Annotated in this window: 65 protein-coding genes and 6 pseudogenes (2 of these 71 cut by a window edge); 19 read left to right on the top strand and 52 right to left on the bottom strand. The window is 49.3% G+C overall.

The features are described 5' to 3' along the window. A protein-coding gene (locus B9P82_RS03755; protein ID WP_019076523.1) for a MurR/RpiR family transcriptional regulator crosses the window boundary here: on the top strand, window positions 1–704 show its 3' portion. It extends 166 nt beyond the left edge of the window; the window shows 704 of its 870 coding nt (coding positions 167–870); the start codon falls outside the window, past its left edge; it ends in the stop codon at window positions 702–704. Window positions 705–822: 118 nt separating this feature from the next. Continuing rightward, window positions 823–2265, top strand: coding sequence for a pyruvate kinase (pyk, locus tag B9P82_RS03750; protein WP_046276423.1), 1443 nt, complete (start codon window positions 823–825; stop codon window positions 2263–2265). A gap of 45 nt (window positions 2266–2310) precedes the next feature. On the opposite strand, the gene lpxM is transcribed toward pyk, so the two are convergent. From lpxM to znuA, 3 genes are all read right to left on the bottom strand, one after another. Further along, window positions 2311–3282 carry a lauroyl-Kdo(2)-lipid IV(A) myristoyltransferase gene (lpxM, locus tag B9P82_RS03745; protein WP_047501988.1) on the bottom strand — a complete coding sequence of 324 codons (972 nt, stop codon included), beginning with the start codon at window positions 3280–3282 and terminating at the stop codon, window positions 2311–2313. A gap of 119 nt (window positions 3283–3401) precedes the next feature. Then, window positions 3402–4721 carry a murein DD-endopeptidase MepM gene (gene mepM, locus B9P82_RS03740; RefSeq protein WP_016152763.1) on the bottom strand — a complete coding sequence of 440 codons (1320 nt, stop codon included), beginning with the start codon at window positions 4719–4721 and terminating at the stop codon, window positions 3402–3404. Between the two features lie 15 nt (window positions 4722–4736). Further along, complete coding sequence (gene znuA / locus B9P82_RS03735; RefSeq protein ID WP_131381109.1) at window positions 4737–5681, bottom strand: zinc ABC transporter substrate-binding protein ZnuA; 945 nt, start codon at window positions 5679–5681, stop codon at window positions 4737–4739. Between the two features lie 78 nt (window positions 5682–5759). Between znuA and znuC the strand changes: the two genes are divergently transcribed. The 5 genes and pseudogenes from znuC to B9P82_RS03715 all read left to right on the top strand — a co-directional run bounded on the left by znuC (window position 5760) and on the right by B9P82_RS03715 (window position 9313). Then, on the top strand, window positions 5760–6515 hold the full coding sequence (gene znuC, locus B9P82_RS03730; protein ID WP_016152761.1) for a zinc ABC transporter ATP-binding protein ZnuC: 756 nt from the start codon (window positions 5760–5762) through the stop codon (window positions 6513–6515). Continuing rightward, a complete protein-coding gene (znuB, locus tag B9P82_RS03725) occupies window positions 6512–7297 on the top strand; it encodes a zinc ABC transporter permease subunit ZnuB (protein ID WP_016152760.1) in 786 nt (261 codons plus the stop codon). Before znuC ends, znuB begins: the two co-directional genes overlap by 4 nt. A 291-nt stretch (window positions 7298–7588) precedes the next feature. After that, window positions 7589–7852 (top strand): annotated as a pseudogene (locus B9P82_RS28845) (SOS response-associated peptidase family protein); the annotation flags it as partial. Window positions 7853–7906: 54 nt separating this feature from the next. After that, the gene (locus tag B9P82_RS28205; protein WP_143704260.1) at window positions 7907–8269 is read left to right on the top strand and encodes a hypothetical protein; all 363 of its coding nucleotides are present in this window, start codon (window positions 7907–7909) and stop codon (window positions 8267–8269) included. 144 nt (window positions 8270–8413) lie between these two features. After that, entirely contained in the window at window positions 8414–9313 is a 900-nt protein-coding gene (locus B9P82_RS03715; protein ID WP_063406872.1) for a hypothetical protein, read from the top strand. 214 nt (window positions 9314–9527) lie between these two features. Here the strand turns inward: B9P82_RS03715 and B9P82_RS03710 are convergent, their stop codons facing one another. Then, window positions 9528–10391: a hypothetical protein gene (locus B9P82_RS03710; RefSeq protein ID WP_101699960.1), complete on the bottom strand. Its 864-nt coding sequence runs from the start codon at window positions 10389–10391 to the stop codon at window positions 9528–9530. Between the two features lie 531 nt (window positions 10392–10922). Here B9P82_RS03710 and B9P82_RS28655 point away from each other — a divergent pair. Continuing rightward, window positions 10923–10994, top strand: a pseudogene (locus B9P82_RS28655) (SOS response-associated peptidase); the annotation flags it as partial. Between the two features lie 114 nt (window positions 10995–11108). Here the strand turns inward: B9P82_RS28655 and B9P82_RS03700 are convergent. Further along, window positions 11109–12650, bottom strand: a complete 1542-nt coding sequence (locus B9P82_RS03700; protein WP_246842090.1) for an EAL domain-containing protein — start codon at window positions 12648–12650, stop codon at window positions 11109–11111. 275 nt (window positions 12651–12925) lie between these two features. Between B9P82_RS03700 and B9P82_RS03695 the strand changes: the two are divergent. Beyond that, window positions 12926–13077, top strand: a pseudogene (locus B9P82_RS03695) (DinI-like family protein); the annotation flags it as partial. A 128-nt stretch (window positions 13078–13205) separates the two neighbouring features. On the opposite strand, the pseudogene B9P82_RS03690 reads toward B9P82_RS03695, so the two are convergent. Next, window positions 13206–13335 (bottom strand): annotated as a pseudogene (locus tag B9P82_RS03690) (helix-turn-helix domain-containing protein); the annotation flags it as partial. A 60-nt stretch (window positions 13336–13395) separates the two neighbouring features. On the opposite strand from B9P82_RS03690, the gene B9P82_RS03685 reads away from it, so the two are divergent. Next, window positions 13396–13479, top strand: coding sequence for a tail fiber assembly protein (locus tag B9P82_RS03685; RefSeq protein ID WP_371412078.1), 84 nt, complete (start codon window positions 13396–13398; stop codon window positions 13477–13479). On the opposite strand, the gene B9P82_RS03680 is transcribed toward B9P82_RS03685, so the two are convergent. From B9P82_RS03680 to B9P82_RS03565, 22 genes and pseudogenes are all read right to left on the bottom strand, one after another. Next, entirely contained in the window at window positions 13451–14032 is a 582-nt protein-coding gene (locus tag B9P82_RS03680) for a tail fiber assembly protein (protein ID WP_101699956.1), read from the bottom strand. The two genes, B9P82_RS03685 and B9P82_RS03680, sit on opposite strands and share 29 nt — an antisense overlap. Then, window positions 14032–16779, bottom strand: coding sequence for a prophage tail fiber N-terminal domain-containing protein (locus B9P82_RS03675; RefSeq protein ID WP_101699955.1), 2748 nt, complete (start codon window positions 16777–16779; stop codon window positions 14032–14034). Before B9P82_RS03675 ends, B9P82_RS03680 begins: the two co-directional genes overlap by 1 nt. 68 nt (window positions 16780–16847) lie before the next feature. Further along, entirely contained in the window at window positions 16848–20228 is a 3381-nt protein-coding gene (locus B9P82_RS03670; protein ID WP_168188432.1) for a phage attachment tail tip protein J, read from the bottom strand. 71 nt (window positions 20229–20299) lie between these two features. Further along, on the bottom strand, window positions 20300–20977 hold the full coding sequence (locus tag B9P82_RS03665) for a tail assembly protein (RefSeq protein ID WP_101699953.1): 678 nt from the start codon (window positions 20975–20977) through the stop codon (window positions 20300–20302). Continuing rightward, window positions 20875–21609, bottom strand: coding sequence for a C40 family peptidase (locus tag B9P82_RS03660; protein WP_101699952.1), 735 nt, complete (start codon window positions 21607–21609; stop codon window positions 20875–20877). The genes B9P82_RS03665 and B9P82_RS03660 overlap by 103 nt, the downstream gene beginning before the upstream one ends. 11 nt (window positions 21610–21620) lie before the next feature. Beyond that, complete coding sequence (locus B9P82_RS03655; protein WP_101699951.1) at window positions 21621–22316, bottom strand: phage minor tail protein L; 696 nt, start codon at window positions 22314–22316, stop codon at window positions 21621–21623. An 8-nt stretch (window positions 22317–22324) separates the two neighbouring features. Further along, entirely contained in the window at window positions 22325–22657 is a 333-nt protein-coding gene (locus B9P82_RS03650; protein WP_086538890.1) for a phage tail protein, read from the bottom strand. Further along, complete coding sequence (locus tag B9P82_RS03645) at window positions 22658–25960, bottom strand: phage tail tape measure protein (RefSeq protein WP_101699950.1); 3303 nt, start codon at window positions 25958–25960, stop codon at window positions 22658–22660. Window positions 25961–26207: 247 nt separating this feature from the next. After that, window positions 26208–26569 (bottom strand): annotated as a pseudogene (locus B9P82_RS03635) (phage tail protein). 62 nt (window positions 26570–26631) lie between these two features. Beyond that, a complete protein-coding gene (locus tag B9P82_RS03630) occupies window positions 26632–27114 on the bottom strand; it encodes a phage tail protein (protein WP_101699949.1) in 483 nt (160 codons plus the stop codon). A 33-nt stretch (window positions 27115–27147) separates the two neighbouring features. Then, window positions 27148–27549: an HK97-gp10 family putative phage morphogenesis protein gene (locus tag B9P82_RS03625; protein ID WP_101699948.1), complete on the bottom strand. Its 402-nt coding sequence runs from the start codon at window positions 27547–27549 to the stop codon at window positions 27148–27150. Then, window positions 27546–27935 (bottom strand): hypothetical protein, encoded by a 390-nt coding sequence (locus B9P82_RS03620; RefSeq protein ID WP_101699947.1) that lies wholly within the window; start codon window positions 27933–27935, stop codon window positions 27546–27548. Before B9P82_RS03620 ends, B9P82_RS03625 begins: the two co-directional genes overlap by 4 nt. Continuing rightward, window positions 27904–28254 (bottom strand): phage head completion protein, encoded by a 351-nt coding sequence (locus tag B9P82_RS03615; protein WP_101699946.1) that lies wholly within the window; start codon window positions 28252–28254, stop codon window positions 27904–27906. The genes B9P82_RS03620 and B9P82_RS03615 overlap by 32 nt, the downstream gene beginning before the upstream one ends. Next, on the bottom strand, window positions 28251–28568 hold the full coding sequence (locus B9P82_RS03610; protein ID WP_032950890.1) for a head-tail connector protein: 318 nt from the start codon (window positions 28566–28568) through the stop codon (window positions 28251–28253). Before B9P82_RS03610 ends, B9P82_RS03615 begins: the two co-directional genes overlap by 4 nt. After that, complete coding sequence (locus tag B9P82_RS03605) at window positions 28549–28935, bottom strand: hypothetical protein (RefSeq protein ID WP_101699945.1); 387 nt, start codon at window positions 28933–28935, stop codon at window positions 28549–28551. Before B9P82_RS03605 ends, B9P82_RS03610 begins: the two co-directional genes overlap by 20 nt. Before the next feature lie 97 nt (window positions 28936–29032). Beyond that, entirely contained in the window at window positions 29033–30319 is a 1287-nt protein-coding gene (locus tag B9P82_RS03600; RefSeq protein WP_101699944.1) for a phage major capsid protein, read from the bottom strand. A gap of 71 nt (window positions 30320–30390) precedes the next feature. Continuing rightward, the gene (locus B9P82_RS03595) at window positions 30391–31311 is read right to left on the bottom strand and encodes a S49 family peptidase (RefSeq protein ID WP_101699943.1); all 921 of its coding nucleotides are present in this window, start codon (window positions 31309–31311) and stop codon (window positions 30391–30393) included. A gap of 36 nt (window positions 31312–31347) precedes the next feature. Beyond that, complete coding sequence (locus tag B9P82_RS03590) at window positions 31348–32607, bottom strand: phage portal protein (RefSeq protein WP_003832365.1); 1260 nt, start codon at window positions 32605–32607, stop codon at window positions 31348–31350. Beyond that, window positions 32607–32786, bottom strand: a complete 180-nt coding sequence (locus B9P82_RS03585) for a hypothetical protein (RefSeq protein ID WP_101699942.1) — start codon at window positions 32784–32786, stop codon at window positions 32607–32609. Before B9P82_RS03585 ends, B9P82_RS03590 begins: the two co-directional genes overlap by 1 nt. Then, window positions 32780–34507: a terminase large subunit gene (locus tag B9P82_RS03580; RefSeq protein ID WP_101699941.1), complete on the bottom strand. Its 1728-nt coding sequence runs from the start codon at window positions 34505–34507 to the stop codon at window positions 32780–32782. The genes B9P82_RS03585 and B9P82_RS03580 overlap by 7 nt, the downstream gene beginning before the upstream one ends. A gap of 165 nt (window positions 34508–34672) precedes the next feature. Further along, on the bottom strand, window positions 34673–35170 hold the full coding sequence (locus B9P82_RS03575) for a phage terminase small subunit P27 family (RefSeq protein ID WP_049268774.1): 498 nt from the start codon (window positions 35168–35170) through the stop codon (window positions 34673–34675). Between the two features lie 317 nt (window positions 35171–35487). Next, complete coding sequence (locus tag B9P82_RS03565; RefSeq protein WP_080625039.1) at window positions 35488–35850, bottom strand: HNH endonuclease; 363 nt, start codon at window positions 35848–35850, stop codon at window positions 35488–35490. A gap of 275 nt (window positions 35851–36125) precedes the next feature. Here B9P82_RS03565 and B9P82_RS03560 point away from each other — a divergent pair, with 275 nt between their 5' ends. Further along, window positions 36126–36665, top strand: a complete 540-nt coding sequence (locus tag B9P82_RS03560) for a cytochrome b (RefSeq protein ID WP_065554946.1) — start codon at window positions 36126–36128, stop codon at window positions 36663–36665. Between the two features lie 9 nt (window positions 36666–36674). Here the strand turns inward: B9P82_RS03560 and B9P82_RS03555 are convergent, their stop codons facing one another. Both B9P82_RS03555 and B9P82_RS03550 read right to left on the bottom strand, forming a co-directional pair. Further along, a complete protein-coding gene (locus tag B9P82_RS03555) occupies window positions 36675–36929 on the bottom strand; it encodes a hypothetical protein (RefSeq protein WP_074422899.1) in 255 nt (84 codons plus the stop codon). A gap of 388 nt (window positions 36930–37317) precedes the next feature. Continuing rightward, window positions 37318–37746 carry a hypothetical protein gene (locus B9P82_RS03550; protein WP_065554947.1) on the bottom strand — a complete coding sequence of 143 codons (429 nt, stop codon included), beginning with the start codon at window positions 37744–37746 and terminating at the stop codon, window positions 37318–37320. Window positions 37747–37868: 122 nt separating this feature from the next. On the opposite strand from B9P82_RS03550, the gene B9P82_RS03545 reads away from it, so the two are divergent. After that, window positions 37869–38228 carry a hypothetical protein gene (locus B9P82_RS03545; RefSeq protein WP_101699938.1) on the top strand — a complete coding sequence of 120 codons (360 nt, stop codon included), beginning with the start codon at window positions 37869–37871 and terminating at the stop codon, window positions 38226–38228. Between the two features lie 9 nt (window positions 38229–38237). Here B9P82_RS03545 and B9P82_RS03540 read toward each other — a convergent pair whose 3' ends face one another. The 4 genes from B9P82_RS03540 to B9P82_RS29355 form a co-directional block, all read right to left on the bottom strand. Then, window positions 38238–38741 carry a hypothetical protein gene (locus tag B9P82_RS03540; protein ID WP_087050957.1) on the bottom strand — a complete coding sequence of 168 codons (504 nt, stop codon included), beginning with the start codon at window positions 38739–38741 and terminating at the stop codon, window positions 38238–38240. A 23-nt stretch (window positions 38742–38764) separates the two neighbouring features. After that, window positions 38765–39313 carry a lysozyme gene (locus B9P82_RS03535; RefSeq protein ID WP_075847143.1) on the bottom strand — a complete coding sequence of 183 codons (549 nt, stop codon included), beginning with the start codon at window positions 39311–39313 and terminating at the stop codon, window positions 38765–38767. Next, entirely contained in the window at window positions 39285–39425 is a 141-nt protein-coding gene (locus tag B9P82_RS28840) for a phage holin (protein WP_096879217.1), read from the bottom strand. The genes B9P82_RS03535 and B9P82_RS28840 overlap by 29 nt, the downstream gene beginning before the upstream one ends. Window positions 39426–39443: 18 nt before the next feature. Beyond that, window positions 39444–39722: a phage holin gene (locus B9P82_RS29355; RefSeq protein ID WP_003832349.1), complete on the bottom strand. Its 279-nt coding sequence runs from the start codon at window positions 39720–39722 to the stop codon at window positions 39444–39446. A gap of 442 nt (window positions 39723–40164) precedes the next feature. Here B9P82_RS29355 and B9P82_RS03515 point away from each other — a divergent pair, with 442 nt between their 5' ends. Beyond that, entirely contained in the window at window positions 40165–40458 is a 294-nt protein-coding gene (locus B9P82_RS03515) for a hypothetical protein (protein WP_048233519.1), read from the top strand. Window positions 40459–40594: 136 nt separating this feature from the next. Here the strand turns inward: B9P82_RS03515 and B9P82_RS03510 are convergent. Together B9P82_RS03510 and B9P82_RS03505 are read right to left on the bottom strand one after the other, a co-directional pair. Further along, a pseudogene (locus tag B9P82_RS03510) lies at window positions 40595–40702 on the bottom strand (putative holin); the annotation flags it as partial. Window positions 40703–40794: 92 nt separating this feature from the next. Further along, on the bottom strand, window positions 40795–40983 hold the full coding sequence (locus B9P82_RS03505; RefSeq protein ID WP_049268779.1) for a hypothetical protein: 189 nt from the start codon (window positions 40981–40983) through the stop codon (window positions 40795–40797). Between the two features lie 144 nt (window positions 40984–41127). On the opposite strand from B9P82_RS03505, the gene B9P82_RS03500 reads away from it, so the two are divergent. Further along, window positions 41128–41502, top strand: a complete 375-nt coding sequence (locus tag B9P82_RS03500; RefSeq protein WP_168188431.1) for a FlxA-like family protein — start codon at window positions 41128–41130, stop codon at window positions 41500–41502. 317 nt (window positions 41503–41819) lie between these two features. Here B9P82_RS03500 and B9P82_RS03495 read toward each other — a convergent pair whose 3' ends face one another. The 7 genes from B9P82_RS03495 to B9P82_RS03465 all read right to left on the bottom strand — a co-directional run bounded on the left by B9P82_RS03495 (window position 41820) and on the right by B9P82_RS03465 (window position 46063). After that, window positions 41820–42419: a hypothetical protein gene (locus B9P82_RS03495; RefSeq protein ID WP_048235605.1), complete on the bottom strand. Its 600-nt coding sequence runs from the start codon at window positions 42417–42419 to the stop codon at window positions 41820–41822. A gap of 13 nt (window positions 42420–42432) precedes the next feature. Then, a complete protein-coding gene (locus B9P82_RS03490) occupies window positions 42433–43473 on the bottom strand; it encodes a DUF968 domain-containing protein (RefSeq protein WP_101699936.1) in 1041 nt (346 codons plus the stop codon). Further along, on the bottom strand, window positions 43470–43829 hold the full coding sequence (locus B9P82_RS03485) for a RusA family crossover junction endodeoxyribonuclease (RefSeq protein WP_049268781.1): 360 nt from the start codon (window positions 43827–43829) through the stop codon (window positions 43470–43472). The genes B9P82_RS03490 and B9P82_RS03485 overlap by 4 nt, the downstream gene beginning before the upstream one ends. 2 nt (window positions 43830–43831) lie before the next feature. After that, a complete protein-coding gene (locus B9P82_RS03480) occupies window positions 43832–44032 on the bottom strand; it encodes a hypothetical protein (RefSeq protein ID WP_003832333.1) in 201 nt (66 codons plus the stop codon). 128 nt (window positions 44033–44160) lie between these two features. Further along, the gene (locus tag B9P82_RS03475; protein WP_049268782.1) at window positions 44161–44406 is read right to left on the bottom strand and encodes a hypothetical protein; all 246 of its coding nucleotides are present in this window, start codon (window positions 44404–44406) and stop codon (window positions 44161–44163) included. A 45-nt stretch (window positions 44407–44451) separates the two neighbouring features. Continuing rightward, on the bottom strand, window positions 44452–44685 hold the full coding sequence (locus B9P82_RS03470) for a DinI family protein (protein WP_044700595.1): 234 nt from the start codon (window positions 44683–44685) through the stop codon (window positions 44452–44454). Between the two features lie 286 nt (window positions 44686–44971). Beyond that, window positions 44972–46063: a permease gene (locus tag B9P82_RS03465; RefSeq protein ID WP_101699935.1), complete on the bottom strand. Its 1092-nt coding sequence runs from the start codon at window positions 46061–46063 to the stop codon at window positions 44972–44974. Between the two features lie 100 nt (window positions 46064–46163). Between B9P82_RS03465 and B9P82_RS03460 the strand changes: the two genes are divergently transcribed. After that, on the top strand, window positions 46164–46460 hold the full coding sequence (locus B9P82_RS03460; protein ID WP_038641364.1) for an ArsR/SmtB family transcription factor: 297 nt from the start codon (window positions 46164–46166) through the stop codon (window positions 46458–46460). Window positions 46461–46527: 67 nt separating this feature from the next. Here B9P82_RS03460 and arsC read toward each other — a convergent pair whose 3' ends face one another. The 9 genes from arsC to B9P82_RS03415 form a co-directional block, all read right to left on the bottom strand. Further along, complete coding sequence (gene arsC / locus B9P82_RS03455; RefSeq protein ID WP_038641366.1) at window positions 46528–46953, bottom strand: glutaredoxin-dependent arsenate reductase; 426 nt, start codon at window positions 46951–46953, stop codon at window positions 46528–46530. 12 nt (window positions 46954–46965) lie between these two features. Continuing rightward, window positions 46966–48255 carry an arsenite efflux transporter membrane subunit ArsB gene (gene arsB, locus B9P82_RS03450; protein ID WP_044711231.1) on the bottom strand — a complete coding sequence of 430 codons (1290 nt, stop codon included), beginning with the start codon at window positions 48253–48255 and terminating at the stop codon, window positions 46966–46968. Between the two features lie 47 nt (window positions 48256–48302). Next, window positions 48303–50054 (bottom strand): arsenite efflux transporter ATPase subunit ArsA, encoded by a 1752-nt coding sequence (gene arsA, locus B9P82_RS03445; RefSeq protein ID WP_048235610.1) that lies wholly within the window; start codon window positions 50052–50054, stop codon window positions 48303–48305. A gap of 17 nt (window positions 50055–50071) precedes the next feature. Continuing rightward, window positions 50072–50434, bottom strand: a complete 363-nt coding sequence (arsD, locus tag B9P82_RS03440) for an arsenite efflux transporter metallochaperone ArsD (RefSeq protein WP_044711234.1) — start codon at window positions 50432–50434, stop codon at window positions 50072–50074. A gap of 46 nt (window positions 50435–50480) precedes the next feature. Next, window positions 50481–50834 carry an As(III)-sensing metalloregulatory transcriptional repressor ArsR gene (arsR, locus tag B9P82_RS03435; protein ID WP_044711237.1) on the bottom strand — a complete coding sequence of 118 codons (354 nt, stop codon included), beginning with the start codon at window positions 50832–50834 and terminating at the stop codon, window positions 50481–50483. A gap of 123 nt (window positions 50835–50957) precedes the next feature. Further along, entirely contained in the window at window positions 50958–51503 is a 546-nt protein-coding gene (locus B9P82_RS03430; protein ID WP_135912879.1) for a replication protein P, read from the bottom strand. After that, complete coding sequence (locus B9P82_RS28830) at window positions 51415–52326, bottom strand: DnaT-like ssDNA-binding domain-containing protein (protein WP_048236453.1); 912 nt, start codon at window positions 52324–52326, stop codon at window positions 51415–51417. The genes B9P82_RS03430 and B9P82_RS28830 overlap by 89 nt, the downstream gene beginning before the upstream one ends. A 252-nt stretch (window positions 52327–52578) precedes the next feature. Next, on the bottom strand, window positions 52579–53133 hold the full coding sequence (locus tag B9P82_RS03420) for a toxin YdaT family protein (RefSeq protein ID WP_048235612.1): 555 nt from the start codon (window positions 53131–53133) through the stop codon (window positions 52579–52581). Between the two features lie 2 nt (window positions 53134–53135). Next, window positions 53136–53351 (bottom strand): transcriptional regulator, encoded by a 216-nt coding sequence (locus tag B9P82_RS03415; RefSeq protein WP_032949519.1) that lies wholly within the window; start codon window positions 53349–53351, stop codon window positions 53136–53138. Between the two features lie 101 nt (window positions 53352–53452). Between B9P82_RS03415 and B9P82_RS03410 the strand changes: the two genes are divergently transcribed. The 4 genes from B9P82_RS03410 to B9P82_RS03395 form a co-directional block, all read left to right on the top strand. Continuing rightward, complete coding sequence (locus B9P82_RS03410) at window positions 53453–53842, top strand: helix-turn-helix domain-containing protein (RefSeq protein WP_032949520.1); 390 nt, start codon at window positions 53453–53455, stop codon at window positions 53840–53842. Between the two features lie 228 nt (window positions 53843–54070). Further along, window positions 54071–54286: a hypothetical protein gene (locus B9P82_RS03405; RefSeq protein ID WP_048235613.1), complete on the top strand. Its 216-nt coding sequence runs from the start codon at window positions 54071–54073 to the stop codon at window positions 54284–54286. Between the two features lie 161 nt (window positions 54287–54447). Continuing rightward, the gene (locus B9P82_RS03400; RefSeq protein ID WP_135912188.1) at window positions 54448–54786 is read left to right on the top strand and encodes a hypothetical protein; all 339 of its coding nucleotides are present in this window, start codon (window positions 54448–54450) and stop codon (window positions 54784–54786) included. An 11-nt stretch (window positions 54787–54797) separates the two neighbouring features. Beyond that, window positions 54798–54926, top strand: partial view of an RrF2 family transcriptional regulator gene (locus B9P82_RS03395; RefSeq protein WP_032944383.1) — the beginning only. It continues 198 nt past the right edge of the window; the window shows 129 of its 327 coding nt (coding positions 1–129); its start codon is at window positions 54798–54800; its stop codon lies off the right edge, out of view.

The raw sequence follows: 54926 nt of genomic DNA, 5'->3' as shown, positions 1-54926 counted from the left end.
GCAGCATGGATACCCGCGGCTTCCCTGATTTTAAACTGCATCTGGCGCAAAGTCTGGCAAATGGCACCCCATATGTTAATCGCAATGTGGATGAGGATGACAGCGTAGAATCTTACACGGGGAAAATCTTCGAGTCAGCGATGGCAAGCCTCGACCACGTCCGCCAGTCGCTGGATAACGCAGCGGTAAACCGGGCCGTAGATTTATTAACTCAGGCGAAAAAAATTGCCTTCTTTGGCCTCGGTTCTTCTGCCGCAGTGGCGCATGACGCAATGAATAAATTTTTCCGGTTTAACGTACCGGTAATCTATTCCGACGATATTGTTCTGCAACGCATGAGTTGCATGAATTGTAGCGACGATGACGTCATTGTGCTTATTTCTCATACCGGAAGAACCAAAAGTCTGGTGGAACTGGCGCAGTTGGCGCGGGAAAATGACGCCATGGTTATCGCCCTCACCTCTCCCGGCACGCCACTGGCGCGTGAAGCAACGCTGGCAATTACTCTCGATGTACCGGAAGATACTGACATTTATATGCCCATGGTCTCTCGACTTGCTCAACTGACCGTGATAGATGTGCTGGCTACAGGATTTACTTTGCGCCGTGGGGCAAAATTTAGAGATAACTTGAAGCGTGTCAAGGAAGCGCTCAAGGAATCGCGTTTTGATAAAGAATTACTCATCAAGAGTGATGACCGCTAAAAGCAATAACAATGTTCTACCCTTTTATCATCCGGGTCGTTCATTTACCGTTAATATTTGAGAACGACCGGATTAATGTTCACGCAACACCAAGTTGTTTCAGTCAACGGAGTATTACATGTCCAGAAGGCTTCGCAGAACCAAAATCGTTACCACGTTAGGCCCGGCAACTGACCGCGATAATAACCTTGAAAAGATTATCGCCGCGGGTGCGAACGTCGTACGTATGAACTTTTCTCACGGCTCTCCAGAAGATCACAAACTGCGGGCGGATAAAGTCCGTGAAATTGCCGCAAAACTGGGACGTCATGTAGCTATTTTGGGTGACCTGCAGGGACCTAAAATCCGCGTATCAACCTTTAAAGAAGGTAAAGTATTTCTTAACGTTGGCGACAAGTTCCTGTTAGACGCCAACCTCGGCAAAGGCGAAGGCGACAAAGAAAAAGTCGGTATTGATTATAAAGGACTGCCTGCTGACGTCGTCCCAGGCGATATCCTGCTGCTCGACGACGGCCGCGTACAGCTTAAAGTGCTGGAAGTTCAGGGCATGAAAGTCTTCACCGAAGTTACCGTCGGTGGCCCGCTGTCCAACAATAAGGGCATTAACAAACTGGGCGGCGGTCTCTCTGCTGAAGCCCTGACCGAAAAAGACAAAGCCGACATCGTCACCGCTGCGCAAATCAGCGTTGACTATCTGGCCGTCTCCTTCCCGCGCTGCGGCGAAGATCTGAACTATGCCCGCCGTCTGGCGCGCGACGCTGGCTGCGATGCGAAAATTGTCGCCAAGGTAGAACGTGCAGAAGCCGTCTGCGACCAGAATGCGATGGATGACATCATCCTTGCCTCCGACGTGGTGATGGTGGCGCGTGGCGACCTGGGCGTTGAAATTGGCGATCCTGAGCTGGTAGGTATTCAGAAAGCGTTGATTCGCCGCGCACGTCAGCTGAACCGTGCGGTCATTACCGCCACGCAGATGATGGAGTCGATGATCACCAACCCAATGCCGACCCGTGCGGAAGTGATGGACGTGGCTAACGCCGTCCTCGACGGTACCGATGCCGTTATGCTCTCTGCAGAAACTGCTGCAGGTCAGTACCCGGCTGAAACCGTCGCGGCTATGGCACGCGTCTGTTTGGGTGCTGAGAAGATCCCGAGCATCAATGTTTCTAAACACCGCCTTGACGTGCAGTTTGATAACGTTGAAGAAGCGATTGCCATGTCAGCGATGTATGCCGCTAACCACCTGAAAGGGGTCACCGCTATCATCACAATGACGGAATCCGGTCGTACTGCGCTGATGACTTCACGTATCAGTTCTGGTCTGCCGATTTTCGCGATGTCTCGTCATGAACGTACGCTGAATCTGACTTCCCTGTATCGCGGCGTCACCCCGGTTCACTTTGACAGCGAAACTGACGGCGTCGTTGCCGCCAATGAAGCAGTGAATCTGCTGCGCGATAAAGGCTATCTGGTTTCCGGCGACCTGGTCATTGTGACGCAAGGCGATGTCATGAGCACCATTGGCTCAACGAATACCACGCGTATTCTGACCGTCGAGTAACGCCCCGTTTGATGTAAAAAAGCCTCTCGTTTGAGAGGCTTTTTTTTATTTCTTCGGATAAAGATCTTTACGCTTATAAGGCTCAATTTCACCGGGTTTGCGCGTCTTAAGCAGTTTTAGAATCCAGGTGTATTGCTCGAGATGCGGCGTGACAAAGATTTCCACTTCTTCGTTCATTCGTCTGGCAATGGTGTGGTCATCCGCCGTCAGGATGTCATCCATCGGAGGACGAACCTGAATCGTTAAGCGATGCGTTTTCCCATTGTATACCGGGAACAGCGGCACCACACGGGCGTGACACACCTTCATCAGGCGGCCAATCGCCGGTAACGTGGCTTTATAGGTAGCAAAAAAATCCACAAACTCGCTGTGCTCAGGGCCATGGTCCTGATCCGGCAGGTAGTATCCCCAATATCCCTGACGTACAGACTGAATAAACGGTTTGATGCCATCATTACGCGCATGCAAACGACCACCGAAACGACGGCGTACCGTGTTCCAGACATAATCGAATACCGGGTTTCCCTGATTGTGGAACATCGCAGCCATTTTCTGTCCCTGGGAAGCCATCAGCATCGCTGGGATATCTACGCCCCAACCATGAGGAACCAGAAAAATCACTTTTTCATCGTTGCGACGCATCTCTTCGATGATTTCCAGCCCCTGCCAGTCGACCCGATGCTGAATTTTTTCCGGGCCGCGTATGGCGAGTTCCGACATCATAACCATCGCCTGAGGCGCAGTCGCAAACATCTCATCGACAATAGCTTCACGCTCAGCTTCGCTGCGCTCAGGAAAGCAGAGGGATAAATTGATCAGTGCTCTGCGACGCGAGCTTTTTCCCAGCCGCCCGGCCATTCTTCCGAGCTTTGCCAGAATTGGATCGCGAAATGATGCTGGCGTTAACGAAATGCCTGCTATCGCCGCCACACCAAGCCATGCACCCCAGTAGCGCGGATGGCGAAATGATTTGTGAAACTCGGGGATATATTCAATATTCTTTTTTTTCGTTTCCATGCTCTTCCAGTGTCTGGTGCGGCGAAAAGTAGATCTGCTGATAGTGTAGCGGCGCGCGATGCGCCGTACAAAATAAAAAAGCCGGCACGCATAGCGTACCGGCTCTGTCAGCGTGTTAATTAATCGAAACGCAACTGAGGAACAACCTCTTTCACCTGTGCCAGGTAATCGGTACGATCCGATCCAGTCAGGCCTTCTGTGCGCGGCAGTTTCGCCGTCAGAGGATTCACTGCCTGCTGGTTGATCCAGACTTCGTAGTGCAGATGCGGACCCGTTGAACGCCCGGTATTGCCAGACAGCGCGATACGATCGCCACGTTTCACTTTTTGTCCTGGTTTGACCAACAACTTACGCAGGTGCATATAACGCGTGGTATAGGTGCGACCATGACGAACCGCAACATAGTATCCGGCTGCGCCGCTGCGCTTCGCTACAACCACTTCGCCATCACCCACCGACAGCACCGGCGTCCCCTGCGGCATCGCAAAGTCGACACCTTTGTGCGGCGCAACGCGTCCGGTCACCGGGTTCAGACGACGCGGGTTAAAGTTGGAAGAGATGCGGAACTGCTTAGCCGTTGGGAAACGCATAAAGCCTTTCGCCAGTCCGGTACCGTTGCGGTCATAGAACTTACCGTCTTCAGCACGGATTGCGTAATAATCTTTACCTTCAGAACGCAAGCGGACGCCCAACAGTTGGCTTTGCTCACGTTTACCGTCCAGCATTTCGCGAGACATCAGTACCGAGAACTCATCGCCTTTTTTCAGTTTGCGGAAATCCATCTGCCACTGCATGGCCTTAATCACTGCGCTGATTTCAGAGCTGGTCAGTCCGGCATCTTTGGCACTGGCGACAAAACTTCCGCCCACGGTGCCTTTGATTCGGCTGTTAACCCAATCGCCCTGCTGCATTTCGCTGCTCATTTTGAAACCCGTCGCGGTGCGATCGTAAGTACGGGTTTCACGACGGGAGACTTCCCAGGTCAGGCGCTGCAAGTCACCTTCCGCGCCTAACGTCCAGGAAAGTTGCTGACCAATTTTCAGATTACGCAGTTGTTTGTCGGAAGCCGCGAGTTGGCTGATGTCACCCATATCGATGCCGTACTGATTCAGAATACTGCTCAGCGTATCGCCCGTGGAGACGACATACTCATGCACGCCGGCTTCACCAGACGTTTTGTCATCCAGTTCGTCCTGTGGGATAGCTTCGTCTTCCTGAGCAGCCTGATCGATAGGTTCGCTGGCCTCAGGCAATAGTGAACGAATCTCGCTTTTTTCCAGCTCGATAGTTTTGACGATGGGTGCAGAATCAGGATGGTAAACATAGGGCCGCCAGACAGCGACGGCCAATGTCAGTACGGTAAGCGACCCCAGCATAACGCGATGGGGCCGCGGCAGATTATTAAATGCCAGAGCGACAGAGCGGGCTATCTGTTGCACGTAATCACTTCCTCATTAATCTCCTTTCAGGCAGCTCGCATACTGGTTGGCTAATTGGTTCAAAAACGCTGAATAGCTTGTTTTACCCAGTTTGATATTCGTTCCGAGCGGATCCAACGTTCCCATTCGAACGGATGTCCCTCTCGCGACGGCTTCAACGACCGCTGGCCTGAACTGTGGCTCAGCAAAAACGCAGGTTGCTTTTTGCTCAACCAACTGTGTTCTTATTTCATGTAAACGCTGCGCACCAGGTTGAATCTCAGGGTTCACGGTAAAGTGACCAAGCGGTGTTAGTCCGTAGTGTTTTTCGTAGTAGCCATAGGCGTCATGAAAAACGAAGTAACCTTTTCCCTTGAGCGGCGCGAGCTCGTTACCTACCTGCTTATCGGTTGCGGCTAATTGTGCCTCAAAATCCTTCAGGTTGGCGTCAAGTTTGGCTCGACTTTGCGGCATAAGTTCCACTAATTTTTCATGGATTGCAACCGCTGAGGCCCGTGCTATCTCTGGGGAAAGCCAAAGATGCATGTTGTAATCGCCGTGATGGTGATGCTCGTCACTTTTTTCACTGCCAGCATCATTATGTCCATGATCGTCATCATCGTCGTCAGTACCTTTCATGAGTAACGGTTTCACGTCATTGAGCTGCGCAATCGTTACCTGTTTTGCGTTAGGAATATTCTTGACTGATTTTTCCATAAACGCTTCCATCTCAGGTCCAATCCAAACGACTAAGTCCGCGCCCTGTAAGCGTTTTACGTCTGAAGGACGCAATGAGTAATCGTGTTCGGAAGCCCCGTCAGGCAGCAGAACCTGGGTGTCAGTAACCCCGTCAGCAATGGCTGAAGCGATAAACCCCAGTGGCTTAAGAGAAGCCACGACAGCGGCATTTGCCGACTGTGTTGCACTACCCCAAAGAGCAGCGGATAATGCTGCGAAAAGAAGCGTATTTTTATGTAACATAATGCGACCAATCATCGTAACGAATGTGAGAATTGTGATATTATAACATTCTATAACTTCTGCAAGACTAAAATTGATATGACGACTTTGGTTTCACTGGAAAATGTCTCGGTCTCTTATGGTCAACGCCGCGTCCTCTCTGACGTATCGCTTGAACTTCGACCCGGTAAAATATTGACGCTTCTCGGCCCAAATGGTGCCGGGAAATCTACGCTGGTGCGCGTTGTATTAGGGCTGGTAGAGGCTGATGAGGGAGTTATCAAGCGTAATGGTCGATTGCGAATTGGCTATGTGCCGCAAAAACTGTACCTAGATACTACGCTTCCGCTGACGGTAAGTCGGTTTATGCGCCTGCGTCCCGGCACCAAAAAAGAAGATATCCTTCCGGCACTGAAGCGTGTTCAGGCCGGACATCTGATGAATGCGCCGATGCAAAAACTCTCTGGCGGGGAGACACAACGCGTCCTGTTGGCCCGTGCTTTATTGAATAAACCTCAGCTACTAGTGCTTGATGAGCCAACCCAGGGCGTGGATGTCAATGGGCAAGTCGCGCTGTACGATCTTATCGACCAGTTGCGACGTGAACTGGATTGCGCCGTACTGATGGTTTCTCATGACCTGCATCTGGTGATGGCAAAAACCGATGAGGTACTGTGCCTGAACCATCATATTTGTTGTTCTGGTGCGCCGGAAGTGGTTTCCATGCACCCGGAATTCATCTCAATGTTCGGACAACGCGGTGCCGAACAACTCGGAATTTACCGTCATAATCATAATCACCGCCACGATTTACAGGGTCGTATCGTCTTACGCCGAGGAAATGGTCACTCATGATTGAATTGTTATTACCCGGTTGGTTAGCCGGGATCATGCTGGCCTGTGCCGCTGGCCCACTCGGCTCGTTTGTGGTCTGGCGTCGAATGTCTTATTTCGGTGATACGCTGGCCCACGCTTCGCTGCTGGGGGTCGCCTTTGGCCTGCTGCTGGATGTAAACCCTTTCTATGCGGTCATCGTCGTCACCTTGTTGCTGGCAGGCGGTCTGGTATGGCTGGAAAAACGCCCCCACCTCGCAATCGATACTTTATTGGGCATTATGGCCCACAGTGCACTGTCATTAGGGCTGGTTGTCGTCAGCCTGATGTCCAACATCCGTGTGGATCTGATGGCCTATCTGTTTGGTGATTTGCTCGCCGTGACGCCAGAAGATCTTATCTCCATCGCCATTGGGGTGGTTATAGTTCTGGCGATTTTGTTCTGGCAGTGGCGCAACCTGCTGTCGATGACCATCAGTCCGGATCTGGCATTTGTGGATGGCGTGAAGCTGCAACGCGTTAAGCTACTGCTGATGCTGGTCACAGCATTAACTATTGGCGTGGCGATGAAATTTGTCGGGGCGTTAATTATCACCTCGCTGCTTATTATCCCTGCGGCAACCGCCCGTCGCTTTGCCCGTACGCCAGAACAGATGGCAGGCGTTGCCGTTGGTGTGGGAATGATAGCGGTTACAGGCGGGCTGACCTTCTCGGCCTTCTATGACACCCCGGCAGGTCCTTCCGTGGTGCTGTGTGCTGCGCTGCTGTTTATCTTCAGCATGATGAAAAAACAGGCGAGCTAATGCGTATTTTAGCCGGATGGAGGCTATCGCCTTATCCGGCTTTTTATTTCATGAGCGAAATGCTTCCCTTCCCGCGGTTTATTAAATGTTTATCCCCACAGCCACATAATCAGCGTTAGACTATAAAATAGATTTTGTAAATTTAGCAATTACAGTCAATTACCATAAAATCAATCAGTTAATGAAAAATCGCCTTGGACAATTTCGGGCAATGTGAGTCATTTCATCGCCCCAAATCATGCCCCGAACTGATTTTTGCCCCCAAATTTGCCCCCAAAAATTAACAATCGATGGTGGTCTAAGCTGCCGCTAATTTATGCACGTTATGAAACTACAACCATCAGCAGAATGTTTAAACCACTCTGGCAGCATGGCCGTGTAATTTGCTTAGCTGATGGCTGGTAAGAATGGAAAAAGGAAGACGACAAGAAACAGCCTTGCTTTATTCATCGGGCCGATGGTGCCGTACCGGCTGATAAATTTATACGGCACGCGGTGACGCGTGCCGTTGGAAATGTGAAAAATCAGGGGCCCCAGTTAATTCAACCAATGTGACGCAGCATTACATTGCCAAATTCATAGCTACCATTTGATATAATTGAAATTATCATGCTTTCTACTTTTAAAAACAGCCAGTGGCTACCTTTACAACTCATTGATTATCTAAACTTTGATTTTAGTTTTGGGGGAAGAGTTTTCGCCAAGAATCCAAGTTTTTCGCCGGCACATTCAACGCACTACCACTATTGGCAAACCTCGATGATAAAGCTTTTACTGCCGCTCAAGTCCGCTATGAGCGAGAAGCGGAAGTTGGCAAATGCTGACGAAGTTGATGGTGCATGTCAATCAGCGGGAGGCAAGTCACAAATACTAATTCTTCCTGTAGATCTCCGTTCGCACTTGTGTAAATTTTTTGCTCGATGGTATTGGTTTTTACAGCCTTTTTTAATATTGTCTCGAAAGGGTGAATGAGTGTTAACACCAAGATAGGCTTGGAAGCCACATACTTATTTGAAGAGGAAACAGATGTTTTACTAAAAGTAATTGTTTCACATAGGTTGTTATCACTGATTTAAGATAGCATCTATTACGATATCTTTTAAAAAGGAATAAATAATGAATGTAAGTTCCAATGGTGGGTTCCCGCTATATGCCAATTTAAAGAGTGTATGCAATACGAATAATAATTGTTTCCCACCATTTTCAACTCTAGACAGAGAGTTAGCCACTTTAGCAAAACAGCTTACGATTCTTGATGATCTCCAAAAAAATGTAGAAAAATCTGGCGAACAGTGGGATATAAATAATAATTACCGTGATGCATTATTAGATTTCGTCGAATCGATGGATAAACTGCATGATATAGCATATTTGATAATCAGAAACGTCTCTAGTGTGGCTGGGGATGAATCACTTGCTAATTCTATCGACTGGGTGAAAAAGTATGAGCATAAAAAATATGAGCTTTTAAAAGGCTCTATCAGTAAGGATCATGAATGGATCCGACTTGTTTCGAATTTGAAAAAGCATGATGACGTTCGTGTTGGTTTTTTAAATATGACTACTCGTTCGGGAAAAACTGTTTATGGATTTTTTTTTGGTGTCATTAAAGATGGCGTATTTACGCCGAACTCTGATATTCACAAGCAGTACAAGAATGATGCTACTGCTTTTTCTTACAATCGTTTCATTAATCAGTCGATATCACATTTATTAAAAATAATCAAGGAATTAAATAAGGTGTTATTCAATGGTGCCAGAGGAGATGTCAATGAACATTCTTGTAGTGGCATCATTAAAATCATTCAGATTGCCGAGCGGGTAGAGCAAGTTTTCTTTCCGGATGAATATAAAAGTAAGATCCTAACAGTCCGAAAAAACAAAAATTCTTATTCATTAACGTTCAATAAAGTTAATTATGTTGACAAGTTCGAATCATCGGGGCAGTTGATAATGTTGGAAAATCAAGGGCGAAATGGTTATAAAATGCCTTATAGCTCTATTATATTTGATTGATTGTTTTGAAAAATCGTTGTTAGACCTCATCTATTTAAGATGAGGTCTTTTTAAAAACTTGCTCTTATGGCAGATGTTAATGAGTAGTAAAATAAGTATCACATCATTTATAGTAACGCATTAATTATATTTAGAATAACTAGGCAATCAAAATATAATAAGTAACTAAAAATATTTTTAACTGTGATTAAAAATTGTAAGTACGCACACCTAATTAAGGTAGTAAGTTTATTTTTTTATAGTAGTTTTTTAGCCTTCTTTTGTACGTATCTTCACTTCTATTGTTTAAGTTATCCAAAACTTCTTCATATTCAACTTTAAAATCTCTAATTCCCAATAGATTTTCTGTTTCAGCAGAAATAATATCAATAGCGCTAGCTAGTTGAACTCTACCTAAATGATTAGACGCATTCCATGAATACTTTGGTGAGTGATTAAGCATGGCTATAAGCTTAACTATCTCATTCATAACTAATTTCTTATCTAAGTCCTCATAAGACGACTCAATAAAATCAGGATATCGATACCATTTGAACTCATCTATTATGGAAAAGTCTATTAAACTTTTTCTTGGCGCAAATGCTGCCTCTGGGATTTTTTTTAACTCAGATACTAACTCTTGTTTTATAAATACTCTTGCACCTTTACCTGCCCCTTCAAGTCTTACTGCGTCGGTTACTGCACCACCACATATGAACATACCCAATTTAGTGTTTATTTTATCGGGTTCTACGATCTGCCCATTTGCCAGCCCTCCCCTACAAAGAATCCCACCCAGTACACTTGTCCACATTATATCTCTAGCTACATTAACTACTGTATCCGGATCGTCCGACCATATGAATGCACAATCAGAGAGTTGGGCTACTTTAATATTTTTTACACTTTTTGTGGTTTGTACCAATATCCTCCTAAACTTCAATAATAGTTTTGCACAAAACTGATGCTCTGAAAATTTGCTATGATAGCTAAAATTATGTGATGAAAAATCATTTTCACTGATTTCTATTTTTCCTTGAGTTAAGGCTCCAACTCCAAGGATATCTACAAAAAAAACTGCTCCAGTATATTCTTTCAAAACATATCCTAATTGTAACTATAATCATTAAACCTAAAATAGGTTCTCAAAGTACCACTATCTCTTATCATACCAGTAACATTACATTTTAATTTAAATTCCATCACATTTTGAATCAATAGCATTAGTAAAATAATCAAAGTCCGCTTCTGGCACATAGCAGCCCTTAAGCGGTAACTCGCCATCATGGGGTGTCGGGGGTCGGAGGTTCAAATTCTCTCGTGCCGACCAAAAATCCTTTAATAACCAGCCTGTTACGGCTGGTTTTTTTATGTCTGTTTTCTGAAAGGGGAAGCTTCGGGGAATCACTGGGAAAAAGTCCGTCAAATGTTGTCTCTTAATCGCTCTCGAACACAATGATTAAGGCCCCCTTCACTTTCGGAATTCATCAATTCACAAAGAAATCATTCCGATTTATTTTACAAGCTCCGTTTAAATCTTTAACGGTGCGCACCACTTTTTCTTACTGCCCAATACTTTTAGTCTGACATATGGCTGGAGGTTTCTATGTGTGGACGCTTTTCATAGTCAATGACACAAGAGGACTATCTTGCCCTGCTCGCTGAAGAAGGTGAACGCGACATTCCATACAATTTTGAACCAACTAGCTGATTGAATGCGGCAAGATATCAAAATCCTTCTGCAGTTAAATTTATATAGCTCGCGGTTACGCGTGTTATATAGAATGTGAAAACAATGAAAATAAAGTAATAACTATTAAGGCAAATTGGCATCCTCGACTAATTTTGTCAATTTATCTATAGATAACGGCTTTGAGTAATACCATCCCTGTACACCGCACTCAGGGAACATTTCAGTTAAATAATTAACCTGAGTTGATGTTTCCACACCTTCGAATACGACCTTATGAGTTATATCTTTAAAAATCTCTACCAATCCTGATAATAAATTATTACTTATAGAGTATTCATCGATAGAGTCTGTAATTGATTTATCAATTTTAATTTCATCTATTTGTAAACTTGACAGCCAGTTTAAATTTGAATAGCCCGTCCCGAAATCATCAATGGCTATTGAAATACCTTTATCATTAAATAAAGAAATTACCTTTTGGAGTGAATTTAGATCCGCACTCTGTCTTTCTGTTAATTCCATCATTATCATTCCGGGCTTTATATTTAATTCATCGATCATCTGAAACACTTTTCTTTGAAAAGATTCAGACAAAAGATCTTGAGAACTAACATTAATGCTTATAAAGACATTAAATTTTTCAGAAAGAGACCTAGCTTCTTTTACTACCATTCGAAATACAAGATTACTTACATCTTGAATTAAATTATATCTCTCTGCAATAGGGATAAAAATATCAGGAGCAATGCTACCAATATCATGGTCATCCCATCTAATAAGTGCCTCTACACCAATAACCTTACCGGTTTTTATTTTATAAATAGGTTGATATACAAGATATAATGATTCATTTCTTATGGCATTTTTTAATCTTGATACTAATGATTGTTTGCGTGCAACCTTTTGATTATAAACAACACCTAAAAGAACACCTGTTACAATAGATGTAAATGCAATCAACAATATCATTAACCAATTATCGAAACTCACCCACGGGAATTTCACTCCTCCCATGACACAGATGTCATGTTTTCCATTACAACTTTGTGTAGTAATAAGTCCTAACTGATAGGATTTATCATGTTTAGCCTCCTCAAGCAGATCGACCAGATCACCAAACCTAAACAAATGAAGAGAATGATCTCTATTGCCGACAATTGCTGAAAATCCTTTCTCTTCATGGTCTGTAGCAAATCTGTTAAAAGCAAATGGTGAAATCGTTATAGCTAATTTTTGGTTGCTTAGTAAATCAGCTTTAACATTATTTTCCAACAACACGCCAAAAAACCACGTCAAGTTATCCTTTTCAACTTTTCTATCGTATATGTTGAGTAATAATGGTGCTGGCAACTTGCCCCACAACGCAGTACAAGTAATTGCCCCATTAGAAATAAATGATATATCCTTTATAAGTGCATAAGGCCATAGAGCGATTCTTACAGCATGAAGCTGTAGTTCACTACAGGGACTATAAGCATCAAACATCTCATAACCATCATTTATTTCATCAATCTGTTGAATGAGACTAACACTTCTATTCAATACTCGTTCTGTATATGAACCGATACGCTCCTTATATATATAATAAGTAGAAATCTCAGTTAACGACAAAAACAGCAAAAATGAAAATGTGATTGATATCACATAGGGCTTAAGTTTAGTCAATTTGTAGTTCTTTATCACACAAACCTCTTAATATATCTTAACCCTTTGTGACAACATACATTCCACTATCAATTTACAATGTTGAACATACAATTAAAATAGATTATCGGCAACAATAGTTGTTTCTTTATACTTTCCATTAGAAACCAACATCATACTATAGTACAAAACTATATAAGTGAGATTTATGTCTCCATCTCAATCAAGTACATGTCTCCCTACATGTACAAACATCGTGAACATGATAGCATTCAAGGAGACTGAGTATGATGAGGGAGCGTTCTTCCCCCGATGCTGGTGTTCGGGTAAAACCGATCATGACACTGTCGGCGCTCAACATTGACGCCAGCAAGTATGGGAAGGAACAGATTAGCTGTACTGTTCAGGAAATGTTTGAAGAGGCTGATTGTGGCTGGTTTCAGATTAAACGCCTTGAACCGTCATATTGCTAAAGTACAATCCGCCGTGACTGGCAATCATTCAATACTCGCACTATCGAACGTTCGCCAGTTCGCCGCCGCCCGTTCTTGCATACGACGACGCGGTGGCGTCTTCTCAACACCGCGGAGGAAATTTTTTGTATAGCGTCGCCCCCCCCTACATCATAAATTATAGCCACACGTTTTCTTGACTCACCTGCAGCAATCAACATTCCAGCCTGCGCCCACTCTTCTGCGGTTAACTTTAGTCCTCTTGCACAAAAGACGTCGATATATCAGCCAGCGAGGAAACAGAACTGGCGGCGTTGCGAAGCTATCGTACTGAGTTACGTCGCATCGATTTGTGTTCCGCCCCTGATATTAACTGGCCTGAATATTCGGTTGAGTAGGCCATTCAGGATTTGAGGTATCTACCCGGTTAAGCAAGACACGGTATTTCTTCCACTCCAGTAAAAGTGTGGTTTCAACCTTCGTTGCCATGTCCAGATCAACAGCATCCTGTAAGGGGGCTATAGCGGATGTTGCGACCGCCAGAAGATTTATTTTTTCCTGTTCGGCCAGCATCAGAAGATGTTGATTTTCCGCATCGGTATCGTGGACCCACTGTGCTCCATCCCACTTAACAAAATGGCCTTCCGGCGCGACGGAAACAACATCGTCAGGTAACTTATCTAACTGGTCAATCGTGGTAGCTTTCCCGGTTTGAATGTCGTAGACAATTTTCCCGCGATGGTCCTCAACCAGTGACCATTTTTCTGACTTAAGATTAAATACAGCGACAAAACCGGCCTTTGCTGGCGGCGGAGAAATATTGGTACTGTAAGCAGGTAATCCGGTATTAGCAGGGATACACCCTTCACATTTCCCAATATATTCATTTGTATCTGCACGAAGGTTGTAGAGAGTAATAGTCCGGTTTTCTCCGGTCATTTCAAAAGTCATCAGGCAAGCCTCACAATATAGTTAAACGCAATATTTTTGACAGTGTTTTCCGCGTTACCAGTAGCGTTAACAGTGACGGAGTGTCCGTGTGAACCAATAGCAATGGAGTGTGCATGAGTGCCAATTGCAACAGAGTGCGCATGGTTACCAGTAGTGTTTGTGACGCCAGACCAGGTTCTGGAAGCGTTAAAGTTTACAGGAACACCATAAGTAAAATTAGAACCTGTAAAACTTTTAGCCGCTGTAGAGCCACCAAGTGTAAATGCTCCACTTGCTGTATAGAAGCTACTATTATCACTTCTGAAGTAACCGAGAGTACCAGTAATTTCCATAGTACCTCTGTTGTGGTTATGGTCACCGGTAGTGTTTGAAGTCTTAGTGCCGTAATCAAACGATGATGTGGTTTTAGTTCCCAAATCCGTACTGGATGCGCTGGCTCCGTGGGTATGCGATATAACTCCATCCTGTTCATACGAGAGTGCCGCACGACCGTTCGGTTTACCCTTAATCGCCTGGCCTCGCATATCCGGGATAACACCCGATGGATACGCAATCGCAAGCAATGGATAGGCTGCTTTATCGAAAGGTTGCCCCTGCATTAAAGCATACCCTTGAGGAGTTGTATCAGACGGCCAGGGAATAGGTGCGCCGACCGGAAAAGAATCATCAGGCACCCAGGGAGTCCATGCCTGCGTTGAATGCTTGCTACGTGTATAACTGCGGGATGAATTGTACACGCGGTAAATCTGTGTCACTCCGGCGCTTCTCAGTACCATCAGAGAACCTGCATTATTCTCCGGGTAATTCAGTGCCGTACTGGTATTAACATTCATATCCTGAGCATACAGCCCCGGCGTCTGGAAATTGTCCAGATTTTGGTCTGCACCAATCATCAAGACTTGCCCGTTAAAAATATCCTGTGAGGTGATGTAAATATCATCTGTAAGCGCTTTTTCGTTTACTCTGCGCGTTGAAGGCACCGCGCCAGCTGCTAAATTTATCGTTTCTACCAAACCAAGGTATGTGATAATTTCATTTATTGAGTTTTTAGCAATCAACCCACGCCCGGTCGTCGTCAGATCCGTCAACATCAACGTATTTTTACTGCTAAAAAATGGCAATTTACTTCCGGAGGTAGACAGCCCGGACAGCGACGTCAGTATTTCATTTAGCGGCTGTTTACCCGCTAACGCATTGAGCATCGTGGTTGCAAAGTTAGGATCATTTCCTAATGCCTGCGCTAACTCAGCCAGCGTATCCAGAGCTTCAGGGGATGAGCCAACTAATGCAGCAACCGCAGCCTGAACGTATTCGGTATTCGCAATCTGTTTGTTACTGACACTTAATGGCGGTGTGGGGGCAGTTGGAGTCCCTGTCAGATCCGGACTGTCCAGTGGGGCCTTCTGGTTTGCCAGGTCTTTGACTTTTTTAACGGCTTTCGGTGTCGCTGCATAGGCTTCACTGTCGCTGTCGTCATCGCTGCTTAACTGCACAAGCCCTTTCTGCGTGGTGCTGGCGTCTCCCAGCTTCAGACTTTCAACAATATCCCTCGCTTCATCACGGTATCCCTGTGAGGCTACTGCCGCGCTTTCAGCGCCAGCCATTGCGGCTTCGGCGCGCTGAGTATCATCAGCTACAGCAGCTTTCAGTTGCTCCGAAACCTTGCCTGCGGCTTTCTCCGCAGCGTCTGTCGCCGCTGTTTCAGCGGCCTCCACTGCCTCGTTCCGGGAAGTCAGCGCCTCATCTCTGGCCTGTTCTGCACGGGTGACACTCTCAGCGGCTGCATTTTTCTGTTTCTCAGCCTTTTCGGCTGACTGCAGGGCTGATGCATCACTGGAAGATGCCGATTCTGCACTGGCTGATGCCGCAGCCTCTGATTTAGCAGCCTTTTCGCTGTACTCCCTGGCATGCTGTTCACTTAGCACTGCAGCTGCCGCGCTGTTATCACCCTGTTCTGCCGCCTGCGTGGCCGTAAGGGCGCTTTCACGCGCTGAGGTTTCAGATACGGCTGCATTACCGGCATGTTCACCCGCTGTTTGTGCTGCTGCAGCAGCACTTCCGGCACTTCCTGCTGCTGACTGTGCCGAAACTCCCGCTTCCTCCTGCGCTTTCTGTACCGTATCGGCGGCGATTTTTGCCTGTCCGGCCTGCTCCGTCGCTGTCTGTGCAGACTTTGCCGCACTGTCCGCATCCGCTGCACAGGCCAGAACGTCCTGCGCGGTCTGTCGGGCATTATCATCAGCAGAGCGGGCAGACACATCAGCAGCATCTGCAGAGCGTGCTGCCTGCTTCTGTGACTCTGCTGCAGCCGTTGCAGAAAGGGCTGCCGAATCCTTACTTTGTTCCGCTGACTGTGCAGCCTGTTCGGCGCGTTCCCGATCCTTTTCTGTTGCACCGCTCAAATCCACTACACGGTTTACCATTTCTTCAAAGCGTTTCATCACCTCCGGGCGCAGATCTGCATCTTTTGGTGCATCGAGAAACGCATTCAGGGTATCCGGCGCATCAGTCGGGGCCACGTAAATGTCGCCAGCCACAGAGGGCGGAACCCCTTCCCGCATCAGTGACACACTGTAATAACCCGGTTCAGCCTCAATGCTGTAGTGGCCGTTCGCGTCTGTAACAGTGGATGAAATCACCTCCACAACAACGGTCGGGCTGGTTTTCTTCGCATTAAGCTGAATAGTGCAACCCTGTACCGGTTTCCCCGCCCCGTCTTTTAATACGCCAGAAATTTGTACTGACATATGTCATTACCTCTTGTTTTCAGCAATAAAAAAGCGCCCATTCAGGCGCTCGTTTCTGGATTCAGGTATCAGTAAATGCTGATACCCGTGCTGTTCTTCTTCACCACCATGACCAGCAGGTTGCTGATATCAGCCCAGGCCCCGCCGCCATACCCCCTGGATGAAACCGTGAAGCTCAGCGTCACATTTCCACCTCCGGCTGGCATATCAAGAACCCTGCTGAATGATCTCGCTGTAATCGCGGGTTCTGAGTTGTATATCTCTCTGCCGTTGTGCTTCACCACAAGCCCACAGTCTGTCCATATCTCGTTGCTTGTCTCTGATTTTGCCTTTCCTCCTGCAAAGGTGATGGGGGGAATGATTATCTGCCTGTCAAAATGGTGGTCATCCTGTATCTCAACCGTGAGGGTTCCATTCGGGTAATTAGCGCTTCCGGGGAAAGCTCGCCCCACGGCTTTAACGATATCGCCGACAATATTCTCTGCCCGCATTGTCCCGTTAATGGTGCAGTTTTCCGCTATCGTCACATTATTGAGGGTGCCGGAATTCGCGCTGATATTACCGCTGATATCCGCATTACGGGCAGTCAGCCTGCCGTCAGGCGTCAGCATAAAGGTCGGCGGGTTCCCGCCACTGGTGATGCTCGGGGCCGTCAGATATTTGAGGAACACCTCGTTCATAAATATCTGGTTGCCCTGCGCCACAAACATCGGAGTTTCATTGCCGTTCGCCGGGTTGATAAACGCGATACGGTCAGCCGCCACAAGGAACTGGCTCAGTTTACCTTCTTCCGTATCCTCCATGCTCAGGCCCAGACCAGCCACATAGTGCTTCCCGTCTTCGGTCTGTTCAATCTTCACGCCCCACATGGCATTCCACTTGCCGTTCGCGTCCTGCCACTCTTTCGAAAACTGATCCAGCCGGCTGGCGTTGTCTTCTGTCAGTTCCACCTTCTCCAGCAGTTCTTTGCCGAGGTGGCTTTCGGTGATTTCCCCTTTGAAGAAGTCCAGATAGCCCGCCGCATCGTTGCTGGCCTGGCCTTTAGCCTCCACGAACGCCGATTTCCCGATCTGGTTCACGGCCCGGATATAGAAGTAATAGTCTTTACCTGGTTTGATACTCGCGTTTGCCGCAATCCAGTACAGCGCCGTGCCGAGATAACGCGCATCGCTTTCCACCTGGCGGATATCGGTTATCTGCGTATCCGTAAACCAGAATTCATACTGCACCGTGGGGTCATATACCGCCTGACGCGGGGTGGCGGTTATCTGGAAATAGCCGGGAATCAGCTCAACATAAGACGGTACAGCCGGCGCGGCGATACTGAAATCTGTGCTGGCAGGCTCACCCTGCTGGCCCTGGGGGTTCACCGCCCGTACCGTCAGGGTGTAGCGCCCCGGCGCCAGGTTGCGGAAGGTGTGCTCCGTTTCGGTCAGGGTCAGGCTGCTGGCCAGGCGGGCGCTGTTATCTTCCGCTTTCACCGTCAGGCGCAGGAAGAAGTTAACGCCTTTCACCACGCGCGGCGTGTCCCAGCGCGCCCGCGTCTGATACTGCCCGTCCTCTGCCAGAATCTCCGTGGTGAGATGCTGCACGGCGGGCGGTGTGTTCGTAATACCTGTGCCGGGCAACGGGTCAAACTTCGCCCCGTTGTCCACGATGCTCTCTTTCTCCGGAACATGCTGCACGGCGGTGATGGCATACGTGCCGTCATCATTCTCCCGTATGGCCACGCAGCGAAACAGGCGCTGGCGCAGGTCCGGCAGTTTCAGCCCCCACACGCTGTACGCCGCCACGCCATCGGGTAACTGGCCGACGGTCACGCGGTCCGGGGCCGGATGTGCGGTGACCGCGACGGTAACAGGCTGGCCATCGCTACCCACCAGGTTCAGCACTACATTGCCGCCTGGCGGAATTTCCACCTCGCGGTCCAGGGTGAGCGTACGGGACAGACTGTCGACCGACAGAACGCGTCCGCCCACGGTCACGCCGGCATAATCACTGTCGCAGACCTCAATGATATCGCCGGGAACATGTCGCAGTCCTTCGGCTCCCACGGAGAAATCCACCGTCTGCGTTTCCAGCAATTCGGTGGTGATGGCCCACAGTCCGGCACGGTGTGCCTGCCCACGGCTGGTACAGGCGAATGCATCCATCTTCAGGACGTTGCGACCGTAGCGCCGTATGGCAGCGTCATTTTCCACCAGTTCGGTTGACGTTTCCCAGCCGTTGTTCGGGTCGGTGTAGCGCACCTCGGCGGCATTGTGGCGCTCTTTCTGTGCGCTGAAGCTGTAGACGAACGGCGCACCGTCAGCGGGCATCACCACATTACTCTGTGTGTAGGTCCAGACTTTATCGGCGGGCCGGTCCTGCACAAAGGTCAGGGTATTGCCGTTCCAGACCGGCATGCAGCGCATCAGGGAACAGAAATCCCCCAGCACGTCCCACGCTTTACGCTGGTCCGTCAGATACGCATTGCAGGTAATACGCGGCTCTGTCCCGCCAAAACCGTCAGGAACAAGCTGATCGCAGTAATGTGCAATGGCATACAGCGCCCACTTGTCCACATCGGCAACACCGATGCGGCTTCCCATGCCATAGCGCGGGTGGGTCAGCATATCCAGCACACACCAAGCCGGATTATCTGTCCAGGCGGGTTTAAACGTCCCGTCCCACAGCCCGGAATACATCCGTTTTACCGGATCATAATTCGACGGCACCTGTACGATACGCCCGCGCAGGAGATAGTTTCGCGTGACCTGTTGGCTGCCAAACTGCTCCGCGTCCACTTTTACCCCGATAACGGCGGTATTCGGATAGCGTTGTTTTACATCAATGATTTCGGTATAGCCCGACCACACCGTTTTGTTCTGCAGCAGGTCTGTCGTACTGTCATCAGTGATACGTTGCATGCGAACTTCAAACGGCCGGGGCGGCAAATCATCGATCACCACAGATGCCAGAAACTGCGTGGTTGTTTTACCTGTAATGGTGATATCCCGTTCCGTTCGCCACAGCCCGTCCCGGCGAAACTGGATCAGCATCTGTACGCTGGTCGGGTTGCGGTCGCCTTTGGTACTGGTACTGACCAGAGACTGCACACCAAAGGTAAAACGCAGACGGTCCACCGTTTTAGCGGTAATGGTGCGGGTCACCGGCTCTGACTTCTTCACCTCCACACCCAGCAGGGTTTCAGCACCGGAGTCTTCGAACCCCTCCATCGCGGTCTGCTCATCCTCCCCCACGCGGTAAACCACGGTGACACCGTGAACCATCGCATTACCGTCGCTGTCGAGGACCGGCGTTTTGTTAATTCTGACACTTTTCAGCCCGTCCACCGGACCTTCAATCGGCCCCTCGCAGATGGCATCAACAACGGTCAGCATCTGGCTGGATTTCAGGTCGTCAGGAGCCTCATGCGGCGTTTTACTGCTGCCACCACCCTTACCCATAATCTGTTCCCTCTGAAACGACAAAACCACCCGAAGGCGGTTCTGTTTTAATATAAATATGCTGCAGTAAATCATCGACCGATGATCACCACCTGCCCGCCGCCGCCCTCATCCCGTGTGCTTATTTCCTGGGAGATCGTGCGGGAGCCGACCAGCATTTCACCGTACAACACCGGCAGGGCATTCCCCTGCGCCACCATGTTGTCCAGTGACGAAAAATAAGTGTTCTGTTTGCCGTTATCGGTCTGCCGGGACGAGGGGATTTTTGCCTGCGGCGTCAGCATCTGCGCCACACCACCCAGCATCATGGCTGCACCCATAGAAAACAGAACTGAGGATATCGAAATACCACCGGCAGATAACGCAGCCCCCCAGGCTGCCATTGAAGCGCCTGCCGTAAAAAAGGACGCGCCTATTGCCACAGCACCCAGCACGACCTGAAACAGGCCACCGGATTTTGCCCCTGCCATACGCGGGACAATATGAATAATGGCCCCGTCCGGCAGCGGTTCATGCAGACGGGCTGACACGCTGGTTTCATCCACATCCTGACCGGCGATGCGTATCTGATACCAGCCATCATTCATTTTCTGCCGGAAGCCCGGAACCTGTATGGCCAGCGCGTAAATGGCCTCGGCCCCCGTTTTTATACTGAGGCTGAAGCGGCGGCCAAATCGTTGTAAATCCCCGTGAAGGCAGAGTCGTGCCATGCCCGGTGTCGCCATATCGAGTGTGTGCGGCGTTGCCATTTTTCAGAATACCTCTCGCGTTTACTGAGCTGGTCAGGAATATGGTGCAGCAGTTCGCCGTCGCCGCAGTAAATCGCGGCATGGTTGGCAACTGATGAACCAAAACAACAAATCAGAATGTCTCCGGGCTGTGCCTCTTCAACATTCACCCGGTAAAAACCTGTCGCCTCCAGATTATCCAGATACAGATTCTCTCCCTGCTTCCACCAGTCCTCCCCCCGCGCAAAATCCGGCATCTCAATACCCGCCAGATGGTACGCATCTCGGAACAGGGTGTAACAGTCCGTTACCCCGTGCTCAAATGCCCGCCCGGTGAGGAATGGCATGCAGCGAAATTTGTATACCCGGTCATCGCAGACCAGCCACCACGGCAGGCCACTTTGCACCTGCAGGCGGCGATCAACATCGCTGAGAAACGGCTGGCCATCGGGATGGCTGTGTACCAGGGCCACCACATCGCCTGCCGCCTGCGCCTGAAGGTAATCTGCCGGATCCATGCGGAAATACAGGGTCGGTTCAGCGGAAAGATTCTGGCAGGGAAAATACCGCTCCCCTGCGGGCGTGTTCACCACCCAGCCACACGATTCAGCCGGCGTGCATGCTGCAGCATGCGCCAGGAGTGTTTTTTTCATGGGTGTATCCATCAGGAAAGACGGTTAATGGAGAGGAAACAGCCGATGCGCGGCAGGTTATTACGCAGCTCGCAGCCGGTACGGCATTTGCTGCAGGCATCTTTTGCAGGGTCTGTCGTGGGTTTATCAAACTCGTCCGCCACAGGTGGCCCGACATAGCCACACTCCTGCGAACGGTAGATCCAGTTGCAGACATCAGCCAGCATGATCCGCGACGGATACACGCTACCGTCCGTTTCGGTCGGTGTGGCCAGCACGAAGGTCGCCGTGGTGGCTTTCAGCTCCGACAGTTGTTCAATCACCCAGCGGCTGACCACTTCCTGTTCCGGATCAGCCTCCGGATTGCCGCCTGAAAAGTTCACCGCATCGAGAAAACGGGCGTATACCACGCGCCTTACCACCGTGGCCCCGACGAGGCTCTGCACATCCTCCGCGAGTCCCGTGACCATGCCAAACAGGTTCGACACCGCCAGCGTCGGTCGGGAAGACGTCCCTTTCCCTACCAGATCAAATCCGGTTCCCTGTATCGGGTAAACGTCATACTTCCTGTCCTGCCAGGTGACCGGCTCACCCTTCTCGTTCAGTTCATTTGAAAAGTAGTAACGCTGGCCACCAAAGGCCGTCAGGTCGATTTCCCACAAATTAATGCGGGCAGACTGCTCGGTTTTCGTGGTTTCGTTGAGGGTGTTCTGAGGAATATCCTGCATAAGGATCCTTAAGCAATAACCTGCTCAAATTTACAGCTGAAATCAGAATACGTGACGTTGTCCGTAACAGACCATTCCCGGCAGACAACTTTAATCGTGCGGTTGTATTTTGGCGGTCGCCACAGAAAGGCTTTATATCCCCCGTGCTCGACCAGAAACGCTTCAAGTGCGGTGCGGGAATTGTCCGACGTTATACGGAAAACAGGCTGGAAGTTAATTAACTGATGGTTGAGTCCGGTCGGGCGACGTTGCTCATAGCCATCCCCAAATTTTATGGTTGTCACTGAAGGGGAAACAGAAGACGGCATCCCCTCCCTGGGTACCCAATGAAAGGTTTTCACTTATCCTCCCGCCAGCATGCCGCCATCGCGGCCCTGAGTTCTCAGGATGCTCATGACGCGCGTATCGATCATTTTGACCAGCATCTGCGATGCCTGCGGCCCTATCTCCCCGTTTTGTCCGTCATTCTGGATGGCAATGTGATACACAGGTGAATAAGCAATCCCCCCATTCATACCACCACCAGAGGAACCCGGGTCACCCAGCGCCCTGACGCCCAGCGTACCGTCAGGCGTTTTAGCAAGGGGCATAATGGCTTCCGGACCTGCTTCACCAAACACGCCTGCCCCCTTTGCAAACGCAAACAGAGTCGGGCTGTCATAGATGCCGTTACTGTAGGCACTTAATGAAGGTGAGTCATAAACACCGCCTTTCGCATTAAAACTAAAACTGCTGCCAAAACTGCTGATGGCCGTGCCGGTACTCGCGGTGGCTGCACCGCCCAAAAGACTGCCGCCGATACCCATAATGGATTTCAGAATGGTGTTAGTAATCAGCGCCTGCGCTGCCATATCGACAAGGTTTTTAATCACCGACTGTGTCAGGGAGGAAAATAACCCAATCATCCCGTCCCGGAGTGTCTGTGTACCGTTCAGCATCCCGGTCAGCATGTTGGAGGTTCGCTCCTGGGTGGTTTCCATCAGGCCAATGGCGAGGCTGTTCAGGTTTCCCTGCGACTTATAAAGCTCCACCGCCGTCTGGTACTGAGCATCAGCGGAATCCTTGTCGGCCTTTTGCTTCAGCAGTTCGTACTGTTCTTTATTGATAACATCGTTCTGATAAAAAGCCTGCAGCAAAGACTGACGCTCGACCAGTTGATTGCGCAGTTCTGCCAGCGGATCAACCGTGCCGGCGATATCAATCAGAGGGGCTGACATTGCCGCAGCCTGTGCCTGTAACAGTTCGCGGGCTGTACTTTGTGCCAGCGTGATTCTAGCCGTCTGGTATTCCTTTTCATGCAGAAGACGGGCATCCAGGAGCGACTTCAGCTCCTGGCTCGCTTCGCGCTCTTTCGTCAGAGAGGCTCTGGCCGGCGCATACTGTTCTGCCAGTTCGAGGCGCTGTTTCTGATAATTTTCAGCATTCAGTAGCAACGTCTTCTGAATATCAGCCTCGCTGGCCCCGTCAGCGCGGGCGGCTTCAAGGAGTTTTCTGGCGCTTTCCTGCTCCTGCAGGTTGATTCGTCCGAGACTTGAGGCATGCGCCGCTTCGATTTCACGCCGCAGTTGCTCATACTGGTTAACCTTCGCCTTTTGCCCCTTACCAGTATCCCCGCCTTCCCCGGTCCAGGGGGTATCGGGTTTATCGCTCCCTGTTTCATTCCTTGGTTTATCCGGCTTCGGCGAGGGATCGGTTTTCCCTGATTTAGCCTGCTCTATGGCCTCTTTGACAATTTTTTGCCGTTCCTTGAGGAGTTTTAACCCTTGTTCAACGGCATCCAGATCCCCTTTGTAGCGGGTTTTATCGTTCTGTACGCCTTTAAGCTGTCCGAACGGGTCGAAGCCGCTCAATCCATCGATACGGCTGTCCGCATCCTGAATTTCCTTAATCAGTTTATTTCGCTGAATAACCTGATTCTCAAACTGTTCATCAATATCCAGCTGTTTCACGTTGAGCTGGTTAAGCGACAGTTTTTTTAGTTCTTCATTCGTTTCAACAACAGCATTTTTCAGGTCAATCGCTGACTGACGGGCATTCTTCGCCTGATTATGGAAATAGAGCAACGCCGAACCTGCTAGCATCGCCGCCCCCACCGGACCGCCAACAAGTGCCAGCGCCCCTCTGGCCATACCTACTGCTGCAGAGGCTGCGCGGGCTGAAACGGAAAGCTGTTTATTGGCAGCATTCAGCTGGCTCTTTGCCTGGGTGGAGAGCAGTGTCTGCTCGGTTTCCTGCCGGATTAAGCGGTTAAACTCACTCTGATAACTGACGTTAAGGCCAAATTGTCTGGCACTTTTCTCCATTTCCCGATAACGCCCGAATTCTGCGTTATTCTGTGCCAGCGTGGCGGCGGTACTTTCCAGCGTTTTTCGCGCCATATCGGCCTGCGCCATCGCGCTGGCCCTGACTGCCTGCTGCTGCTCCACCCAGGCACCGATGTTGCCCCTGATACCTGCCGTCAGTTTTGTCGCCAGAACAGGAATCAGCGTATACAGCGCAACGTTGGCGACCGTATTAAAATTATCCGTCAGGCCATTAATAGCATCGGTAACGGTCTGAACACCACTGCGCAGCGGGCCGTTTCCGCTCTGTCCCACCTTAATAATCAGACCTTCAAAAGCCGAAGTAAGGCTGAGAAGATCGCCGTTGAGGTTATTTACCCTGATTTCGGCCTGCTCATGTGCGGTCTGTGTACCGGTCAGGGCGGCGGTCAGCGACTCCACCTTCTCGCGGTTCTGCACCAGGATGGATGCCGCGCTGAGGTTTTCCACCCCGAACAGTTTCACGGCCTGCTTTGTTGACAGGTTTTTCCCGGCCAGGTTCTCCAGTGCCTGACTCAGCCCGACAACAGAAGGCTTCAGGGTTTTATCGGTTCCCTTCTCCAGATTCAGGATCACGTTACGCAGCGCGGTTCCGGCCTCGCCGCCTTTAACCTCACGCTCCGCCAGTACCTGTATGGCGGCATTGAGGGTTTCAAAACCGACGCCAGCCTGTGCCGCTGCCACCCCGCCATTTTTAATAGCAGCAGCAGTATCGGCTATCTCCGACGAACCAAATTTCGCGCCGGCAGCCAGCACATTGATATACCGGTCGGCTTCACTGGCTCCCGCCCCAAACTGGTTTAACGACAGCGCCAGCGTTCGGGTGGCATCCGGAAGCGTGGTCCCTGCCGCCTGGGCCAGCGTTAACGCGCTTTTGGTCGCCGCCGTCAGCCCCGCAGAGGTACTCAGCAGTTCAGGCTTTGCCGAAGCCATCAGCTTAATGGCCTCGGCAGCCTGCGATGCGCTGTATTCCGTTGTGCGGCCCATTTCCTGCGCTGCCTGATCGTACAGTTTCATCTGCGCACTGGTGGCACCGGTGATGGCCTGCAAATCCGACAGCGACTGGCTGTACTGCCGCGTAGTGTTAATAATGGTGCCCAGCGATAAACCCGCCCCGGCAAAACCTGCCAGCCTGCCAGCCAGCCCTGATACCGAAGCAAAAACACGCTTATAGGCATCCTCCGTCTTTTTCGCATCAGCCTGGGCATTGCGGTTAAACTGGCGTGACTGACTCTCAGCGCTGCCGTAGGCGCTCATCAGATGCGATTTAAAGTTCGCTGCATTCAGATGCAGCCCAACGGCAAGAGAGGCAACGTCACCCATTACATTAATACCTTAATGACTGCCGCACACTGCGCATCCAGACTCTGGTTCGCAGCCGCGGGTGATTTAACAGGGGGCGGGATATTGTCAGAATCTTCTGGCGAAGGCTTTTTGAAAATGCCCTGTTTGAGGAAGAAAGCACGCCAGTGGAAAAGCGTGTCAGCCGGAAGCGCCGCAATTTTTGACGGGTCAGGCTCGCCCCAGCGGTCGGACAGCCAGAAAATCAGCTCCAGCCAGGGCGAGTCACTCAGTTTTTTTCGGCGGTTTCCAGCTTACCGATGGCGTGCTTTTTCACTTTGTCGATGGCATCCAGAAGCACAACGTTTCGTGTGCCGCCAGCAACTCCTTCGCCGTGGGTTTGTCTTTGGCTTTAATCGGCGAGCCGTCAGGCTGAACCAGGCTGTCGATAACAATCTGTACGCTCAGCTCAGACGCCAGGCGGGCATTGCCAGAGGTCTGCGCCTCGATGAGTGCATCTTCATGATCAATAAGCTCAGCCGCCGTCAGCCGACGCAGGTAAACCTTTGTGCCTAAAATTTCAGTTTCAGTAGGCGTGGATTTCGTTTTGAGCAGTGCATTTTTCAGTGCGGAGAGGCTAAATTCAGACATGGTGTATCCTGTTTTTCAGACGAAAAAAAACCGCCCGGAGGCGGTGTATATCGGGAAACAGATTACGCTCCGGCATCTGGTGCCGGCGCGGCGATCCCCCATTTAATGTTGTTTTGCTTACCCTGCACCGTAATCTGGATAACTTCACTGGCAGGCGCTGTGATTTCGTTCATCTGCCAGCCTGAAAGCGCAAGGATCATTGAAGCCGTTCTTTTGTTCGGCAGCTCAATATAAAACTGAACGGTCTTACGCTGTTCTGCAGCATTGAGGAACGCGGTGAAATCTTCGTTTTCCGGGTCGTCAATGAATCCCAGCGATTTCTCCGGCCCTTCCGGCAGGTCTGACACCGACTGCTTACTCTTGTCCAGCAGGGTGGTACAGTCGACAAATCCTCCCGTCTGACCTGTCGCGCCCAGTGCCTTACAGTTAATCAGGGGTTTGAGCGCCGTCACAGCGGCCCCCACCTCGCCGAACTTCACCACCGTCCCGGCAGGAAGCATTGCGTACTCAGGGGATGATTTTGGCGTGTTATTTTCATCAGCCATAATGATTCTCTCTTAAATAGTGGGCAACGGTTGCTACCTGTTCTGAATACCATTGCGAATTTCTACGGTCAGAATGCGCAGAACCTGCCGGACGTTGTAATCCAGTGCCGGACGGATGAATGGATCGGCAACCTGTTTCACCGTACCGAACTCCTGGGCCAGCGCTTTCATGTAATGCTTCTTGCTGGGGCCAACCCGAAGGGTGACCACCGTATTTCCGCGACCTTTCCGCGTGGATGAGCGAATTTTGATGGAATCACGCATATGCTCTGCAGAGGATGCATCGTCGAAGCCGGCATGTTGTTTCATGTCGTCTTCAACCACTTTCAGCGCCTCACGCCCCGCGTCACGTAACACCTTCGTGCCGACCTTTTCACCGAGTGCGATAAGCTGCCGCTCCAGCTCGTCCAGCCCTTTTACGTCCATAGTGATCATGGTGAGGCATCCCGGTAGTGAAAGGTGAAATCCCGGACGAGCCGGTACTGAATATTGCCGCTGGTCAGTACCGATTTACTCTGCTGTATTCCACCCCGGACCACATTCTGCACGGGAAAGCCCTCCAGTTGGCCATGCACGATAGCGGTCCATTCCGTGCTGATTTTCTTATCCAGCTGTAACAGGCGGGTGTAGTCATTAAGCAGATAAATCGCTATCTGGAAGCGACCCGCAATCAGGCCTGTGCGCAACAGTCCGGCGTACAGCTCCGGATCGGAGATACACTGGTAAGTAATTCCCTCCTGCAGCTCATCAGGCAGGAGCAGAGGGTAAACATCCAGCCCGGTCAGGCGTTCAAGTGCTGCCTTTAATGCCAGCTCGATCATGACGTGCGTCTGCCTCCCCTGTGATGATGATGCGGTCCGCAAGACGTTCGACGTTACGAACGGTATAAACCCGGTCAGACGTCGTTATTTTCCAGTCGATATCAATATTCAGGTTCGGATGAGTGGTAAAAAGACACGTTTCAACAACCCGTTGTTGATCCAGTGTGCGGATCTTTCTGCCCGACACCAGCTCGCGCTTCGCCCAGGCTTTCCCGGTCGTGACCAGTTGCTCCGGCAGGTGTTCACCCAGCGGTCCCCGAACGGATTGCATATACCCAATCGAAAGACGGCAGGTCATCTCTTCCGGCTTCAGGCTCATACGGTGTTCTCCTGCAACGGGAAAAGAAGATGCCGGACCGCAGCCGTCTCCAGCCACTGACCGGTGAAACCATTCAGATACGCATCCCCGACCAGATACTGCATGGCCAGTTGGATATCTTCATCCGCCACAAAACCGCGTACACCTTCCGGCAGCGCCTGCAGTTCGTCGTCGCTTCCCACCAGTTTGCAGTAGTAGTCACGTTCAATACTCTTCTGCGCAGCCGCCACCATTTTAGTGAGCATGCCGTCATGCTCCGTGAAATCCGGCTCCAGACGGAGCTGGGTTTTCACGTCATCCAATGTCAGTATCATGGTCATCGGCTCCCTTGCGGGGACTCAGCGCCTTTTCCGCATCTTCTGGCCATACCGCAATATGGCGTTCAACCAGTTTCTCTGCATACTCAGCATCAAAACAGGCCGTATCGCCGCGCGAATAACGATGATAGGGTCCTAGGAAAAAAACCGCTTTCCGAACCACTTCTGCTCCCGTCAGGCCCGTGGCCCCGTTTGTTTCACTTCCGGCCAGATCAACACCGGCATCACCTGAACCAGCGGCAATATTCTGACCGTCATCCCCGTTCACTGTATTTTCCGGCGTCAGTTCATCCGGCTTGTTCACATCACCGGCTGCAGCCGCAGCCGTTGCTTTTGCCGCTGCTTTTTCCGTTTTCGTAGCCATCGTTTTGCTCCTGAAAAGAAAAAACCCGCTGCTGCGGGCTTAGGAAGTTACGTGCTTTTACTCTGTGCGACCGTGGTCGCACAGCGTGCAGGACCGGTTAAAACAGAACTTTTGTCCCGAGTACAAGACCTTCCGGATGACGGAAGCCGATATCGTGTTCAGTCACCACGCGGATCAACGACTGGTTACGGGAGAACGCGGAAACCAGATTGCCGTCCCCGTCCTGGTAGGAGGCTTCCTGCGAGAAGGACACCTTCATGTTGCCGTCTTCACCGATTACCACGTCATTAAAGTCAGCGAAGTAAATTTCTGACTCCTTGCCGCCGTCACCGAGGTTTGCCGGGATAGCGCTGGTACGCTGAATGGGAAATCCCTTCAGGATCCCCTGGGCCATTTCCGGGTAGACCTTGTTACCGTTACCGTCGCGCAGCCCGAACAGTTTCATGTAAGTACGGTTCGACATGCCCCAGCCGCAGCTGATCATGTTGCTGTTCCCGTCCATAGCCATCAGGATGATGCTGTCAAGATACGCATCAATCGTATTCAGATTGATATCAACAGCAGCTTCCCACGGCAGCAGGCGGTTCCATTCGGTTGCCCGCGCTTTCATACCGACAGGCGTATCACCGGTACCGTCATCGCGCATAAAGGCTTTATCTTCACGGGTCGAAATCGCAGTCAGAATATCCTGCAGGACCAGCTGCTCCACGTTGTAGCCGGCACGACCAATCAGCTGGTTGGAGATTGGCACCATCGCAATCATGGTTTTCGCGGTGAGTTTTACATCATCAAAGCGGGCTTCTGATACTTTCGCATCCTTGCCTTCCCCGGTGTAGCTCGCCGTCGCACCACCGGCCAGACGCGGAAGCGCCATATTGCCGTTAGGCAGCGGGATGGATCGCGCGCCCAGCTTACGAACGATGGTGCGATCGCGCAGCAGTTCGATCACCTCGCTGTGCAGGTTTTGCGGAATAAGAACGCCACCTGACGCGGCGGCAGTATTGATGGCCATTGAGACTGACTGGTCATTCAGTTCTTCAGCTGCAAATTTCGCAGCGTCCTGGACGTTACCCTGTGCTGCCGCAATCGACATTACCAGACGGGTCATGCCTGCGCCGGTATATTGCTTTGGCTCTGCCTTAACGCTGATACCTGGAGCCTGCTGTGTACCTTTAACCGGTTTGGCAACAAGCGCTGCAGCACGTTCAGCCGCTTCCAGACGATCCATTTTGGCGCTGATATCCGTGAACTGCTGCTGCAGGCTGGCAAATTCGGTTAACTGCTCGGCTGTCAGCGTTCCACCGGTAGTTTCAATCGTGGCCAGGGCCTGTACCTGTTCATTAATACCCGCACGCTGACGACGTAATTCTTCAATCTGTGGCATAGTTTCTCTCTTTTTGGCATAAAAAAAGCAGCCTGTTGGCTGCTGTCTGGTAATGACGCGTTAGCGCCGGGTTACATTCTTGTTTGCAGGTCCATCGCAGCTGCCTGCAACTTTATGGAAGTGGTTCTTTGAGGTTGTTTGTACTTTGCCGCAATGGCATTAATTGCGGACTGAGGATCCGAAACTTCATCGGCAAGACCAGCAGAAATGGCATCAGCGCCAAAATAGATTCCGGCCTGCGTGTTAATCACCGTCTGAGGGGCAAGATTCCGGTATTCCGCTACAGAGGTAATAAACGTCTCGTACATATCGTCAATCATCCTCTGGAACATTCCCCGAGCGTCTTCACTCAGTGGCTCATGTTGTGTACCGTTATTTTTGTTATCTCCCCGAAAAATCGTGGTGAATGTTAACCCCATTTGCTCTTCCATCCTGGAAGTATCCAGGTGTTCCATGATCACTCCAATTGAGCCGACTCCACTGGTCTGGCTGACTACAATTTTGCTGCAGGCCGAAGCGATAAAGTAAGCCGCAGAATAGGCGCTGTAGTTCACAATTGCAGTAATAGGCTTAGTTTGACTTGACTGGAAAATATAATCGGCCAGTTCCTTGCATCCAACCGCCGCACCACCACCAGAATTTATATCCAGCACAATTTCACTGATGGAAGAGTCATTTAATGCAGCATGCACCTGGCTACGTATGCGCTCATAGCTGGTAAGTTCAGAACACATTGCAGTAATTTGCCCACGACGCGGAACCAGAATGCCGTGAACAGGAATAACTGCCATTCCACCAGCTGGTTGAACCAAATCTGGCGCCTGATTGTTATCAGGATCCTGCGTCATGTGAATTCCAGCCTCTTCTGATAATCCCTGAATACGGGGAACCAGCACAGCTTTTACAGAATCCATTGTCTGTCGTGTCACGTAATGTGGAACACCAAAGACCATAGCCGCCAGGTGCGGCAGATTAATTAAATTTTTTGTCATGATGTTTACCAGGTCAGCCCGCACTGCGGGTGATATTCAGTTTCTGGACAGAATAGAGTTGATTTCTGCCAGTTGTTTTGCTGTTGGCGTGTTATCGCCAGGTAAGATTTGTTTACTGTCGACCATATTCAGAGGCGTCAGGTATTTGTCCCCTCCGGCGATGGGTGGAAGGTTCTCCATGCGGCGAATGTCGTTAACCGATAACCAGCCCCACTGGCGGCCTAGTGCATAAGATTCATAGCGTGACTTCTGATCCCCGCGCAGCAGGCCAGAAACATTGAATTCAATGTACAGATCACCGCGCTCGCTGGGTAAAAGCAGATCGCGCATTAATGCGCCTTCATGACGCTTCAGCCAGGCCAACAGCGTGTACATCACAAACTGCAGCCCCTGGTGCTCAATGTTGTTATTCGTGGCTTTCGCCAGCATCTGCACCATATGAGGCGGGATTTTATAGAGTCGGCACACTTCCTCCACGCCCCACTGACGGGACTGCAACAGCTGCGCTTTCTCATTGTCCTGAGATAACTGCTTGTAGCTCATCCCTTCCTGAAGCAATGCAACAGAGAAGGCGTTTCTGACGCCGGAATATCTGTCCGTCCACTTTGCCAGCAGGCGGTCGATAGCATCCTGGCTTTTGATCGTCGGAGCGTCTTTTGGACGCTCAATAACGCCGCTCATCGTTGTACCACGGCGAAAGACCTGAGAAGCATGCTCTTCCACGGCGAGGTTTAGCCCAAGAACATCCGCGTTCGTCTGGATTGGGGAACTGCCGATATAGCCATCCAGTGAGAAGACCTTCACATGATGCATCATGCGCATTGGCAACGTTTCGCCAATTTCGGGTAGTTCATAATATGGCATCCCATCCGGGCCTTTCAGGACAATGACCTTTTGGGGATTAACCGGGATTAATTCGCGGGGATAACCTTTCCCGTCCCTGTCGATGATCGAGTAGCAATTCCCCTCCAGACCAAGCAGGCCCTGCTGCTGTTCAAAGTATTCAAATGAAGTGTCTTTTTTGTTGGGCTGGGAATGAATCAGATCATAAACAGGGTGGTCAGTCGCCCGTTCACGGCCTCCGTTAGCGCCTCGCCTGTAAAGTTCACACGGCAGCTGCGCCACCGATTCTGCCAGAAGCGTTACACATGCCCGGACCGCCGATAACGCCATTGCGGTTTCAGAAGTGATAATGATCCCCGCCTTGCTCTGGCTGGAACTCACACCACCCAGCATCGCCTGCCAGAAACTACCACCAGACTGAGATTTACCCCGAAACATCTGGGGAATGAACATTATTCACCCCCTGATTTAATTACGCTGGCAGACATTGATTTCGCGATAAAAAATGACCACAGCAGGCAGATTGAACCGCCAGTAATAAGCCCGGCTGCAGGTGAAATAAGCCAGGCACCAGCAGACAGTAACGCGGCTCCGGCGAGGCCGATAAAAAAACTTAAAAACGTCATTAGCATGCTACATCTTCCTCGTCGTAAACGGATGAATTACTCGCCCGGCTATTCAACATTGCCCGTCCGATTGCCATAATCAGCGAAACCGCGCCATCGATTTTGTTTTCGTTCTGCTCTTTGATGGGTTTAACCACATCGTCATTACCGGGCAAATACTTCCCGACGACGTTGCTGATACACCAGCTCATAATCGGGTTCCCGTCGTGATGAAAGCGGCCTGACTCAATGGCGGCTTCCAGTTCCTTCGTCGGATCAGACATATTGGTGTAGTTCTGAACAATAGTGATCGGATTAAGGCTTTCATCAGCCAGATCATGTGAAAGCCCCGTCGCGCCGAACGGGTCAATCGGTGACTCACTGACTGGGTTGAGCTTGTTTGCCGCCTTGGCCTCTTCAAGGATGTAGCGGTAATCAACTTCAGCGCCATCAGTAACTGTAAGCAGTCCCATTTCAACCCATTTCTGAAATCGCTCCGCAGTACGACGATCTTCGTTCTTTTCAACGCTGAATACTGCGTCGTAGGGAACCCAGAAGCGGGGAGCAACGCTGTAGTAATGTGTCTTGCCGTCAATTTCCCTGGTGAACAACCGCGCCATACTGTTCATATCCAGCTTGCGCGCCAAGTCGAAAGACAGAACACATGGCTGTCCTTCGAATTGCTCCAGCGTAAGTGTCTTATCCTCACAGTTCTGCCAGGAAACCAGGTTGTAGAAAGCGGCACGGGCTGCAACCCAGATGTTGAGGTGTTTAGTTTTAAATACACCAGCCTGACGGGCGTTATTAATAGCTCTCTGTTGCTGGCTGAGGAGAAAGTCACGATAGACCGACACGCCCATATTCGGGTTAGCTTTTTCCAGCACTTTAGGATCGGTCCAGTCATCCCCCTCGTCGACGGTGTATATCACGCCGAACAATTCCTCATTCGGTACTGTGCCGTTCAGCATCTCAATCACTTCACGCCGTTTGTCGTAGCATGGACCCTCAATGTTGTAACCCGCCGTCGTGATCGCCCACATTAGTGGTTGTCGCCGCGCCCCCATACCCGTCAGCATAGTGGTGTAGAGCGAATCTGTGGGATGTTCGTGATACTCGTCAACAATCGCACAGTGCGGTGAAGCGCCGTCCCCAGGGTTACCAATCAGCGGCTCAAAACGCGCGCCATCTTCTGGCCGGTTCAGGTTGGACGCATTAACTTCAATCCCGAACGCTTCCACCAGCAGCGGGGTGCGCTTACACATCAGACGAGCTGGTCTGAATACTTCCCACGCCTGTTTTTCAGTTGCGGCCCCGGAATATACTTCAGCGCCAAACTCGTTATCACAGGTAAAACAGTACAGCGCCACACCTGCCGAAATAGCTGATTTCCCATTTTTACGCGGTATCTCCGTGTAAACCTCGCGAAATCGTCGAAGCTTCGACCCTTTCTGGACCCAGCCAAAGGCGCAGCACACAATAAACAGTTGCCATGCCTCCAGAGTGATCGGCATCCGCTTGAATGCCCACTCTCCTTTTGTATGTGGCAACAACTGGATAAATTTCGCGGCCTTTTCTGCCATGTCTTTATCGAAGCGGTAACGAAATTTCTTACTCTTTTCAGCCGCCATGTCATCGATATGACGCTGGCAGGCCTGAATGACAAACTGGCACGCCGGAATTTTCCCCCGCACAACGTTGCGGGCGTATTGATTCGCGGCGTTTACGTTGGGGTACGATTTCCGGCTCATGAGTTGATCATCTTCAGGAATGGGTTAGAGGNCTCTTTTCAGCCGCCATGTCATCGATATGACGCTGGCAGGCCTGAATGACAAACTGGCACGCCGGAATTTTCCCCCGCACAACGTTGCGGGCGTATTGATTCGCGGCGTTTACGTTGGGGTACGATTTCCGGCTCATGAGTTGATCATCTTCAGGAATGGGTTAGAGGTTTTCTTCTGTCCGGCAAGGCCGATTAGGCGTTGTCGACTGCTGGGATCAAGGCCAAGCATGGAGCCGGTAGAGCTCATCTCCGATTCCTGCTCTTTCTTTGCGGTTAGCTCAGGGTTTTTTATCTTCCCCCCCATAGCACCAGTGACAGTCAGCCCTTCTCTGGCGATATTTTTAACCGCCCTGCGCCAGAACTCATATGCAACACACCAGCGCTCAAGTACGGCAAGATCGGTAACACACAGTAATCCCTGTCCACATAATTCTTTCGTGGTCAGTTCCCACATGACGGCCGCCATTGGCAAACCATCATCCTCAGAAAACCAGTCAGGTGGTTCCACACCTTTAATCGGTGTGAATACAGGTTCCTCTTTATTCAGGGCTCGTTTGCCGGGGTTCCCTGCCAGCTCCTTGCGCGCCGTTGGCTTGGGGCGACGCCCGGAACGCCCCGCCGTTCCAGCCATAAGCGACACTCCTGGTTAAATTTCATTTTTCGCGGGTATAAAAATACGAGGAAGCGGGCAGTCCTGAAAGGCGAAAGGGGTCAGGGATTTGATCCCCCCTCCCCCTGGCCTGTGTGGGCATCAATCAAGATGGAAATCATCATTCAGGTTGCACCGACAAGCGCTGCTCGCATTGTGCGGACAGGCATTAGAGTTATGCCCTGACTGCCCACAATAGCTGCAGCGCAGGTTGGCGCGGCGGGATGAACCACCCCATGTTTTGGGACAGTTCGCGTATGTATGAAGCCGTGAACCGCAGTACGTGCAATAGGTATAACTCATCGGATACGCTCTCTTGCCGTCTTCGCTCTGTGGCATTCCCAGCACAACGACTCAAGATTGGAATCGTCATCAGTACCGCCATGAGCTTTTGGGATGATGTGGTCAACGCTTGCCGCTTTCTTCGCTATCCTCTGTCGGCGATGGTTCTGACACAGGTATTTATCACGCTGAAGGATACGCGCTCGTTTAATTTCCCAGAGTCGCCCGTATCCACGTTCTTGCCTGCTCTTTCCTGACTGATAACTCCGCCAGCCGTCACCAGCATGCTGCTGTCGGTGTTGGTCACAATATCCGCTGACATCATTGGTGATTGCCGCACACCCTTTGTGTCGGCATGGGCGTTTAGCACGTGCTGGCATCGGCATAGTCCTGTTTGTTGGATACAAATTGTGTAATAGGCGGAAAGTAAAAATGAACCAGTAGCTGATTAAAAGTTCTCATAAATAGCGAGAATCTGCGCGGTTCTTGCCCCGTGACATCACGGATTATCAGAAAGAAATAAAAATAATAATTATTATCAAAATATTCTAGTAAGATCGCTGGAATAACAAATCCTTAATCTCTCAACAAAAATAAGGATTTGTTAAGCTTCATGATTTATGGTCGATGTAACACACCGTTTGAGGCAAGAATAATGGTCAAATTCTCAAAACTTCAGATTCGCTTACACTGGCTAACCCTGATATTAATAGCGATAACCTATGCAGCTATGGAGCTTCGTGGCTGGTTTCCCAAAGGCAGCAACACCTACCTTCTCATGAAAGAAACACATTATAATGTTGGGGTGTTTGTCTGGTTTTTAATGATAATACGATTAATTATTAAACATAAGTATCATGACCCAGCCATCATTCCCCCCCCACCAGCCTGGCAGATGATGGCGGCTAAAATAATGCATATCCTGCTGTACATTTCTTTTTTGGCTCTGCCATTATTAGGTATTGCAATTATGGCTTACGGTGGGAAGGACTGGAGTTTCTTAAGTATTAACATTGCACCTTTCGTTACTCCTGACGGGGAAACAAAATCACTTATTAAAGATATTCACGAAACACTGGCAAACGTCGGATACTTTTTAATCGCAGCGCATGCAGGTGCAGCGTTATTTCATCACTACGTCCAGAAAGATAACACTCTTTTGAGAATAATCCCTGATTGTAACGATAAGAAATAAATACAAATTTTAATGTTTAACATTACAGCAGGCACTCAGTGAATGCCTGCTGTAATGCCTGTAGTATTCGAGTTGCAACACACCGTGCTCAAGTAACTCTGAGTAGGCGATCAGCCCTGTGTATTCGGGGATAGAGCTACCGTCATCAGCATCAAATGCTGGAATGGTTGAGTGAAAAATCAAAAATGCGCCAAATCTCGCGCAGCACGCCGCCCCGTGGCAGAGCCCTCCTCCAGGAGAACCTTCTTCGCTGATGGTTTTCATCCAACCCCATCTGATGATATAAACGCAATCAAACCGTTACATTTCGGTTTGAACATCATTAATTCATAACTAAGGAACAGTATCGTGAAATATTTCGCATTAATTTCAGTTCTTCTACTTTCTGCATGCGCAGGCCCTGCTGGATCTTACTGGGGCGTTACACCAGCAAATTCGGACATCTGCCCTTCCGGGCAATCAGCCTCAGGTGAGTGCCGTTAAATTTTATGTTCTTTCAAGTGCGAGTCTGTCGCACTGTATAACCGCCAGGAGTTAGCGGATTACCCTGGCTCACTACTGAAAGACTTTCTTTGATGTGCACATGCGACGAGAATAAAAAAGCCCCGCATATACGAGGCTCTTGATATTTCTGTTTATTTGATGCAAACAGCTACTCTAGAGTAATAAGTGTGCCATTCACGTCACGTCGCCAGTCCTCTAAAGACTTAGGCTGCCATTCAAGTGCAATAACAGCTTTTAACTTGGGAATGCTAGATGTGATTGCTCTGATGGCCTTTTCTTGCGGCCATAGAAACACTACGACTCCCTGAAATCCCAATCCGATTTCAGCTGCAGATTTTGTCGTCATTAAGTGAACATCAACCGAGCATATCATCACGCGTCGATTTTTATTAAGTGCAGCAAAAGCAGTGACCCCAATTGCGCCTCGTAAACAACTTGAGTCCCTCGCTTGGCTAAATGTGCTCACCACAAGAATCAGCTTTTTATTTTCTTCCTTAGCCAACGCAAGCCCTCTAAGAATTGCTTCTTTCGTGGCCTTCAGATTGTCACCGGATGGTCGAATTAAATAGAATTTCACTGGTAACCTCACGTCGATTTACCCTGACATTATCACAGACACTCAGTGAATGCCTGCTGGAATGCTCTATGAGTTGGGTTCGTTAAATGATATGTTTCCAAATATAACCATAAGGAGATGAAATGTTTAATTTTCTCAAAACACTCAACAGGATCATCAATCAAAAAACCACCCAAGAGGTACCGCAGGAATATTCAACCGAGCAGCTTCTGCAGTGGGCTACTGGGTGCATGTTAGAAGGTTTGCCGGACAAGTTTTACGAAGCGAGAATTTCCTGTTTCCGCAACATTGACAATGAAGGACGTACCGCAATCGCTTCAATACATGACGTCAAGTTGACCATAGAAAGCGAATACACTCCTTTCTATCCGCCCGATGATCTTTACGCCACACATTGCATAGAGAAAATGCTTGCTGGAAATAACTGGAGCCAAGCAACTATAACTTTCAACCCAGAAACGACAGCCTTCACATGGGAATAACTTTCTCTTCTATGGCGAGGCTCTGGTATTTTCTATTTCACGTATTCCGGCAAGCTGATTGTTTGCCTTCTCAATGGTGGCCAGTAGCGGGTTAATCCACAGCACTGCCTGGCAGTACGTTATTGAGCTGGCGGCAGCGGCGCTATCACTGACTGTGTCAGCCTCCCCGGTATCGGGGTGCATTGCATTGGCACGTAAACGGTGCGCGTATTCGAGCAGCCCACCAGCGACATCAGCAGGAACAGGCAAATCACAGGTTTTTTCACGTCGTAAAATCTCCCGGTATTCAATGATGGTTTTCTCTGTTCCGGCATCTATTAGCGAATTAAGGCGGTTGGTATTCTCTGCTATCTGGTTAAACCGGTTGAAGTTGAAGGCCTGAGTAGTTATCACCGCCGTCTGTAGCGCGTTGTCGCTACGCAAAACCCGGTTGTCGCTCTCTGACGTGGCCAGCGCGGCATTACTGCGGGCCAGCAGCACACAGAGCACCGAGATGAGGATGATAGCTGCCATCCCAACAAAAACGAGACTTCTGTTCACTGGTCTATCCCCCAGCACGTCAGCGCGCTTTCCTGGTCTCGCCGTTCTACCTGCCCATAACAGCCATTTTTCTGGCCTTTAGTCAGGCGACAATCACGGCCACCGTCTTTAATCCACCAGCGGATCGCTTCACAGGCTCCTTTACGGTCACCAGCGTTAATGCGCTTGTAAAACGTAGATGGGAAGCATTTTGCGGGACCGATGTTATAAGGGCAAAAAGATGCGATACCCGCTTTCTGCGGCTCACTCAGCGGAATTTTGATATTTCGCTCAACCCACGCCAGCGCTTTGTCGCGTTCGATGGCGTTTACCTGGGCACATTTCTCAGCAGAAAGCCTCATGTCCTGAACTACTGGCTTACCATCAACCATCGTGGCACCACGGCAAATAGTCCAGATTCCGCCACCGTCGCGATATGCTGTCAGGCTGTTACCCTCTTTCTCATCCAGAAACTGATCGAGAATCACGGGGGCGGAAGCCCCGGCAAGAATCAAACCAACGACCGCTGCGCTCAGTTTATTCTTCAGCTTTGGTGACATTACCATTAAGCCGGTCCTCCCTTTCCTTTTTCCTGTAATACCAGTTCACTGCACAGGTAATAACAGTGCATGCGATACCGACAATAATTGCCCAGTCGCTCAGGCTTAACCCTGCAATTCTGTCGGCCANCTCAGTTTATTCTTCAGCTTTGGTGACATTACCATTAAGCCGGTCCTCCCTTTCCTTTTTCCTGTAATACCAGTTCACTGCACAGGTAATAACAGTGCATGCGATACCGACAATAATTGCCCAGTCGCTCAGGCTTAACCCTGCAATTCTGTCGGCCAACATCCAGGACACCTCTTTTGCTGTTTTAGCTGTTTCGGCATATGCCTTCGCTGATACACCGCAGCCGGTCAGCGTGGTTCCTGTTCCATATGAAAGTCTGCTGTAAATGGTGCTCATTCTGGTCATAGCCTCACCTCCGATTNTTGCCCAGTCGCTCAGGCTTAACCCTGCAATTCTGTCGGCCAACATCCAGGACACCTCTTTTGCTGTTTTAGCTGTTTCGGCATATGCCTTCGCTGATACACCGCAGCCGGTCAGCGTGGTTCCTGTTCCATATGAAAGTCTGCTGTAAATGGTGCTCATTCTGGTCATAGCCTCACCTCCGATTCTTCGGATGGCGCTGTGTGTGATTAAAGGGTCAGGCTTCACGGGCTGGATTTATCAACAAAGCACGTAGCGGATGATTCCCGTGAGCCTGAAATGAAAAAGGCCGCTTTGGTAGCCTAAAAATGATGTTTGATAATTTTTCCATCGAGCAAGGTTAGACTAGCCAATTACAGTAGCTTGCTCTCCAATTCAATTCCTGATCTACTACTTGGTTCTAGCAACCAATGAAAAAGGATAGATCGTGAATAATGGGAAAAATGAACGATTCAGAGTGTACTTATCCAGTTTTGATGCGGATATTGCAGCACTAACAGAAGCCTGTAAAAGTATCAGCAACAGTCTTAACTCTGTTTTGGAGAGCACAAAAAGAGAGGGATTTATAAACCCGATTCAAGTTTTCATAGATTCTTTAACACTGAATCAGCCAGAAACACATTCTAATATCTGGGTAGCCGTTAATTCATCATGGCAGATTGCAGAAGAAGCCAGGCTAAAACTTGAGAAATTTGGTTATAAGACTGGTGAAATTATTTAAATATCCTCCGGCATAGCCGGAGGTTTTTCTGATACGCCTATAAGGCTCTGTTTCCAGTTGCGTCCTAACAGGCGCATACGATCTTACATATACATCACACTTCGTTACTTATGACCCGTGAACGGGCTACCCGGATAAATGCGCCAAACACCACACCGTAATCGGTTCCGGTTAACAGTTCATAGACACTGGCCCCCGTCAGGACACCACCAGCCAGCCCAGTACCGGAAATCGGATCGGGCATTTAGCCCCCTCTAAATTGCTGTGAGTCCTCTCAGGAATGAGGGGAATAAAAAAAAGGCCGCCATGCGGCAGCCTCGAAGTAAGTACGGTTGTTTACAATGGTGGAGAGAGAGGACCTTCTAACACCTCTGCTTCACCGTTATGGCAAATGTCATCGCCTCTGGTCAGATGCCAAACACCTGTGATTATTTTCCCCGTTTCCAAGTCATCAACAGTGTCATTCGTGTAGTACGCTACCTGTACAACACCGACATGCTGAATCCAGTAATACCCTTCTTTCATAAGCTCCTCCGCGATACTCAGCAGATAGTATAGAGCAGTACAAATAATGCTGTGGTGCAGGAAGCCACAACTTAATCTTTGCTAATAAAGTAATTTCGAAAGATGACGATAATGGGTAATAAATGTAAGGCCGGAGTAACCACCATGAGCATGACAGTTAGCACTTTGAGTCAGGACATACTGCAAAGCACAGTAAAACAAGCACCTTCAAGTACTGGCAACTCTGTTTCACAACAAATTCAAAACCTGAAAAAACAAATTGGTGAGTTGACAAAAGAACTCAGCGCCATGGGTTCAAAAATAAATGAAGTAACCTCCGAAGATGAGGCAAAACTGCTTAAACAGCAGATGGAGATGATTCAAAGGCAAATCGAGTCTATGTACGCAAAAATTGCTCAATTACAAAAACAAGAAGCAGAAAAAAACCAAATGGCATCGGGTGCATTACCTACGGTAAGTGACAAATCAAGTTCGAACGTTGCAGGGAATAATACTAAAAATATTGATGTCTACGTTTAGCAGTGACCCCCTATCATTTTTCCTCTGAGTTAGAAACGAAAAAGGATTGTGAGAACTTGTTTTCGAGTTAACGATTTCAGATCGGCGATATGACAGGGGTACTGGTGCTATGCACCTCGCGAATACCCCTGTCGTATCGCCGGAAACCAAAAACCCCGCTGTGGCGGGGTTCTCGTTATGTTCAAATTGTTCGCTTTTTGTCGCTGCCATAGTGGCGCAGCTCTGCCAAGCATGAATAAATTATCTGATTTTCTGGCCCGTTTTCAACACCATTATCAAAAAATAGCATCAATAGCTAAAAAATGATTTCAGTGAGTCTATTCAGATAACAGTTTGCGTGCTTCCAAAAAGACCTTTGCTCTGAATATTTCCAGGCACCAGCGCACGCGCTTTCTCGCCTCCCCATCAGTTAACCATGGCGCAATCGCCTGCAACTCCCGGGTTATGTCTGAGATTTTTTTTCGGGTGGTGTAATACTGAAGACCGACCACATAAACCGGATCATTAATATCCAGCGCCTGCAGTACGCATTGCTCAACAAAATCGACATCATCATTATGCAGGGCTTCATCAATCACACTAGCGGATGACTGCGGCCAGAGAATGCTATGTGCCCTGTTCATTGCCTGCTGTCCACGGAATCCCTCTTCTCTCGCCTGATTTAACGCAACAGTGAATCGCTCTAACGCCTTATCTGACCAAATCCGTCCTTTAATAACATTCCAGCATGCATGACTTCGCAGCAAACGGGGTGCAGTTTTTCCTCCCACACCCTCGCCCCATATAGTGAGCAGGGATTTAATCCATCCGGACTGGATCCCTGTAAGGAGAATACATTTACCCAGCCAGCTTTTGCGTGGAGCAGAAGCCGCTTTACCCAGCGCTTCCAGATGATTGCGGCGTTGACGTGGTGTCATCCTGTTCTTCTCCTTACGCCAGAACGCCGAGCCCATAAGCCCGGTCCAGCACTCTGATAATCATTACCGGCTGAGGCACATGCTTTCGCTCAAACTTCACCGGGTCGTTATGTAGTTCTGTATGGCACTGACGACACAAGGGGATCGCGAAAATATCATGCGCCTTCGTTGCCATCCCTCCCTGCCCCCAGCCGATTAAATGGTGTGGGTCATCTGATGGTTTGCCGCAGCATTCGCAGGGCTGTGTTTTAATCCATGCAAGATATCTGGGGTTCGCCCAACGGATCCTCTTCGGACGTTTCATATAGGTTTGCGGGGACTCGGGATCTACCAGGACACCGACTACGGGTTTAATCGCTGGAACTTGCGCTGGTGGCATGTTCACGGTTACTGCGTTGGCTCTGGCTGTAATGATGCTGGTGGCGGTTACACCCGGTTCGATATCGCATTCACGCATGACTGAATGATGCTCTTTCGAAGGAATACGTAGCGACCGACTGGCTGCTGATTCGGGAATTGCGTCGGTAACTCTCATTCGAACCGCCCACCAGCAAAGCTCAGCCAGCGACAACTCTCTGGAAGAATCCATATTTAGCGCCACCATGATGCTGTTAATAATCCAGTTAATAACATTACGTCTCGCCAGCTCTGCAAGTTGTTCGCTGTAGTGGTCACGCAGATGGTTATCACAATGTCCACACAGGAGAACCGATCCGGGTTCATGACGCAGAGTGGTTAACTCGTGATAATGGTAATTGCTGTGTGGCCACTGGCAGCAGCTACCGCCATAACGCAGAAGCCAGTAATCAAGACCACTAAAACCACCAGCAGCCTTTATAACTTTTTCATCCTGGAAGAACGGCCACAGGGATTCGTCACTGGCCAGCGGCTGGCGAACGTCAGGAACAGGGCCTGCAGGCAACCTTTCCATGCTTGCAGGCTGACTTTCCACCAACACACGTTCACAACTGAATAATGACATCAGCTCGCTGCCCGGCTTGAGCAGCACAATTCCAAGCTCACGTGCAACCACGGGTTTAAGCAGCGCCCTCATTCTGCTATCTCCCCGATAATTATTTGTCCCTTCTCTCCCCATAATTTAGTGACACGTGAATCCCAGATGTGAGCGTCATCTTCGTAAATAGCATCCATCAGGGCTTTCATCATATTGTCGAAATCAGGTTTAGTCTGGTGTGGTTTACCGTTGAACTCAGCCCGTTTCTTTTTGCCCCAGCTCGCCGGCATCGGAAGAATGAAGGTGACGTGTGAACCGCTTTCCGGCAGCTCAACACCCTGCAGACGAACTTCATCACAGAAAGCCCGGTAACGCAGAACCTCGGGACGCTTTTTCCATTTGTCAGCGCGCGTCATTCTGGGCTTGCCCATTGGGGTGATATCGTAGACTTTCACATTCACCTCCAGATCCGTTGTTGCCAGGTTCTCTCCTGACGCGGAGGCTTAGATGCTTCTGGCAAGAACGCGCTGATCGTCCAGTGAATGAAGTCATTATCCAGACTACGCTCTGTCTTAATCTGCTTTGCGCGATAGCGGGCTTCCAGTTCATCAGCCTGCTCAGTGGTGAGTTGAGTATGTTGAAACCAGCTTTTCTTCATAACGCACCTCTGGATGCGGCAAAAAGAAAATCGCTGGCGTTAGTTAACGTCAGTATGTGGGATTGCTTGAATTGATCTTGCGCCATGGGCTTTTCTCCTGTGGCGCAGCAGGTATAGGTTGTTCAGGCCTATGACGGGAGTGTAACAGATTTTTGGGTAACGCGATAACCAGCCCTTTCCAGCATCTGAGTAAACAACGTAGGTGTACCAATAATTTCATTATCCTGAAGAGGCAAAAATGACACCATGCTATCGCGTCGGTACATCAGGGCGCGCTCACACTCAGGAAATGATTGCAGCCTGGCAACGATGACTCCATCGTGACATCTGATGACTGCGTAGCCTTTTTTGGGCAATCCTAATTTTTCTTTCACTTAAACTCCCCCATGCAAACGGGATAAAAGTAACACCCAAAATAATTAATAAAACCAGTCGTCAGCACTTTCCCAGGTTTCCTGGAGGATAGTCTCTATTTTCTTTTTATCTTCCTTGTCACCACCAAGAACACTTAAGCCATCAGAGCCTGTACGACGTATGCTCAGGCTGCAGTTCTCATACTGATTACCCAACCTTTTAAGTAACTCTTTCTCCAGCGCCGGCACTGCTCCCTTTGGAAGTTCTTTAGTACGATCAATGGTGAGTTCAACTTTCATATTAGCCTCCACTGCATATACTGTATATTTGTACAGTATACCGATACATTGAAATGATCAATGACTTAAGAGCACAAATTGTTAACCTTAGCCTATAAATGAGATGCAAAAAAAACCCGCCGAAGCGGGTTCAATCCAATGCGGACTTGTTGTTTTGACACCATTGTAAGTATTGAGATATCAACGTCCTTAAATTTGGATAACTGCTTTGATTGGGATTGATTGCGCAACTTTCATATGCTCGTCTCCCCCTGCAACTTTTTCAGGTTCTGTCTAACATACCCAATCAAAATAACAACTGTGTCAGGTATCCCATAATAATCGCCATGCCCAAAATAACGGTCAGAAATGCAGCAATCAAGGGTGTTTTGAACATTGATTTAAGCAGTATTACTTCCGTCAGACTAGCTCCTGCGCTACCAATAATCAGAGCCATTACTGCTCCCGTTCCCATGCCTTTATCCATCAAGACTGATGCCAACGGAATTACTGCCTCAGCACGTATATACAACGGTATTCCAATAATTGCACTTAGTGGAATCGCAAACGGATTATCATTCCCAGCATGAGCAGCAATCCACTCTGCAGGTATAAAACCGTAGATAAACGACCCTATAACAATACCTAACATCAGATAAGGTAATACATCTTTAAATTGAGTCCAGGCATCCTGAAATGCCAGACGTATCGCACCAGGATCTCTTACTACACTTTTCGGGAAGAATTGTTTATTTGTTTGACCTGTCTCGCAGGTCAATTCACAATTTGTGCCCTGAAATGCTGAGAAACTCTTAAACGTTTCTTGTGGTTTAGAACAACTATTAGCCCCTATGTCCTGTTGATTTGATACAGAACAGCAAGCTGAAACACTCCGTAGTTTAGTTTCAAGAGTTTTTCCACTGCTAACACCACAACAGCTAGCCAGCGGTTTTGATTTTTCGACAATATGTCGGTCAAAACCAAGCACATCTAACAAAATACTTGCCAGTACGGAAACTGTTGCAGCTATAACAGCGTATAGCAGGGTAACTTTCCAACCAAAAGTAACCCACATCAGACCAATGATTATCGGGTTAAGCAGAGGTGAAACAAACAAGAATGTAAGTGTTGGACCGAAGCCTGCTTTTGCTGATAACAGTCCGCGTAACATGGGAATTGTAGAGCAGCTGCAAAACGGTGTTACAGCTCCTAACAGCGATGCAAGTATGTAACCTCTCCCCTTTCTCGCCCCTAACATTCTTTTAATCTTTTGGTCCGGAATTTTTTGCCTGATAAGGCTAACACCCGCACTAATCAGAAAAAAAAGCGCAGACAACTCGACAGCAAGAAACAAGAACATCTCTGCCGCGTTAGTAAACATAGAAATCCAGCTATTCATGAAACCCCCTATAAACTATATTTCTAGAATAATCGAATTATTGAGGTTAGATCAACATATTTCTGGTATTATCGAAATATCACTAGACGAGGAAGGCACCATGCAACTAGAAGAAGTAGCTAAAGCTATGAAAGAATTAGGACATCCGACACGTTTGTTTATTTTCAAACACCTTGTTAAAGCCGGTGAACAAGGTTTACCTGTAGGTGATCTACAAAAACAACTTGCGATTCCATCTTCAACACTGAGTCATCATATATCCGCTCTTGTTTCCGTAGGTCTGGTCAAACAAAATCGCGAAAGCCGCTCCTTAATCTGCGTTTCTCAATATGACAAGTTAGAGTCGATTATTGATTTTCTACGCGAAGAATGTTGCATCAACAGTCCAAAGATTTAAATCGAGGCAATCCATTGTTTTTATTTGATAAAGGAGCCGCCTAAATAACAGGCGGCTCTCCTGTCGCTTATTTCAATTTTTTGCCTGCATCATCAACGACTTTCTCGCCATCTTCCTTGGCGAAAGCCCCTTTCTGAGCATCAGGAAGGATATCCAGAACAACTTCAGAAGGACGGCACAGTTTGGTTCCCAGCGGTGTTACAACGATGGGGCGATTAATCAGGATCGGATGCTGCAACATAAAGTTAATTAACTGGTCGTCAGTAAATTTATCTTCGGCAAGACCCAGTTCCTCATATGGCTCGACGTTCTTACGTAGTAACGCCCGGACGGAAATGCCCATATCAGCAATGAGTTTGACCAGCTCATCGCGTGAAGGTGGAGTCTCAAGGTAAAGAATAACGGTCGGCTCATTACCGCTGTTGCGGATCATCTCCAGCGTGTTACGCGATGTGCCGCAGGCTGGGTTGTGATAAATGGTGATGTTGCTCATATCAGTATCTCATTACAAAGTGAAAGAGAGACGTAGCGCCAGCGCGGCCAGCGTTACAAACAGCACAGGCAGAGTCATGACGATCCCGGTGCGGAAATAGTATCCCCAGGTGATGGTCATATTCTTCTGTGAAAGTACGTGTAGCCAGAGCAGCGTTGCCAGGCTACCAATAGGGGTAATTTTCGGCCCCAGATCGCAGCCAATGACGTTGGCATAAATCATTGCTTCTTTGATAACGCCCGACGCGGTACTGCCATCAATCGACAATGCGCCAATCAATACGGTAGGCATGTTATTCATGATAGAAGAGAGGAATGCGGTCAGGAATCCCGTTCCCAGCGTGGCTGCCCACAGGCCTTTATCTGCGAGTAAGTTCAGCACGTCAGACAAATATTCTGTCAGCCCTGCGTTACGCAGCCCATAGACCACCAGATACATTCCCAGCGAGAAGATCACGATCTGCCATGGTGCCCCACGCAACACTTTACCGGTGTTAATGCCGTGACCTTTTTTTGCCACAGCAAACAGGATTGCTGCCCCTACTGCTGCAATGGCACTGACCGGAATACCCAGTGGTTCGAGTACAAAAAAGCCCACTAATAAAAGAATTAATACAATCCAACCTGTTCTGAATGTTGCCAGATCTTTGATGGCTTTTGCGGGCTCTTTCAGTCGTGCAATATCATAAGTGGGCGGGATATCTTTGCGGAAAAATAGATGCAGCATCACCAGAGTGGCGACGATGGCGGCGATATCCACCGGCACCATTACCGAGGCATATTCCGTGAATCCCAGTTTGAAGAAATCAGCCGAAACGATATTGACCAGGTTCGATACGATAAGCGGCAAGCTGGCGGTATCGGCAATAAACCCTGCGGCCATCACGAAAGCAAGTGTGGTGCTTTTACTGAAGCCAAGCGCCAGGAGCATAGCGATAACAATCGGCGTCAGAATAAGTGCCGCGCCATCGTTGGCAAACAGTGCCGCGACTGCCGCGCCAAGCAGAACGATATACGTAAACAGAAGGCGGCCACGACCGTTCCCCCAGCGAGAAACGTGCAGCGCTGCCCATTCGAAAAAGCCTGACTCATCAAGCAACAGACTGATGATAATAACGGCGATAAATGTTGCCGTCGCGTTCCAGACGATATTCCACACCACCGGAATATCAGCAATGTGAATCACACCCGATGCCAGAGCCAGTACGGCCCCCAGCGTGGCGCTCCAGCCAATCCCTAATCCCTTTGGCTGCCAGATAACCAATATGATGGTCAGGATAAAAATGGCTCCTGCCAGTAACATATAACCTCCTGAAAGGGCAGCAATGCTGCCCCGAATGATGGTAATAACTAACCCGCGAGTTGTTTGAGTTTATCGATGCCGGTTGGTTCTGACGCCAGTACGGGTACAAGTGCTACACGGCTGGCATGTAGATTTTTAACGCTCTCGATCTGCGGACGTTCCTGCTGCGCTCGCAAGCGGAGCAGCGGTGAACGGGTATCCGCGATGGAAAGGCTGTTATTGATAATCCAGCCCCAGGGGTGAATTCCTGCACGTTCAAGGTCGGCCTGTAAATTTGCCGCCTCAAGTACCGGCGTGGTTTCCGGTAGCGTGACCAGTAACACTTTGGTTCGCTCCGGGTCCTGCAGTTGCATCATCGGTGTGGTGAAATGGCCTTTTTCCCCCATTTTTCTGGCAATCTCGCGGTGATATGCCCCGGTGGCATCAAGCAGCAAGAGCGTGTGTCCGGTCGGTGCCGTATCCATCACCACGAAGCGCTTACCCGCCTCGCGAATCACCCGTGAAAAGGCCTGGAATACCGCAATTTCCTCGGTGCAGGGTGAGCGTAAGTCCTCTTCCAGCAGGCGTTTTCCCGCATCGTCCAGTTCTTTTCCCTTCGTCTCAAGAACATGCTGACGATAGCGTTCAGTTTCCTCGAGAGGATCGATCCTGCTGACCTGCAGATTGTTGAGGCTGCCGTTGAGGGTTGTGCTGAGATGCGCTGCAGGATCAGATGTTGTCAGATGGACATCAAATCCCATTTCGGCCAGTCTGACAGCAATGGCAGCCGCCATCGTGGTTTTCCCTACACCACCTTTACCCATCAGCATGATCAGGCCATGCTCATTACGGGCAATATCATCGACCAACGCAGAAAGTGACGGAATGTCAGGGCGCTGTTGAATGTATTCTTCAGAGAATGACGCCTCTATAGGCTGAGTGGAGAGAAGTCCGCTGAGTGCAGACACGCCGACCATATTGACCGGCTGGAGGAATAACGTGTCAGTTGGCAGACCGGAAAGATCAGAGGGAAGATTGGACAGCGCCTCCTGTTCACGGTCCCATATTGCCGCAGCCAGTGTATCGTTTGCTGCTTCAGTTTTGGGCAGAACGCCGTTGATGACCAGGTACTGATTTTTAAGACCGATGGCGGCAAGCTCCAGATGAGTCCGGGCAACTTCCTGCAACGTGGATTTTTGCAGACGAGCAACCAGAACCAGTCGGGTACGTGCTGGATCAGATAATGCTTCAACAGCCTGGGCATACTGTTCACGCTGTTTTTCCAGACCGGCCATCGGGCCGAGGCAGGACGCACCCTCGGGATTGCTATCAATAAAGCTACTCCAGGCACCTGGCAACTGGAGAAGGCGAATGGTATGACCCGTCGGTGCGGTATCAAAAATGATATGGTCAAACCGGGTCAGTAGAGAAGCATCTGTCAGTAATCCGGTAAATTCATCAAAAGCCGCAATCTCTGTTGTGCATGCCCCCGACAGTTGTTCGTTGATGCTGGAAACGACGTCATCAGGCAGGATGCCTTTAATGGGGTCAACGATTCTGGCCCGGTACTGTTGTGCAGCGGCCTGAGGATCAATCTCAAGAGCCGATAATCCTGGAACAGAAGCTACTGGCTGAATGGTATTGCCAATCGTCTGTCCAAACACCTGACCTACGTTTGAGGCCGGATCGGTACTGACCAGCAGCACCCGTTTCCCCTGTTCTGCCAGACGGATCGCCGTGGCGCATGAAATAGAGGTTTTACCAACGCCTCCTTTACCAGTAAAAAACAGATAAGGGGGGATATTCTGTAAGAAGTTCATATGTCCTCCTGACATACTTAACAACAAGAAGTATTACCACCACAGCAGATTGTTGGCGCTAATCCCACTTTCTCCAGTGGAATGCCAAACCAGCGAGCCAGCTCAGCGCGTTTCGGATAACGCCCAGCCATCACTGTTTCGCCATCCAGTAACAACAATGGCAAACCTTCTGCCCCGGAAGCCTCTATAAACGCTTTGACCTTCTCGTTCTGTACAAAGCTCATCGGTTGTTGTGCGAGATTGAAACGCTCAATTTGTACACCACGTTGTTTGAGCCATTGTACATCCGCAGAAAAATCGACCAGAGCCTGATCAACATCTGTACCGCAGACTCCGGTGCTGCAACACATCGCTGGGTCAAATACCGTTAACGTTTTCATTTCAATACCTCACATTTGAAAAAACATATATGTTCAGGCAAATTTTTTAGATGCAGACAGCCTTCCCGCTACCAGAGCAGTTGGCTGAAGCCAGCTTACGGGCGATGGCCTGAACGTCGTCCTGTTGGCTTAACCAGGCCTGCTCAATAATCTGAGCAGCCCAGGAAGGAATATGCGGGGATAAGCGGTAATGAACCCATTTCCCCTGCTTGCGATCCAGCAATAATCCACTTTCCCGAAGCATCGCCAGATGGCGGGAGATCTTGGGCTGAGATTGTTCCAGCGCAGTGCAGAGATCGCACACGCACAACTCTCCCATCTCTCTAAGCAATAACACGATACCCAACCGGGTTTCATCTGAGAGATTTTTGAAAAGTTGTAGAGAAGTTAGTTCAACCATTTTAATCTCCTGAATTCTCTCCGTAGTTTCCTGCAATAGTTGAGTGCCGTCAACTATCATATTCGAAAATTCAAATATGATAGTTACGTGAATTTCATTTCGTGTTTACAATTTGTTTATTCTTCAATTCGTTAACCCTGCCGCTTTTCGACGCCTGTATTCATCCATCAGTAGTTGCGCTGGCGTTGGTCCCGCCGGATGGTGCGGCGCCGCCAGTTGACGTCGAATTGGTGGCACACTTAGTCCGTTACCAACATGCTTCGACCACTTCGTAAGTAACTTTTCCGCCAGTCGTTTCAGTTCCCCCTCTGTCATTTGTCGTTCAACGCCCGTTCTGCGCATTTCGATGCAGATGTGATACAGCACGGGCTGAGGCCATGGATATTTATCGCTTCCTGAATACCGATATGACTCATTGCGCCAGCGCCGGTATTCCGTCATAACCTGCTCCGATGTCAGTCCGAATGGATTCGCCCCACTCTCTGAAACCAGAGAAACAAACTCAGCCAAGTCAGGCGGCCATGTATTTCCCATCGCGCAGCGCTCCATGCACTGCTGACAGACCAGCCGAATTTGAGGTTCAGTCATCGAACCTATCTGGGCTATCCAGATAGGCGAAGGCTCCGCCCCGTTTTTCTGGGTCCATCGGTTCGAATACACCTCCCCCATGACCTGCCACAGTCGCCAGGCTGTTTCCGTCGCCATCAAGTCCATTCCTGCGGCGCCACTCTGCGTGTGCTGACTGAATTTGCTGAACTGCCCGGGATGCTGTTGGTTCGGATCCTGCTCCCACATGACTGTTACCTCCGGTTTCTGGTTTTACCTGCGTTCTAACCCGGGCTACATGTCGGGCAAATTTTTGTTCCCACTGGATTTGTGTAAAAACTTTCCCTTCCGACTCCCAATACGCGGTGAATTCTGCGAGTTCAGTCAGAAGGTAATCTGGTTCAGGCAGGGAGATACCCCACGATGCAGCGCGCTGTCGGAAGTCTCTGGAGGGAAGCCAGCTATCTGTCATGCTGAATTTCCCGATCGGTTCATCAACACCGTCCAGGTATCGGGGCATGGCCGGGGATGGCAGTACATCCCCATTCGGATTTTTCATCGCGCCCGCGTTAAGAGAGGGGTTTAAGATCTGTTTACTGCTTACTGCTTTCTGGATACCTGATGGCAAAGGTTTAGCCAAAGACTTAGCCTTATCCTTAGGCAAGGCGAAAGCCTTATCAAAAGCCGTCCCCATAGCGTCAGAAACCCCGTAGCAGGCGGCTTTGAGAGCTTCATATGCTTTATCTTTCAGTGAACATTCAGGCAGTAATTCAAACGATCTTGCCCATGATTTGATCACGTTCACTGATGCTGGCGGGTTATGTTTCACCGCGTTAGGCAACCAAAAAACTCTGGCTTTAAGGTCGGCTTCCACCATACCTAACGCTATGGCTTCGCCTAAGGCTAAGTCGAAGGCTTCGACATCCCAGTTTAATTCTTCGGCCATAGCCGCCCTTCCCGCCTTATACAGCCCGGGAATAATCCCTGTGAATGGACCCGTAAGCAGGTAAATAAACAGACTCTGCCCACTTGGCGGGAGTGGTGATAAGGCTCGAAACTTAGGATCATCCCACATGGTGATCTTCACCTTACGGTAAGGCTCGTTACTAGCCTTACTCTTAGGCATGGCCTTAGCCAAAGGATTAGGCATACTTCACCCCGCGAGTTGCAGTAATAATGGTCATTGGTCAAAACTCGATTAAAACAATTGCGGCGCTACGGCGCTTATGCTCGCCAGTAGTGGTCCCGCCGCATCAGCAGGTAACATGTTGAATAATGCGATTGCCGCCTCACGAATTTCCTTCTCGAGCTTTTGTAATGGCGCGCCAATTAATTTCGCATGGTGTGCCTCACTGCATTCTTTGATAGCGTTCGCCACCAGCTCTGCTTCTGTGCTCGCATTACTTAATCCGTGCTTTCTGGCAATCTGAACTGGCATAGCAGCAATAATTGAACCTGACAGTTGCATAACGTAAGCCGTGTACTTTTCCGAACCGCCCTCGTTTTTCAGATATCGGAATAAATTCTGTTTATTAACAGCAATTCCACGGCCATCTACTTTGGCCCACTCTTCAGCCACCAGCTGAGCGATCCGTTCCTGTGCCTGTCCTGGTAATGTCGATTCCCATTCACGAACGGCGACCCAGATTTTTTTGCACTTCATCCAATCCCGGCGACAAACAGAAAACTGATTTTTTGTTTTCTGAGTTCTCACCATCGTCGGGGTATGGTTTTTAAAAGAGATGGTTTGCATGGTCACTCCTTAGGTAATCCATCCGTTGGATTTGGGTATAAGTCGGGTCTAAGTTCGTGGGGGGTAACCCCTGTAGCGCTAAAGACTTGAAGTACCCGTGACGAAGGAACAGTACCTTTTGCTTTCCACTGACTTACTGCCATTCCGCTTACACCAATCGTGCAAGCTAATTTATTGGCCGAGCCAGCTAGTCGAATTGCGTTATCAATGGCTGTCATAACTATCTCCTTTTTAAATTGGGAGTAATAAACCATAGGTTTACATCAATTGCAAACTTTAAATTTATTGTGACTATAAACCAAACATTTACAATGGGTGTATGAAAAACACTGACGATCTCAATAACCAACTGGTAGCCCGCTTAGAAGAAATTACTCAAAGAGGGATCAGCAAAGCTGATATGGCTCGCATTGCAGGAGTTACGCCTCAAGCTGTGAATGGGTGGTTTAAGAAGGGAGTTATCAGTAAGAAGTCCGCCATAGCAATTGCGGAAGCCGCCAACGTGTCCGTTACTTGGTTGTTAGGTGAGAAAGTATCAGAAGATTCAGGTCTCAAGCCTAACGAGAGCAAAATGCTTAACTTGTTTAGGCAGCTACCAGAGGCAGAGCAAGAGCGAATGATCGATACCTTTGCACTGCGGTTAAAGGAAATTGATGATTACGTGGAGAAATATCTTCGTGGTCGTTTTAAGGCTAACGATGTGAACTAAGAGTTTATTCCCATCCATTGAAACCGGCGTTTGCCGGTTTTTTTTCGCCCTTTTGTCAGAACCTCCCTCCCCTTAGTTTTTCACGACTGATAAAGCAAATGTTTGCCTCTACATCAATTGATGATTGACACAAACATTAAACCAATGATTTAATCATTCTATCGAAAACGTCATCGAGGCAGGACGCCCACGAAGTAGCTGCCGGCGGCATACGAATCACCGGATGAGATGACAGGCATTAACACGCAGCAGGTTCAACGTTCCGCCAGCCTGGCGACAAGGGCAACACAAGAGGATAAATCCATGATCGATTTCGCACGTAAACCAGTGCGGTGTCAGGCCGTACATCTAAATCGCATTGAAGTAATCATTCGACTGATTTGCTACACGCTTGCCCAGAAGGGCGACCCGTCTGCCGACCAACAGACTGCTGTTCGTTCATAACGAGTTTGACCAATGGCTGTTGCCAGCCTCATGCCCGGTGCACAGGGCATTGTGATGGTATTACCACCATCGTAACCAAACAGGAGACGAAGACCTGTTCTGGTTAAATTGGAAAAGTGTTCTTTGCCCGTCCCGTGGCGGGCTTTTTTCCGGAGGTTTTTATGTCAGCTAACGATCTGGCATTGCGCTTCAGCAGCGCACCAGCCGAGGCATTAATCGGGGTTTTGCCTGTTCTGGAAGTAAAAGAAGCATTACGTGAAGAAGTTGAAAGTGATGTGATGGATGAAATCTGGACTGAGCACAACTTTGAAATGGAAGCGATGGGTGAACAAGTTGATGAAACAGCCAGGCTCGCTCGTAAGTTTGAATGTGCGGCTGAAGCTCTTGGAACGGCGATCAAACTTGCTCTGACTCTCCCACATAATGAGGCAATGCAGGTTCTGAATGACGCCTTAAACGATAACCCGGGATACGGTCGCGAACCGGCAAAGGATGCATGATGGAGTTTGGAATGAAACGCGTGGTGGCTTCTGTTCAGGTCGTTGCCATCCTCAACAGGATTTACAACGGCAGTCCGGTTTCCATCGCATCTATCAGTAAAGAATCAAAGCTGTCTGTGTCTTACCTCGAGCAGATTTTC

Origin of the sequence: Citrobacter sp. L55, from assembly GCF_002850715.1 — a bacterium.
GTDB classification, from domain to species: Bacteria; Pseudomonadota; Gammaproteobacteria; order Enterobacterales; family Enterobacteriaceae; genus Citrobacter; species Citrobacter braakii.
The sequence above is the reverse complement of the archived record's forward strand: the minus strand, read 5'-3'. Positions and strand labels throughout refer to the sequence as shown.

What these genes read in the sequence shown, in the direction of transcription:
- pyk (WP_046276423.1), top strand. Translation starts at nt 823, where the DNA reads ATGTCCAGAAGGCTTCGCAGAACCAAAATCGTTACCACGTTAGGCCCG.
- lpxM (WP_047501988.1), bottom strand. Translation starts at nt 3,282, where the DNA reads ATGGAAACGAAAAAAAAGAATATTGAATATATCCCCGAGTTTCACAAA.
- znuA (WP_131381109.1), bottom strand. Translation starts at nt 5,681, where the DNA reads ATGTTACATAAAAATACGCTTCTTTTCGCAGCATTATCCGCTGCTCTT.
- znuC (WP_016152761.1), top strand. Translation starts at nt 5,760, where the DNA reads ATGACGACTTTGGTTTCACTGGAAAATGTCTCGGTCTCTTATGGTCAA.
- znuB (WP_016152760.1), top strand. Translation starts at nt 6,512, where the DNA reads ATGATTGAATTGTTATTACCCGGTTGGTTAGCCGGGATCATGCTGGCC.
- B9P82_RS28205 (WP_143704260.1), top strand. Translation starts at nt 7,907, where the DNA reads ATGCTTTCTACTTTTAAAAACAGCCAGTGGCTACCTTTACAACTCATT.
- B9P82_RS03715 (WP_063406872.1), top strand. Translation starts at nt 8,414, where the DNA reads ATGAATGTAAGTTCCAATGGTGGGTTCCCGCTATATGCCAATTTAAAG.
- B9P82_RS03680 (WP_101699956.1), bottom strand. Translation starts at nt 14,032, where the DNA reads ATGACTTTTGAAATGACCGGAGAAAACCGGACTATTACTCTCTACAAC.
- B9P82_RS03675 (WP_101699955.1), bottom strand. Translation starts at nt 16,779, where the DNA reads ATGTCAGTACAAATTTCTGGCGTATTAAAAGACGGGGCGGGGAAACCG.
- B9P82_RS03670 (WP_168188432.1), bottom strand. Translation starts at nt 20,228, where the DNA reads ATGGGTAAGGGTGGTGGCAGCAGTAAAACGCCGCATGAGGCTCCTGAC.
- B9P82_RS03665 (WP_101699953.1), bottom strand. Translation starts at nt 20,977, where the DNA reads ATGGCAACGCCGCACACACTCGATATGGCGACACCGGGCATGGCACGA.
- B9P82_RS03660 (WP_101699952.1), bottom strand. Translation starts at nt 21,609, where the DNA reads ATGAAAAAAACACTCCTGGCGCATGCTGCAGCATGCACGCCGGCTGAA.
- B9P82_RS03655 (WP_101699951.1), bottom strand. Translation starts at nt 22,316, where the DNA reads ATGCAGGATATTCCTCAGAACACCCTCAACGAAACCACGAAAACCGAG.
- B9P82_RS03645 (WP_101699950.1), bottom strand. Translation starts at nt 25,960, where the DNA reads ATGGGTGACGTTGCCTCTCTTGCCGTTGGGCTGCATCTGAATGCAGCG.
- B9P82_RS03630 (WP_101699949.1), bottom strand. Translation starts at nt 27,114, where the DNA reads ATGGCTGATGAAAATAACACGCCAAAATCATCCCCTGAGTACGCAATG.
- B9P82_RS03625 (WP_101699948.1), bottom strand. Translation starts at nt 27,549, where the DNA reads ATGATCACTATGGACGTAAAAGGGCTGGACGAGCTGGAGCGGCAGCTT.
- B9P82_RS03620 (WP_101699947.1), bottom strand. Translation starts at nt 27,935, where the DNA reads ATGATCGAGCTGGCATTAAAGGCAGCACTTGAACGCCTGACCGGGCTG.
- B9P82_RS03615 (WP_101699946.1), bottom strand. Translation starts at nt 28,254, where the DNA reads ATGAGCCTGAAGCCGGAAGAGATGACCTGCCGTCTTTCGATTGGGTAT.
- B9P82_RS03610 (WP_032950890.1), bottom strand. Translation starts at nt 28,568, where the DNA reads ATGATACTGACATTGGATGACGTGAAAACCCAGCTCCGTCTGGAGCCG.
- B9P82_RS03605 (WP_101699945.1), bottom strand. Translation starts at nt 28,935, where the DNA reads ATGGCTACGAAAACGGAAAAAGCAGCGGCAAAAGCAACGGCTGCGGCT.
- B9P82_RS03600 (WP_101699944.1), bottom strand. Translation starts at nt 30,319, where the DNA reads ATGCCACAGATTGAAGAATTACGTCGTCAGCGTGCGGGTATTAATGAA.
- B9P82_RS03595 (WP_101699943.1), bottom strand. Translation starts at nt 31,311, where the DNA reads ATGACAAAAAATTTAATTAATCTGCCGCACCTGGCGGCTATGGTCTTT.
- B9P82_RS03590 (WP_003832365.1), bottom strand. Translation starts at nt 32,607, where the DNA reads ATGTTCATTCCCCAGATGTTTCGGGGTAAATCTCAGTCTGGTGGTAGT.
- B9P82_RS03585 (WP_101699942.1), bottom strand. Translation starts at nt 32,786, where the DNA reads ATGCTAATGACGTTTTTAAGTTTTTTTATCGGCCTCGCCGGAGCCGCG.
- B9P82_RS03580 (WP_101699941.1), bottom strand. Translation starts at nt 34,507, where the DNA reads ATGAGCCGGAAATCGTACCCCAACGTAAACGCCGCGAATCAATACGCC.
- B9P82_RS03575 (WP_049268774.1), bottom strand. Translation starts at nt 35,170, where the DNA reads ATGGCTGGAACGGCGGGGCGTTCCGGGCGTCGCCCCAAGCCAACGGCG.
- B9P82_RS03565 (WP_080625039.1), bottom strand. Translation starts at nt 35,850, where the DNA reads ATGCCAGCACGTGCTAAACGCCCATGCCGACACAAAGGGTGTGCGGCA.
- B9P82_RS03560 (WP_065554946.1), top strand. Translation starts at nt 36,126, where the DNA reads ATGGTCAAATTCTCAAAACTTCAGATTCGCTTACACTGGCTAACCCTG.
- B9P82_RS03555 (WP_074422899.1), bottom strand. Translation starts at nt 36,929, where the DNA reads ATGAAAACCATCAGCGAAGAAGGTTCTCCTGGAGGAGGGCTCTGCCAC.
- B9P82_RS03545 (WP_101699938.1), top strand. Translation starts at nt 37,869, where the DNA reads ATGTTTAATTTTCTCAAAACACTCAACAGGATCATCAATCAAAAAACC.
- B9P82_RS03540 (WP_087050957.1), bottom strand. Translation starts at nt 38,741, where the DNA reads ATGGCAGCTATCATCCTCATCTCGGTGCTCTGTGTGCTGCTGGCCCGC.
- B9P82_RS03535 (WP_075847143.1), bottom strand. Translation starts at nt 39,313, where the DNA reads ATGGTAATGTCACCAAAGCTGAAGAATAAACTGAGCGCAGCGGTCGTT.
- B9P82_RS29355 (WP_003832349.1), bottom strand. Translation starts at nt 39,722, where the DNA reads ATGACCAGAATGAGCACCATTTACAGCAGACTTTCATATGGAACAGGA.
- B9P82_RS03505 (WP_049268779.1), bottom strand. Translation starts at nt 40,983, where the DNA reads ATGAAAGAAGGGTATTACTGGATTCAGCATGTCGGTGTTGTACAGGTA.
- B9P82_RS03500 (WP_168188431.1), top strand. Translation starts at nt 41,128, where the DNA reads ATGAGCATGACAGTTAGCACTTTGAGTCAGGACATACTGCAAAGCACA.
- B9P82_RS03495 (WP_048235605.1), bottom strand. Translation starts at nt 42,419, where the DNA reads ATGACACCACGTCAACGCCGCAATCATCTGGAAGCGCTGGGTAAAGCG.
- B9P82_RS03490 (WP_101699936.1), bottom strand. Translation starts at nt 43,473, where the DNA reads ATGAGGGCGCTGCTTAAACCCGTGGTTGCACGTGAGCTTGGAATTGTG.
- B9P82_RS03480 (WP_003832333.1), bottom strand. Translation starts at nt 44,032, where the DNA reads ATGAAGAAAAGCTGGTTTCAACATACTCAACTCACCACTGAGCAGGCT.
- B9P82_RS03470 (WP_044700595.1), bottom strand. Translation starts at nt 44,685, where the DNA reads ATGAAAGTTGAACTCACCATTGATCGTACTAAAGAACTTCCAAAGGGA.
- B9P82_RS03465 (WP_101699935.1), bottom strand. Translation starts at nt 46,063, where the DNA reads ATGAATAGCTGGATTTCTATGTTTACTAACGCGGCAGAGATGTTCTTG.
- B9P82_RS03460 (WP_038641364.1), top strand. Translation starts at nt 46,164, where the DNA reads ATGCAACTAGAAGAAGTAGCTAAAGCTATGAAAGAATTAGGACATCCG.
- arsC (WP_038641366.1), bottom strand. Translation starts at nt 46,953, where the DNA reads ATGAGCAACATCACCATTTATCACAACCCAGCCTGCGGCACATCGCGT.
- arsB (WP_044711231.1), bottom strand. Translation starts at nt 48,255, where the DNA reads ATGTTACTGGCAGGAGCCATTTTTATCCTGACCATCATATTGGTTATC.
- arsA (WP_048235610.1), bottom strand. Translation starts at nt 50,054, where the DNA reads ATGAACTTCTTACAGAATATCCCCCCTTATCTGTTTTTTACTGGTAAA.
- arsD (WP_044711234.1), bottom strand. Translation starts at nt 50,434, where the DNA reads ATGAAAACGTTAACGGTATTTGACCCAGCGATGTGTTGCAGCACCGGA.
- arsR (WP_044711237.1), bottom strand. Translation starts at nt 50,834, where the DNA reads ATGGTTGAACTAACTTCTCTACAACTTTTCAAAAATCTCTCAGATGAA.
- B9P82_RS03430 (WP_135912879.1), bottom strand. Translation starts at nt 51,503, where the DNA reads ATGGGGGAGGTGTATTCGAACCGATGGACCCAGAAAAACGGGGCGGAG.
- B9P82_RS28830 (WP_048236453.1), bottom strand. Translation starts at nt 52,326, where the DNA reads ATGGCCGAAGAATTAAACTGGGATGTCGAAGCCTTCGACTTAGCCTTA.
- B9P82_RS03420 (WP_048235612.1), bottom strand. Translation starts at nt 53,133, where the DNA reads ATGCAAACCATCTCTTTTAAAAACCATACCCCGACGATGGTGAGAACT.
- B9P82_RS03415 (WP_032949519.1), bottom strand. Translation starts at nt 53,351, where the DNA reads ATGACAGCCATTGATAACGCAATTCGACTAGCTGGCTCGGCCAATAAA.
- B9P82_RS03410 (WP_032949520.1), top strand. Translation starts at nt 53,453, where the DNA reads ATGAAAAACACTGACGATCTCAATAACCAACTGGTAGCCCGCTTAGAA.
- B9P82_RS03405 (WP_048235613.1), top strand. Translation starts at nt 54,071, where the DNA reads ATGACAGGCATTAACACGCAGCAGGTTCAACGTTCCGCCAGCCTGGCG.
- B9P82_RS03400 (WP_135912188.1), top strand. Translation starts at nt 54,448, where the DNA reads ATGTCAGCTAACGATCTGGCATTGCGCTTCAGCAGCGCACCAGCCGAG.